The organism is Paenibacillus chibensis, assembly GCF_004001045.1.
In the GTDB taxonomy this organism is placed as follows: Bacteria; Bacillota; Bacilli; order Paenibacillales; family Paenibacillaceae; genus Paenibacillus_AQ; species Paenibacillus_AQ chibensis.
The window spans coordinates 57,672-113,109 of the sequence record NZ_BIMK01000028.1; the positions used below are offsets into that span (position 1 = coordinate 57,672).

General features: G+C 52.0%; 56 protein-coding genes and 1 riboswitch (1 of these 57 running past the window's edge). Of the genes, 43 read left to right on the plus strand and 13 right to left on the minus strand.

Translation table 11 applies throughout. From position 1 onward, the window contains the following. On the plus strand, positions 1-328 hold the 3' end of the coding sequence (locus tag PCH05_RS19630) for an SDR family NAD(P)-dependent oxidoreductase (protein ID WP_127604996.1). The gene continues 413 nt to the left of window position 1, outside the view; 328 of the gene's 741 nt are visible here — the last part of the coding sequence; its start codon lies off the left edge, out of view; the stop codon is at positions 326-328. A gap of 107 nt (positions 329-435) precedes the next feature. Here PCH05_RS19630 and PCH05_RS19635 read toward each other — a convergent pair whose 3' ends face one another. After that, a complete protein-coding gene (locus PCH05_RS19635; protein ID WP_127604998.1) occupies positions 436-1,491 on the minus strand; it encodes a class I SAM-dependent methyltransferase in 1,056 nt (351 codons plus the stop codon). A gap of 185 nt (positions 1,492-1,676) precedes the next feature. On the opposite strand from PCH05_RS19635, the gene PCH05_RS19640 reads away from it, so the two are divergent. Further along, on the plus strand, positions 1,677-1,841 hold the full coding sequence (locus PCH05_RS19640; protein ID WP_127605000.1) for a DUF1328 domain-containing protein: 165 nt from the start codon (positions 1,677-1,679) through the stop codon (positions 1,839-1,841). Between the two features lie 154 nt (positions 1,842-1,995). After that, a complete protein-coding gene (locus PCH05_RS19645; RefSeq protein WP_127605002.1) occupies positions 1,996-2,211 on the plus strand; it encodes a hypothetical protein in 216 nt (71 codons plus the stop codon). 45 nt (positions 2,212-2,256) lie between these two features. On the opposite strand, the gene PCH05_RS19650 is transcribed toward PCH05_RS19645, so the two are convergent. Then, positions 2,257-3,792, minus strand: a complete 1,536-nt coding sequence (locus tag PCH05_RS19650) for a sulfatase family protein (RefSeq protein WP_127605004.1) — start codon at positions 3,790-3,792, stop codon at positions 2,257-2,259. A 226-nt stretch (positions 3,793-4,018) separates the two neighbouring features. On the opposite strand from PCH05_RS19650, the gene PCH05_RS27760 reads away from it, so the two are divergent. The 9 genes from PCH05_RS27760 (at position 4,019) to rocF (ending at position 13,384) form a co-directional block, all read left to right on the plus strand. Next, on the plus strand, positions 4,019-4,354 hold the full coding sequence (locus PCH05_RS27760) for a hypothetical protein (protein ID WP_246049775.1): 336 nt from the start codon (positions 4,019-4,021) through the stop codon (positions 4,352-4,354). Positions 4,355-4,390: 36 nt separating this feature from the next. Next, a complete protein-coding gene (locus tag PCH05_RS19655; RefSeq protein ID WP_246049783.1) occupies positions 4,391-7,093 on the plus strand; it encodes a hybrid sensor histidine kinase/response regulator in 2,703 nt (900 codons plus the stop codon). Positions 7,094-7,111: 18 nt separating this feature from the next. After that, a complete protein-coding gene (locus PCH05_RS19660; RefSeq protein ID WP_127605006.1) occupies positions 7,112-8,233 on the plus strand; it encodes a response regulator in 1,122 nt (373 codons plus the stop codon). Positions 8,234-8,344: 111 nt separating this feature from the next. After that, positions 8,345-8,914, plus strand: a complete 570-nt coding sequence (locus PCH05_RS19665; protein WP_127605008.1) for a class I SAM-dependent methyltransferase — start codon at positions 8,345-8,347, stop codon at positions 8,912-8,914. A 190-nt stretch (positions 8,915-9,104) separates the two neighbouring features. Continuing rightward, positions 9,105-9,695 (plus strand): YdeI/OmpD-associated family protein, encoded by a 591-nt coding sequence (locus PCH05_RS19670; RefSeq protein WP_127605010.1) that lies wholly within the window; start codon positions 9,105-9,107, stop codon positions 9,693-9,695. A 185-nt stretch (positions 9,696-9,880) separates the two neighbouring features. After that, positions 9,881-10,549 carry a hypothetical protein gene (locus tag PCH05_RS19675; RefSeq protein ID WP_164766726.1) on the plus strand — a complete coding sequence of 223 codons (669 nt, stop codon included), beginning with the start codon at positions 9,881-9,883 and terminating at the stop codon, positions 10,547-10,549. 130 nt (positions 10,550-10,679) lie between these two features. Next, positions 10,680-11,006, plus strand: coding sequence for a thioredoxin family protein (locus PCH05_RS19680; RefSeq protein WP_127605014.1), 327 nt, complete (start codon positions 10,680-10,682; stop codon positions 11,004-11,006). Positions 11,007-11,272: 266 nt separating this feature from the next. Next, the gene (locus tag PCH05_RS19685) at positions 11,273-12,478 is read left to right on the plus strand and encodes an ornithine--oxo-acid transaminase (protein WP_127605016.1); all 1,206 of its coding nucleotides are present in this window, start codon (positions 11,273-11,275) and stop codon (positions 12,476-12,478) included. A gap of 6 nt (positions 12,479-12,484) precedes the next feature. Beyond that, on the plus strand, positions 12,485-13,384 hold the full coding sequence (gene rocF / locus PCH05_RS19690) for an arginase (RefSeq protein ID WP_127605018.1): 900 nt from the start codon (positions 12,485-12,487) through the stop codon (positions 13,382-13,384). 152 nt (positions 13,385-13,536) lie between these two features. Here rocF and PCH05_RS19695 read toward each other — a convergent pair whose 3' ends face one another. Next, positions 13,537-13,986: a MarR family winged helix-turn-helix transcriptional regulator gene (locus PCH05_RS19695; protein WP_164766727.1), complete on the minus strand. Its 450-nt coding sequence runs from the start codon at positions 13,984-13,986 to the stop codon at positions 13,537-13,539. Between the two features lie 545 nt (positions 13,987-14,531). Here PCH05_RS19695 and PCH05_RS19700 point away from each other — a divergent pair. From PCH05_RS19700 to PCH05_RS19720, 5 genes are all read left to right on the plus strand, one after another. Continuing rightward, on the plus strand, positions 14,532-15,824 hold the full coding sequence (locus PCH05_RS19700; protein ID WP_127605022.1) for a homocysteine synthase: 1,293 nt from the start codon (positions 14,532-14,534) through the stop codon (positions 15,822-15,824). A gap of 220 nt (positions 15,825-16,044) precedes the next feature. Then, positions 16,045-17,199, plus strand: coding sequence for a hypothetical protein (locus PCH05_RS19705; RefSeq protein ID WP_127605024.1), 1,155 nt, complete (start codon positions 16,045-16,047; stop codon positions 17,197-17,199). 311 nt (positions 17,200-17,510) lie between these two features. Further along, on the plus strand, positions 17,511-19,475 hold the full coding sequence (locus PCH05_RS19710; RefSeq protein ID WP_127605026.1) for a heavy metal translocating P-type ATPase: 1,965 nt from the start codon (positions 17,511-17,513) through the stop codon (positions 19,473-19,475). A gap of 300 nt (positions 19,476-19,775) precedes the next feature. Then, positions 19,776-20,717: a thioredoxin-disulfide reductase gene (gene trxB / locus PCH05_RS19715; RefSeq protein WP_127605028.1), complete on the plus strand. Its 942-nt coding sequence runs from the start codon at positions 19,776-19,778 to the stop codon at positions 20,715-20,717. A 43-nt stretch (positions 20,718-20,760) separates the two neighbouring features. Next, positions 20,761-20,997 (plus strand): glutaredoxin family protein, encoded by a 237-nt coding sequence (locus PCH05_RS19720; RefSeq protein WP_127605030.1) that lies wholly within the window; start codon positions 20,761-20,763, stop codon positions 20,995-20,997. A gap of 137 nt (positions 20,998-21,134) precedes the next feature. On the opposite strand, the gene PCH05_RS19725 is transcribed toward PCH05_RS19720, so the two are convergent. Beyond that, positions 21,135-21,326, minus strand: coding sequence for a hypothetical protein (locus tag PCH05_RS19725; RefSeq protein WP_371860564.1), 192 nt, complete (start codon positions 21,324-21,326; stop codon positions 21,135-21,137). Between the two features lie 220 nt (positions 21,327-21,546). Between PCH05_RS19725 and PCH05_RS19730 the strand changes: the two genes are divergently transcribed. Together PCH05_RS19730 and PCH05_RS19735 are read left to right on the plus strand one after the other, a co-directional pair. Beyond that, complete coding sequence (locus PCH05_RS19730; protein ID WP_127605034.1) at positions 21,547-22,188, plus strand: bifunctional 4-hydroxy-2-oxoglutarate aldolase/2-dehydro-3-deoxy-phosphogluconate aldolase; 642 nt, start codon at positions 21,547-21,549, stop codon at positions 22,186-22,188. 122 nt (positions 22,189-22,310) lie between these two features. Continuing rightward, the gene (locus tag PCH05_RS19735) at positions 22,311-23,453 is read left to right on the plus strand and encodes a transglutaminase domain-containing protein (RefSeq protein ID WP_127605036.1); all 1,143 of its coding nucleotides are present in this window, start codon (positions 22,311-22,313) and stop codon (positions 23,451-23,453) included. A 122-nt stretch (positions 23,454-23,575) separates the two neighbouring features. Here the strand turns inward: PCH05_RS19735 and PCH05_RS19740 are convergent, their stop codons facing one another. Together PCH05_RS19740 and PCH05_RS19745 are read right to left on the minus strand one after the other, a co-directional pair. Continuing rightward, on the minus strand, positions 23,576-25,039 hold the full coding sequence (locus tag PCH05_RS19740; RefSeq protein WP_127605038.1) for an amino acid permease: 1,464 nt from the start codon (positions 25,037-25,039) through the stop codon (positions 23,576-23,578). Positions 25,040-25,173: 134 nt separating this feature from the next. Then, positions 25,174-25,373, minus strand: a riboswitch (Lysine riboswitch). A 99-nt stretch (positions 25,374-25,472) separates the two neighbouring features. Continuing rightward, on the minus strand, positions 25,473-26,609 hold the full coding sequence (locus PCH05_RS19745) for a virulence factor (protein WP_127605040.1): 1,137 nt from the start codon (positions 26,607-26,609) through the stop codon (positions 25,473-25,475). A 346-nt stretch (positions 26,610-26,955) separates the two neighbouring features. On the opposite strand from PCH05_RS19745, the gene PCH05_RS19750 reads away from it, so the two are divergent. From PCH05_RS19750 to PCH05_RS19765, 5 genes are all read left to right on the plus strand, one after another. After that, the gene (locus PCH05_RS19750) at positions 26,956-28,302 is read left to right on the plus strand and encodes a cytochrome ubiquinol oxidase subunit I (RefSeq protein WP_127605043.1); all 1,347 of its coding nucleotides are present in this window, start codon (positions 26,956-26,958) and stop codon (positions 28,300-28,302) included. Then, positions 28,299-29,333, plus strand: a complete 1,035-nt coding sequence (locus PCH05_RS19755) for a cytochrome d ubiquinol oxidase subunit II (RefSeq protein WP_127605045.1) — start codon at positions 28,299-28,301, stop codon at positions 29,331-29,333. The genes PCH05_RS19750 and PCH05_RS19755 overlap by 4 nt, the downstream gene beginning before the upstream one ends. Positions 29,334-29,336: 3 nt before the next feature. Beyond that, on the plus strand, positions 29,337-29,441 hold the full coding sequence (locus PCH05_RS28195) for a cytochrome bd oxidase small subunit CydS (RefSeq protein WP_411830538.1): 105 nt from the start codon (positions 29,337-29,339) through the stop codon (positions 29,439-29,441). Positions 29,442-29,548: 107 nt separating this feature from the next. Continuing rightward, positions 29,549-30,538, plus strand: a complete 990-nt coding sequence (locus PCH05_RS19760) for an MBL fold metallo-hydrolase (RefSeq protein ID WP_127605047.1) — start codon at positions 29,549-29,551, stop codon at positions 30,536-30,538. A 166-nt stretch (positions 30,539-30,704) separates the two neighbouring features. Beyond that, positions 30,705-32,330: an ABC-F family ATP-binding cassette domain-containing protein gene (locus PCH05_RS19765; protein WP_127605049.1), complete on the plus strand. Its 1,626-nt coding sequence runs from the start codon at positions 30,705-30,707 to the stop codon at positions 32,328-32,330. Between the two features lie 84 nt (positions 32,331-32,414). On the opposite strand, the gene PCH05_RS19770 is transcribed toward PCH05_RS19765, so the two are convergent. Continuing rightward, entirely contained in the window at positions 32,415-32,600 is a 186-nt protein-coding gene (locus PCH05_RS19770; RefSeq protein ID WP_127605051.1) for a hypothetical protein, read from the minus strand. 178 nt (positions 32,601-32,778) lie between these two features. Here PCH05_RS19770 and PCH05_RS19775 point away from each other — a divergent pair, with 178 nt between their 5' ends. Further along, entirely contained in the window at positions 32,779-33,693 is a 915-nt protein-coding gene (locus PCH05_RS19775) for a cation diffusion facilitator family transporter (RefSeq protein ID WP_127605105.1), read from the plus strand. Between the two features lie 205 nt (positions 33,694-33,898). Further along, positions 33,899-34,795 carry a C40 family peptidase gene (locus PCH05_RS19780; protein WP_164766728.1) on the plus strand — a complete coding sequence of 299 codons (897 nt, stop codon included), beginning with the start codon at positions 33,899-33,901 and terminating at the stop codon, positions 34,793-34,795. A 210-nt stretch (positions 34,796-35,005) separates the two neighbouring features. Here the strand turns inward: PCH05_RS19780 and PCH05_RS19785 are convergent, their stop codons facing one another. Next, positions 35,006-35,389 carry a hypothetical protein gene (locus tag PCH05_RS19785; RefSeq protein ID WP_127605053.1) on the minus strand — a complete coding sequence of 128 codons (384 nt, stop codon included), beginning with the start codon at positions 35,387-35,389 and terminating at the stop codon, positions 35,006-35,008. Positions 35,390-35,611: 222 nt separating this feature from the next. Between PCH05_RS19785 and PCH05_RS19790 the strand changes: the two genes are divergently transcribed. After that, a complete protein-coding gene (locus PCH05_RS19790; protein ID WP_371860565.1) occupies positions 35,612-36,265 on the plus strand; it encodes an SGNH/GDSL hydrolase family protein in 654 nt (217 codons plus the stop codon). Positions 36,266-36,397: 132 nt separating this feature from the next. Further along, entirely contained in the window at positions 36,398-36,970 is a 573-nt protein-coding gene (locus PCH05_RS19795; protein WP_127605057.1) for a hypothetical protein, read from the plus strand. 104 nt (positions 36,971-37,074) lie between these two features. Here the strand turns inward: PCH05_RS19795 and PCH05_RS19800 are convergent, their stop codons facing one another. Beyond that, on the minus strand, positions 37,075-37,239 hold the full coding sequence (locus tag PCH05_RS19800; protein ID WP_127605059.1) for a DUF1328 domain-containing protein: 165 nt from the start codon (positions 37,237-37,239) through the stop codon (positions 37,075-37,077). A gap of 312 nt (positions 37,240-37,551) precedes the next feature. On the opposite strand from PCH05_RS19800, the gene PCH05_RS19805 reads away from it, so the two are divergent. The 11 genes from PCH05_RS19805 (at position 37,552) to PCH05_RS19855 (ending at position 49,715) form a co-directional block, all read left to right on the plus strand. Next, positions 37,552-38,055 (plus strand): DUF948 domain-containing protein, encoded by a 504-nt coding sequence (locus PCH05_RS19805; protein WP_127605061.1) that lies wholly within the window; start codon positions 37,552-37,554, stop codon positions 38,053-38,055. A gap of 51 nt (positions 38,056-38,106) precedes the next feature. Further along, positions 38,107-38,646: a hypothetical protein gene (locus tag PCH05_RS19810; protein ID WP_127605063.1), complete on the plus strand. Its 540-nt coding sequence runs from the start codon at positions 38,107-38,109 to the stop codon at positions 38,644-38,646. A 98-nt stretch (positions 38,647-38,744) separates the two neighbouring features. Then, on the plus strand, positions 38,745-39,089 hold the full coding sequence (locus PCH05_RS19815) for a YflT domain-containing protein (protein WP_127605065.1): 345 nt from the start codon (positions 38,745-38,747) through the stop codon (positions 39,087-39,089). 225 nt (positions 39,090-39,314) lie between these two features. Beyond that, positions 39,315-40,487 (plus strand): PP2C family protein-serine/threonine phosphatase, encoded by a 1,173-nt coding sequence (locus PCH05_RS19820; RefSeq protein ID WP_127605067.1) that lies wholly within the window; start codon positions 39,315-39,317, stop codon positions 40,485-40,487. Continuing rightward, positions 40,484-44,149, plus strand: coding sequence for a response regulator (locus tag PCH05_RS19825; protein WP_127605069.1), 3,666 nt, complete (start codon positions 40,484-40,486; stop codon positions 44,147-44,149). Before PCH05_RS19820 ends, PCH05_RS19825 begins: the two co-directional genes overlap by 4 nt. A 106-nt stretch (positions 44,150-44,255) precedes the next feature. Beyond that, positions 44,256-45,125 (plus strand): CheR family methyltransferase, encoded by an 870-nt coding sequence (locus tag PCH05_RS19830; RefSeq protein ID WP_127605071.1) that lies wholly within the window; start codon positions 44,256-44,258, stop codon positions 45,123-45,125. 16 nt (positions 45,126-45,141) lie between these two features. Further along, complete coding sequence (locus PCH05_RS19835; RefSeq protein ID WP_127605073.1) at positions 45,142-46,839, plus strand: hybrid sensor histidine kinase/response regulator; 1,698 nt, start codon at positions 45,142-45,144, stop codon at positions 46,837-46,839. A 157-nt stretch (positions 46,840-46,996) separates the two neighbouring features. Then, positions 46,997-47,335, plus strand: coding sequence for an STAS domain-containing protein (locus tag PCH05_RS19840; protein WP_127605075.1), 339 nt, complete (start codon positions 46,997-46,999; stop codon positions 47,333-47,335). Positions 47,336-47,353: 18 nt separating this feature from the next. Beyond that, positions 47,354-47,806: an anti-sigma B factor RsbW gene (gene rsbW, locus PCH05_RS19845; RefSeq protein ID WP_127605077.1), complete on the plus strand. Its 453-nt coding sequence runs from the start codon at positions 47,354-47,356 to the stop codon at positions 47,804-47,806. Then, a complete protein-coding gene (locus tag PCH05_RS19850) occupies positions 47,803-48,573 on the plus strand; it encodes a sigma-70 family RNA polymerase sigma factor (RefSeq protein ID WP_127605079.1) in 771 nt (256 codons plus the stop codon). Before rsbW ends, PCH05_RS19850 begins: the two co-directional genes overlap by 4 nt. Before the next feature lie 158 nt (positions 48,574-48,731). After that, positions 48,732-49,715, plus strand: a complete 984-nt coding sequence (locus PCH05_RS19855) for a magnesium transporter CorA family protein (protein ID WP_127605081.1) — start codon at positions 48,732-48,734, stop codon at positions 49,713-49,715. Between the two features lie 109 nt (positions 49,716-49,824). Here the strand turns inward: PCH05_RS19855 and PCH05_RS19860 are convergent, their stop codons facing one another. The 3 genes from PCH05_RS19860 to PCH05_RS19870 all read right to left on the minus strand — a co-directional run bounded on the left by PCH05_RS19860 (position 49,825) and on the right by PCH05_RS19870 (position 50,994). Continuing rightward, positions 49,825-50,148 carry a DUF5665 domain-containing protein gene (locus PCH05_RS19860; protein WP_127605083.1) on the minus strand — a complete coding sequence of 108 codons (324 nt, stop codon included), beginning with the start codon at positions 50,146-50,148 and terminating at the stop codon, positions 49,825-49,827. 144 nt (positions 50,149-50,292) lie between these two features. Continuing rightward, the gene (locus PCH05_RS19865; RefSeq protein WP_127605085.1) at positions 50,293-50,700 is read right to left on the minus strand and encodes a YtxH domain-containing protein; all 408 of its coding nucleotides are present in this window, start codon (positions 50,698-50,700) and stop codon (positions 50,293-50,295) included. A gap of 36 nt (positions 50,701-50,736) precedes the next feature. Next, the gene (locus PCH05_RS19870; RefSeq protein WP_127605087.1) at positions 50,737-50,994 is read right to left on the minus strand and encodes a GlsB/YeaQ/YmgE family stress response membrane protein; all 258 of its coding nucleotides are present in this window, start codon (positions 50,992-50,994) and stop codon (positions 50,737-50,739) included. Positions 50,995-51,302: 308 nt separating this feature from the next. Here PCH05_RS19870 and PCH05_RS19875 point away from each other — a divergent pair, with 308 nt between their 5' ends. Further along, entirely contained in the window at positions 51,303-52,316 is a 1,014-nt protein-coding gene (locus PCH05_RS19875) for an asparaginase (RefSeq protein ID WP_127605089.1), read from the plus strand. A gap of 220 nt (positions 52,317-52,536) precedes the next feature. Beyond that, the gene (locus PCH05_RS19880) at positions 52,537-53,271 is read left to right on the plus strand and encodes a pirin family protein (RefSeq protein ID WP_127605091.1); all 735 of its coding nucleotides are present in this window, start codon (positions 52,537-52,539) and stop codon (positions 53,269-53,271) included. A gap of 110 nt (positions 53,272-53,381) precedes the next feature. Here PCH05_RS19880 and PCH05_RS19885 read toward each other — a convergent pair whose 3' ends face one another. Next, on the minus strand, positions 53,382-53,606 hold the full coding sequence (locus PCH05_RS19885) for a DUF1128 family protein (protein WP_127605093.1): 225 nt from the start codon (positions 53,604-53,606) through the stop codon (positions 53,382-53,384). A gap of 161 nt (positions 53,607-53,767) precedes the next feature. Here PCH05_RS19885 and yyaC point away from each other — a divergent pair, with 161 nt between their 5' ends. Next, positions 53,768-54,349 carry a spore protease YyaC gene (gene yyaC, locus PCH05_RS19890; protein WP_127605095.1) on the plus strand — a complete coding sequence of 194 codons (582 nt, stop codon included), beginning with the start codon at positions 53,768-53,770 and terminating at the stop codon, positions 54,347-54,349. 88 nt (positions 54,350-54,437) lie between these two features. Then, a complete protein-coding gene (locus PCH05_RS19895) occupies positions 54,438-55,244 on the plus strand; it encodes an alpha/beta fold hydrolase (protein ID WP_127605097.1) in 807 nt (268 codons plus the stop codon). Positions 55,245-55,438 lie beyond the last annotated feature (194 nt).

Sequence of the window (55,438 nt, forward strand, 5' to 3'; positions counted from 1 at the left end):
AGCGATCGTCAATGTCGGCAGCATCGCTGGCATTACCGGCAAGGGCTCCTCGCTGCCCTATGCGGTCTCCAAAGCAGCCGTTCACGGGCTGACCCGCTCGCTGGCGCAATCCCTTGCGCCGTATATCCGCGTGAACTGCGTGGCTCCCGGAGCCGTCCTGACCCGGTGGTGGGACGGGCGGGAGCAGCAGATGGAGCAGCTGGCCGGCACGCTGTTGCTTGGCGAAGCGGCTGAGCCTGCGGATATCGCCCATATGATCTGTGCTGTGCTCGAACAGGAGGCTCTGACGGGGCAGATCATCACGGTGGATGCCGGACAGTCCATGTAAGATAGGATTTCTTGAAGCTTGCTCCGTAACGACAAACAGGTCCATCTTGGCATACAACGGCCAGGCTGGACCTTTTTCCCCTATATCATCTCCACTAAATGACAAGCTCACCGCATCCTTGCCACAACGCCGTTATGCACCTTGATGTACCCATGCCTGCAAATATCCATGCCGTTCTCGTAAACGTACAGCCCCATCTGCTGTACCGTCATCAATTCGCGGTACGTATGGTTCATGACGTCAGCCATGATTTGATAGAACAGGCGGGATCTCAGCTGATTTCTTGGCGTCGTCATAATGGCGTAGCCCCCGGGCTTCAGGAAGCGCCGGTGCCAATCCACCACCTCGGGCTTGATCTCGTCCGGAAAATGCTCCAGCAGCCCGACGGAGAGAACGATATCGAACTCCCGGCCAAAGGGGAGCCTCCGAATGTCATCGACCACATATTCAATATTGAAATTATGTTTGTAGTATACCTGCGGGCTGCCGGTGCAGGGATTCGCCCCAAGAAAAGGGTAGGCATCCGGGAATTCCGCAAACCGGGTGGTGCGGCAGTATTCATCATAGTCAACCATAACGACCTCGGCCCCGGGATACATGGCTGCCAGCTGCATCGCCTCGTAGCCTTCGGCAGCGCCAAGAAAAAGGATTCGCGGTTTCTGGACATCCAGCCCTTCGAACAAGGCCCGTTTGCCCCTAGGATCCCATACGCCGTCCTGAATCCGGTGCACATAATTCCACAGGTGGATACGGACGACGTCCCCGATCCCTTCACGAATCTGATGGAAGTTAAACGCTTTCAAGCTTTTGAAGAACTCGGCTTTTTCCTTAGCGATCTCGGCGGGGACGTCTTTAATGAACCACTGATGGAAAGACTGGTTGAAGTGGGTCCAAGCGGTATGGGCATCCATGGAGGTGCCGTGCTCCCGCTCCCAAGCCTTGCGGTCCTGGGCAACGCTTTTGACCTCATAGGGCTTGCCGACATCCTTCCAGGATAGAAGAGACCAGTCATGGACGGGATTGAGACTTATGAACTTCTGGTACTCGGGCGAGGCATGGGATCTCAGATCCACGCGGTAATTCGGCATCAGTTCCGTATGTTCCATTTCTGCGGCAGTGAAAGGGGAATCCGTCGCGGTGGCAGGGCCGGCATTTACATTCATTTATCATCCCTCCTTACGTTCACAATAAGGCGTATTGGAAAAATTTACAACATAAAACGCCATGCTTGCTGTCATGAATTTTTTGGATCAGCGGGCTTACAATTTTTACAACCCAGGTTCAAGCGGCAGCAGATCGGTTACAAGTAAGTATCAAACAATACGACGTTATGAAAAGGGTGATTATTATGTTAGGTTGGGCTATATTATTTTTGATTATCGCTGTTGTGGCGGGGATTTTCGGATTCTTCGGAATCGTCTCGGCCGCCGTCGGCATCGCGAAGGTGCTGTTCTTCATCTTCCTGATTCTGTTCGTGGTATCGCTGATCTTCGGACGCGTAAGAAGACGATAACGGATCAGTGCATTGCTGAATATGGAATAGCAGAAAAGGGGTGGTTTCCCGCTTGGGGAGACCGCCTTTTTTTTGTTTGCGTGTCGGTAACGACATGATAGGATAAAGAATATGGTTTACCTTTATTTGTAAAACCGAACGGGAGGTATGAGCCATGCAGGAGTGGATCGGCAGCTGCCGGAGCTGCGGCAAAACCATTTATTGCGAGAACGGATTTTTGAACGGAACGGTACAGGAGGATCAGACGCTGGAATGCTTTGAATGCCAGGAGCCGGCTGACGAGGAGGGGGGGCGTAATTACAAGCTCTTCAATAGAAGCATGTTCAATGCGTACCATCATGATGTCGAGATTATGCTAAATACGAACTGAAGCAAAAGGCAGCCCTGAGGGCTGCCTTTTTTAGCGACGGTATGTCTACGCGCCCGAAACCCGCGGCATTGGCATCGATTCCTTGCCGAGTTCGGCCCAGATATACTTCAGCATCAGCTCGGATTTCAAGGATGCATAAGCCGGGTCGTCCCACAAATTATGAAACTCCTGGGGGTCCTCCTGCAAATCGAAGATTTCCCCGTAGGTTTGGTTGTAATAGACTGTGATTTTATACCGTTCATCCACATACGTTTTCTGATGAATCGTCGTCGGTTCATGATGAAATTCACAGATGGCATGATCCCGGGCCTGCTGCGCTTCTCCAAGCCATACCTTGCTCTGGTCCACGCCTGTCATGGCATGCGGAATGGGGATATCGCAGAGGGATAGGAATGTGGGAGCCAGATCCACCAAAGATTGAATCGCTCCGGAGACTTTGCCTGCAGGCACGCGGCCCGGATAGCGCACGAGAAACGGCAGCTTGATCAGGTCCTCGTAATGGAAGCCGCCCTTGGCCTGCAGCCCGTGCTGACCGAAGAAATGGCCATGATCGGTCGTGAAAACGACGATGGTATTGTCCGCGATGCCCAACGCATCCAGCTTATCGAGGATTGTGCCGATATAGTGGTCCATCATGCTGATCATGCCGTAATAGGTCGCCATTTGCTTTCTTTTATGCTCATCGGTGAGTCGATGGTTATTTCCGTATCCGTAAAATTGATGCGAATTGTAGCCGTGGATTCCGAAACCGCTCTCCATCCACGGGGAGAAATCCGGATGGTCCTCCTGGGTCATGCCGAAATGGGGAGGGTTATTGTCATGCTCGCCCGCCATGCCTGTCGGAAGCGTTAAGGCGTCCGGATCGTACATCGTATCCCAAGGCTCGGGAACGAGGTATTCCGGGTGCGGATCGAAGAAACTGGACCACAGGAAGAAGCTGTCTCCGCCCGCTTGATATTGTTCCAGCATGGCATTGGTGCGCTCCGCAATCCATGTATTGTAATGATACTCCTCAGGAATCGGCCATCGATAGGTAATGCTCGGGTCCATATTCCCTGTCGGCGCCAGGAAATAATCCCTCCAGTTGGTGCAGCCCTTCTCCTCCAGCCACTGCGTATAATGCTGTCCGACATGGGCTTCGTTCGTATGGTTGCGGGCTAGCTCCACGTGATCGAATCCGTAGAAAGGCCCATGGAACTGCTTCCAGTATTCCTCATCCTGCAGGATAGGGTAGGATTCAAGGGACGGGTATTGCTCCGTAGACCGCAGCTGTTGAAAGTGCGCCTTGCCGATGAGCGCCGTTCGGTATCCCGCCGCGTCGAAATCTTCTCCCACGGTATGCCGGTCTTCAAGGAGCTTGGTTCCAAGCGTCCAAGCCCCGTGCTGACTCGGATATAACCCCGTTATGATTGAAGCACGGCTCGGGGTGCAGGTCGGATTCGGACAGTAGGCCCGGGTAAAGGTGGTTCCCTCCCCCACCAGACGGTCCAGATTCGGGGTTTGGATCTCGCTGTTGAATGCGCCGAGCGTATCCCAGTGCTGCTGATCGCTGGTAATCAATAAAATATTCGGTTTCTTCATGCGGACAATCGCCTCCTGTGTACCATTGTACGGATTTCCGTCTGGAAGGAGAATGGCATGAAGTCGGCTACATTTAACATTTTGTCAGGTAAGCCAAACTTCTTGTTGACAAGCATAGGGTTCCATTATATAACAGCTATTGCTTACCATTTCATGCCACGAATCATTTATGCGATAAAAAGCTTCATTAAAGGGGTTAACCTATGAAAAACAAAGCCTGATCATCTTGGCGGGAATTGTCCTGATCGTGATTCTGCCGGTCTGTCTGATCGTCCAATTGATTATCTCATCAGGCGAAGGTCCAAACGCCAGCCAAGGCAGGCTGAATTTGAGCAGCTGGGACTTTGCCCGGGACGGATCCGTTCAACTGACGGGGGAGTGGGAGTTTTACCGCTCACAGCTTTTGACACCGGAGGATTTTCATGAAAAAGGTGGAGGAGCAGCCCAGCCGCCGAAGCTGACGGGAATGGTCGATCTGCCTGGCAGATGGAATGATTACATTGGGGAGCATGATCGTTCAACCGCCGAAGGATATGCCACGTTTCGTTTGCGGATTCATTAAAAAAATGCCGACGAAGCGATATATGGAATCCGTACCGTGAATATCCGGACAGCAAACCGGATTTTTATTAATGGCCATGAGGTGGGCGCAAGCGGGAAGCCGGGGATCGACGCCACGAATGAGCGCCCGGATAACATCCCTTACGTCGGATTTTCCAGCATAACGGGGGACGAGGCGGAAATCATCGTTCAGGTATCGAATCATGCCTACGCTTCGGGCGGCATATTCGCCCCCCTTGTATTTGGCGACAAAGCGTCGGTCATGCGGAGCAGGGAGCTGGATCTGCTGATCGACCTCATGTCGGCAGCGGGCTTCCTGATTCCCGCGCTGTACATTCTCGTGCTGTACCAGCTGCATAAAAAGGAGCCTTCGCTGCTGTATCTCGGCCTGTTTTGCCTATTCGCTTTAATGTATGTTTTGATGCATGGCGAGAAGCTGCTGGGTAACTTATGGCCGGGCTTGGATTACGATTGGTTCATGAAAATCCAGCTGTTTTCATCGGCATTAATTTATTTTTTCCTGCTGCGGTATGTCGCCGTGGCGGTAAAAGGGTCGATCCCGCGAACGGTATTAAGGATATGCGATGCGGCGACAGCGGCAGTAGCAGCAATGGCTCTGGCGCTTCCACCGCTTGTGTTCTCTAAAATGGAGCCGCTTTTGCTTACATATTCGCTGACGGCCGTCAGCTACATTGCCTTTGCGATGGTTCGCGGAATACGCAGGCAATCCGAGGATGCGGGCTTGATGCTGATCGGGATGCTGAGCATTCTGATTATTATTGTGGCAAACGTGCTGACCTTAATGGGATTATCCAACAGTTTAAAGCTCGTTCCTTATGAAATGCTCTTGTTCGTCATCACGCAGGCCCTGCTGCTATCCCAGCGATTCTCCAGGGCTTTCGACGAGGTGGAGGAGCTCTCGCATAAGCTGCTCACACTGGACGGCTTGAAGGACGAATTCTTGGCCAATACTTCGCATGAGCTGCGGACGCCGCTGCACGGCATGGTTAACATTGCCCAATCCATGGTGGAAGGGGCTTCCGGCCAACTGAACCGGAAGCAGGCCAAGGATCTGGGGATGATCGTGACGACGGGGAAAAGACTCTCCGTGCTTATCAATGATATTTTGGATTTCGGAAAGCTGAAAAACGGAGAGATTTTGCTAAACCGGCAGCCGGTGGACCTCAAAGCCGTGACCCGTTCCGTCATGGAACTCACGCTGCATCTTGCCGGCAGCAAGCCGATTCGTTTCGAGGAGCTGTGGCCGGAGCATCTGCCTTTATTGGATATGGACGAGGAGCGCCTCCGGCAAATTCTGTACAATCTGCTCGGGAATGCCGTGAAGTTTACCTCCGCAGGCATCGTACGCATTGAGGCCAAGACACTGGACGGCGGAGGTCTGGTTCAAATCACGGTAACGGACACCGGAATCGGAATTGCTGATGACCGCCTGCAGGACATATTCAAGTCCTATGAACAGATCGGCGCCGCAGCGGAAAGGGAATACAGCGGTACCGGACTTGGACTTAACATTACCAAGAAGCTCGTCGAGCTTGGGGGCGGGAACATATGGGCGGAGTCCGAGCCGGGAAGAGGGTCCTCCTTTCATTTTACCCTTCCTGTATCGAAGAAGCCGGGAACTGCGGACCAAGATAAAGGGACAAGCTTCGGGTCCGGAGCTTTCGAGGCCGGACGGGAAGAGGAAAGCCTGGCGGTTTCCGGCTTAGCGGAACCCAGCTCAACCCTACTGTTGGTCGATGACGATCCGGTCAATTTGCAGGCGCTTCGGGGACTGTTATCCGCCGAAAGCTGCAGGCTCATTTCCGTGAACAATGGCGCCGATGCCCTGAAGCAAATTCATTCGGGGCAGTCCATTGATCTGGTGATAACCGACTGGATGATGCCCGGCATGTCGGGTATCGAGCTCTGCCGCGCGGTGAGGCAGCAGTATTCCCCGTTTGAGATGCCTGTACTGATCCTGACGGCCCGCGGCCTGCCGGAGGACGTGAAGATCGGCCTTCAGGCGGGAGCCAATGATTTTCTGCGCAAGCCTGTCGATGCTGATGAACTGCGGGCCCGGGTACGGAATCTGATTGAGCTGCGCAAATCGGTGCGCAGCTCGATCTCGGCGGAGATGGCATTTTTGCAAGCCCAGATCAAGCCGCATTTTTTATTCAACGCACTCAATACGATTATTTCGCTGCTTCCTGTCGATCCGGAAAAAACGACAGGATTGCTGCTGGAGCTTAGCCATTATTTGCGAAGCAGCTTTGATTTTCAAAACCGGGAACAGCTGACGACGCTTCATCAGGAGATGTCGCTTGTCCACTCCTATCTGGCCTTGGAAAAGGCGCGATTCGAAGAACGTTTGGAGGTCGTATACGAGGTGGAAGCGGAGTTCGGTGGACTCATCCCGCCGCTCAGCATACAGCCTATCGTCGAGAATGCCGTACGGCACGGCATTATGCAGAAGGAAGCAGGAGGAACCATCACGATCCGAATCCGGGAAGATGATGACAAAATATGCGTTTCTGTGATGGATAACGGGGTCGGCATGGATTCGGAGCTTGCCGGGCGGATATTGTCGGCGAGAACGCCGGAAAGCGGCGTGGGGCTCAGAAATATCCACACCAGGCTGCTGACGCTTTACGGGAAAGGCTTGACGATTGAAAGCGGGCGTGAATGGGGAACGTCGATTTCGTTTGATGTACCCAAAGGAAACATGGCGGCACGGCTATGAGGAAGGGGGCAAAAAAAGTTGAAGGCTATTCTGATTGACGATGAAAATCCGGCGCTGCTTCAGCTTGAACGATTGATTCAAGCCGATGGGAGGATGGACGTTCTGGGGAAATTCACCCGGGTCAGCAGCGGCTTGGAATATTTGGAGGACAACCCTGCCGACGTTGTGTTCCTGGATATTGAAATGCCAGGCATCAACGGACTTGAAGCCGGGGAAAGGCTATCGGCGACGCATCCGGATCTGCACATTGTTTTCGTCACAGCGTATAACCATTACGCCATCGAAGCGTTCGAACTGAATGCCCTGGATTACGTGCTTAAGCCCGTCGATCCCGCGAGATTTTCCAAGACGATCAGCCGGATCGAATCCCGGATGTCAACGACAAGGAGCATGCCTGCCCCACAAGACTCGGTGGTCATCTGCTTCAAACGGTTAACGCTTGAGTCCAGCGCCGAATCCGGCGGACTGCTGCGTTGGAGAACGCAAAAGGCGCAGGAGTTGTTTGCTTTTTTGCTCCATCAGAATGGGCAGTGGGTGACAAAAGATCATATTCTGGAAACGCTCTGGCCGCAGCTGGTACTGGATAAAGCGACAACACAGCTTCATACCTCCGTATACCAGGTTCGCAAAGTGCTGAAGCATTGGGGTGTCGAGGCCACGATTGAATATGCCCATGACAGCTACCGCCTGACGCGGAGCGGATTTACGACCGACGCAGATCTGTTTATCCGGGGAATCCATATCCCCGGGGTTGAAACGGAGAAGGAATTCCAGCAGCTGGAACGGGTGCTCCATCTGTATCAGGGAGATTATCTGGAGGAGCATGATTACTTCTGGGCCAAGCCCGTTCGTGAAGAGCTTCGTCGCCAATATATCCATGGATCTCTGGTCGCTGCGGCTTATGAACGGGACAAGGGAAGGGAACGGCAGGCGCTGAAGCGTCTGCTGGCATTACAGCAAAAAGAGCCTTATTCGGATGAGATTTGCCGGAGCGTGATACAGGCGTATCATGATCAGGGAAACGAGGCGGCGCTCGTCAGCCACTACCGAAATTTTACCAGCCTGATCAGGAATGAACTGGACGCTGCGCCGGAAGCGGAAACGGTGCAGCTTTATCTCAAGCTGACGGACCAAGAATAGACAAGACGGAGCAGCAGATATGTGCGGCTGCCGCTGGTTTGCGGCCCTTTTAGCGGGAATGCTAAAATGAAATGAGTTTGTACCGCATCTACCGATAAGGAGGACATTTCGATGAACGATAAACGTTTTGACCCGGCCCGGATCGCCAAGTTGGACAACCCTGAGCGCAGAAAAAACCTTCCGCCGGAGCAGCTTCTGGATTTGCTTGGTTTGACCGGCAGCGAGGACATCCTGGACGTCGGGGCAGGCGGGGGATACTTTACATTCCCGGCTGCGGCAAGAACGAGCGGTACCGTGTACGCGCTGGATGCCCAGTCGCAAATGCTGGAATACCTCAAAAGCCGCATGGAGGAGCAGAAATCCGGTCATATCGAGATGATTCAGGGCGAGGCGGAGCAGATTCCGATGGAGGATGCGAAAGTGGATGCTGTCATCTGTTCCATGGTGCTTCATGAAGTCGATCCGCCGGAGCAGGGGCTGCGGGAAATCCAGCGTGTGCTGAAAAAGGGCGGACGGGCGCTGTGTATCGAATGGGAGCGCCTCGAAACCGAGAGCGGACCGCCGCAAAATCACCGGATCTCCTCTGCAGAGATGGTGGAGACGCTCGAGAATATGGGCTTTAGGGTGCTGAGCCGGCAGGCGTGGACGGAAGCGTTCTACAGTGTCGTTTTTGAAAAATAGATCGAAGGAATTGCATTCGTGAGCAAAGATAGGGAGAGTCCCGCGATTCGTAAGGGTGGCGGCGGCTCTCCTTTTGTTTTTTTTAGGCTGCCGAAGAGAAAATTCTATTTTACAGGAAGGAAAACCGTGGAAAATGGCAAAAAAGAGGAATAGGTAAAATATCGTGTTGATATCAAAGGAGGCAGACTGGATGGTAGCAGCGAAGGGAAGGGCGGAGTGGCCGCTGTTATTGTGCGAAAACCAGCAGGAATGGGAAGCATGGCTTGAGCAGAACCATGATCAGTCGAAAGGCGTCCGGCTGCAAATCGCCAAGAAGCAAGCGGATTTTGCGTCTGTCAGTTATGCGGAAGCGCTGGACAGCGCGCTCTGTTACGGCTGGATCGACAGCCAGAAGGAAGCTCTTGATGAGCACAGCTGGGTGCAGCGTTTTGGTCCGCGAGGAAAAAACAGCATTTGGTCGGAAGTGAACCGGGAGAAGGTACAGCAGCTGCAGGAGCAGGGACGCATGAAGCCCGCGGGACTCGCGGCGGTGGAAGCCGCCAAGGAGAACGGCCGCTGGGACAAGGCTTACGAGTCGCAAAGCCGGGCGGGTGTGCCGGAAGAGCTGGCGGCTGCTTTTGAAGAGCATCCCCAGGCGAAAGCATTCTATGAGACGCTAAATAAACAGAACCGGTTTGCGATCGCATTCCGCATTCAAAACGCGAAAAAACCCGAGACCCGCGAGCGAAAGGTCAAGGAATTTATTCGCATGCTGGAGAACGGCGAGAAAATATATCCGTAATTTACGACATTTGCGTGTCGTGACAGAGCTTCGGCGAGCCGGAGATTTTTTTGCGCGTGATGATGGGGGCTTATCCGGTTTTTCCTTTTTCGCTTTTATGAGTTATCAGCATAAAGATGTTACGGGCTGAATAAGCTTCATAGAGCGGAAGGAAAGGCCGTGACTTCAGCGGCCGGTTACCGTCAGTGCGGTCTTCAGCGGGCTGCACCGCCGCATTTCTGCCGGAAGGAGCTTTCCAGATGCTGTTGAACATGAGCATACTGATTGTCATTATTTATACGGTGTTATGCATGATGTACGTTCAGCTGAATCACCATGTTTTGGCGAATATGACAGGCACGGTGGTAGCAATGACGACGGGACTGATGTCCAATCTGACGATCGGCGTCATTCTTGGCATGCTGTTTGCTCAGAATCTGGTCGTATCGACCGGTATTTCGATTCTTTTTTGCTTTCTGATCGGTTACCTGATTGGCAGGCCGCTTGGACTGCTGGCCGTTGTCGAAGGAATAGGCGGCGGCATTATGGGCGGCGTGCATGGAGCGATGCTGGGCGAGATGATCCCGAAGCGGCAGTGGGATGTGATGCTGTTTATCATGGACGCGATGTTCATTGCGGTGACCGCGCTCGTCATTTACTTGATCCAAGACCGCAAACACCGGGAAGAAGGGCAGGTCGCAGCAGTCAGCGCGTTGAAAATAGCCAAAAGCCCGGCGGCGGCACCGGTCCAAACCTCCTTCTGGATGATCTATATCGTGCTTCCGGTGGTCGTATTATGCGTTGCCGCCTGGCTGGGACACAATCCCGCCGCAGGGGAGCCCCCGTCTTCCGGGCATGAAATGCATTCCATGTAGCCCTTTTGCAAACCATGTCATTAACGGCTAAAATAAGATAACGGTTCGGCTGTGACGAAGGTCATTGCGCGAAACCGGGCTTTTCATCTGAGGAAAGCCGCCAAAGACACGGGTAAAGGGGATAAGAGAGATGGAACGCATTCAAACGGAAAAGCAATACGAAGATTTGATCAATCGCGACGGACTGACCGTCATTAAATATGACGCTACCTGGTGTCCGGACTGCAAGACGCTTGATAAATTCCTGCCTGACATTATGGCGAAGCATCCGGATAAAGAGTTCTATGCCATGGATGTAGAGCAGTTCGAGGACATCACGAGCAAAAACGACGTGCGCGGCATTCCAAGCCTGCTCGTATACAAAAACGGCGAGAAGCTGGCTCATCTGCACAGCAAATACGCCAAAACGCCAACGGAAATTTCCGAGTACCTCGAAACGTTAGAATCGAAAAAGTAAGCATCAGGCAAGGCGAAGCCTGATTTCTCCATAAAAGGCCTCGAAAAGCACCGGTCTTCCTTCTGCACAATGTGCAGAGAAGGCGGTGCTTTTTATTTCGTTTCATGTGCTGTAATTCACAAATCATGAAATCGGGATCTCGCCAATAAGATAGGAACGTAGCGATATCGATTGAAATATGTTTACTACAAGATGAGGCTTTTTTCTTTATTCCAATGTATGTAGGCTGATGCAGGCGAACAGATCACATGATGGGATGTGCAGCTATGGCTACGACGGAACAGGTACTGCAAATGATGGAAAGATACAGCGCGAGCAATTATCTTCCGCTGCCGATTGTCATCGAACGGGCGGAAGGCGTCTGGGTGGAGGACGCGAGCGGGCGCCGGTATCTGGATATGCTCAGCGCATATTCGGCGTTGAATCACGGTCACCGCCACCCGAAGATCATTCAGGCGCTGAAGGAGCAGGCGGATAAAGTGACGATCGTCTCCAGGGCTTTTCACAGCGAGGCGCTGGGGCGGTTCGTGCAGAAACTGGCGAAATTCACCGGAAAAGACCGGATTCTCACGATGAACACCGGCGCGGAAGCGGTGGAAACGGCATTGAAAATGGCCAGACGCTGGGCCTACCGGGTTAAGGGCGTGGAGGAAGACAAGGCTGAAATCATCGTTTGCGACGGCAACTTTCATGGCAGGACACTGACCATGACGTCGCTTTCCGGGGAGACGGCATATAAACAGGATTTTGGCCCGTTTACGCCGGGATTCAAAAGAATTCCTTATGGCGACCTGGAGGCGCTGCGGGCCGCGATTACACCGGATACTGCGGCCTTTCTGGTGGAGCCGCTGCAAGGGGAAGCGGGTATCATTATACCGCCTGAGGGGTATTTATCCGGTGCTTCCGAGCTTTGCAGAGAGCAGGGCGTACTGTTTATGGCCGATGAGATTCAGACGGGCTTTGGACGCACGGGCCAAACCTTCGCCTGCGATTGGGAGAAGGTCGTGCCTGATGTGTACATTCTGGGGAAGGCGCTGGGGGGCGGGGTCCTTCCGATCTCGGCGGTCGCGGCGAATGAGGAGCTCATGAATGTGTTCGAACCGGGATCGCATGGGTCGACTTTCGGGGGCAATCCGCTCGCCTGCGCCGTGGCGCTGGCAGCGCTGGAAGTGCTGGAGGAAGAAAGGCTGGCAGAGAAATCCCTTACGCTCGGCCGTTATTTTATGAAAAAGCTTACATCCATTACACATCCGGATATTGCCTCCGTACGCGGGAGGGGGCTGCTGATCGGAATTCAGTTGACCGTGCCTGCCAGACCGTACTGCGAGGCGCTCGCCCGAATCGGGCTGCTGTGCAAGGAAACGCATGAGACGACGATTCGGCTCGCTCCGCCGCTTGTCATTACCGAAGCGGAGCTGGATTTTGCAATCAGCCGGATCGAAGAAGTATTTGCAGGCCAAGGGAGGACTTGATCAAGGATGGTTCAACAATCGGTATCGATCATCCGGGTGCCGTTCGGACTGGGGGCCGGTCGGCCCGGAAGCGAAAACGGTCCGGACAGCATCATGAAATTCGGACTTGTGAAAAAGCTGCAGGGACTCGGATACGACGTTCAGGCGGATCAAACGATCCGCCTTCCCGAAGGCGTTCAATCGCCACCGGGTTCGAAGATGAAGCATGTCGAGGAGGTGCTCGCCGTCGCCGGATTGCTTGGGGAGGCCGTCTACAAGGAGGTATCCGGCGGTCATATCCCGCTCGTTCTGGGCGGGGATCACAGCATCGCGATGGGCTCCCTGGCCGGACTTACGCGGCATTATCACCATTTGGGCGTCATCTGGGTCGATGCCCATTCAGATTTGAATACGGAAACGACGAGTCCTTCAGGAAATATGCATGGCATTTCTCTGGCGGTCGGTTTAGGGCTCTCTCACATCAAGCTGAAGCAGATCGTTGAAGGCGCAGTTCCGCTGAAGCCGGAAAACTGCGTCATTATCGGTGCCCGTGATCTGGACCGGGATGAGAAGGCGCTGATCCGTTCCACCGGATTGACCTGCTATACCATGCACGAAATCGACCGCCTTGGTATCGAGAAGGTCGTGCAGGAGGCGCTGCAGATCGCCGGTAATGGTACGGACGGAGTCCACCTCAGCTTTGACATCGACAGCGTCGACCCGATTGAAGCACCGGGCACAGGTACGCCCGTTCGCGGCGGCCTTAGCTATCGCGAAGCGCATCTCTCGCTGGAGCTGATGAGCGAATCGGGACGGATTACCTCTGCGGATTTTGTGGAGGTGAATCCGCTGTTGGACCGCAACAATCAGACATCGAAGCTGGCTGTAGAACTGATCGGATCCTTGTTCGGCAGCCGGATTCTGTAAAGGAATGGTTCATAAGAAGCATTCCGCATAAAAAAGCACCGATGAACGCCAGCCCGCAAGGGCGGCTTCAAAGGTGCTTTTAACTTTTACGATTTGCCATCATAGACTGGCTTGCCAACGATTTGCAGCAATGCCAATGGAGGCAAATAACGTCAGTCATGGTGCTTGCGCTGGAATTCGATCAGCTCGCCTAACTGGCGGATAATATCGAGCAGCTCATCCGTCTCTTCAGCGGTGAAGTTCTCCACGGTTTCGACGATTCGCTCCGAGCTCAGGTCGGACAGCTGCTTGAGCACATGAGTGCCCTTGGCCGTAATGGTAATATTCACGTACCGCCGGTCCGTTTCGGAGCGGTTGCGCTCGATGAGCTCTTCCTGAACCAGCTTGTCGCAAATTTGCGTAATGGCGCTTGTCGTAAGACCGGTCACTTTCACGATATCCGTGCCGCGCTGGCTGCCGTTATTTTGTAAATACTGCAGAATAAATGCTTCGGTGGTGCTTAGCTTCATCTGTCGTACAATACCTGTATAGTCAATAAGACGCGGCAGTCTGTCCATAAGTTCACAGTACCGGTTGGCCAATTCTTTAGATGATGAACGCAAGCAATCACCCTCCTGCATATATCGGAATAATGGTTTCAAGTATTTGGTCAAGTCAATGCATCTTTTCAGCCCTGTATAGTGTCATCGTAGTTGGTTAACTACCTGACGTCAATAATAAGTATACGAGAAAAGACGGGATTCGTTGCGAAAGGCGCGAAAATTACCTGCTAGCTGTCTTGAGCGGGGGAGCGCTTGAAAGGGCTGGATGAAAGCGCTATGCTGTTCAATGCACTAATGAAAGGTAAGCTTATATCAAATAAGCCATTACTAATCAAACGATAGAATTATGCAAATGATTGCGTAATTCGACTCGGCAACTCTCTCAATACTCTCAGGATTCTTTTTTATGTCAGCCGCGATCAGCGGCTGTTTTTTTTGCGTGATTTTTTGAAATTAGGCCATCCAATATCACTTGCGCACATTTATTCATACTAACTTAATGGGAATTCTCATTTTTTACCTTTTCAAACGCTGGGAAGTGTGAGAAAATATGAAAAAAATCGCGGTAGAGTACTATTCTATGCGAGAAAAGGGAGGATTTACCCATGTCCAACGAACGCCCATTATCTTTTGAAACCTTAGCCGTGCATGCAGGCCAGGAGATTGACCCTACGACACTTTCCCGTGCAGTGCCGCTGTACCAAACGACTTCCTACGGCTTCAAAGACAGTGATCATGCAGCCAATTTGTTTGCTCTGAAAGAATTCGGCAATATTTACACGCGCCTCATGAATCCGACAACCGATGTGTTCGAGAACCGCGTGGCTGCGCTCGAAGGCGGAGTTGGAGCATTGGCAACCTCCTCCGGGCAGGCAGCAATTACGTTTTCCGTATTAAATATCGCCGGGGCGGGCGACGAGATCGTCTCGTCCTCCACACTGTACGGCGGCACCTATAATCTGTTCTCAACAACGCTGGCAAAGCTCGGCATCAAGGTGCATTTTGTAGACGCTAGCGATCCCGAAAACTTCCGCGCGGCCATTAACGATAAGACCAAGGCACTCTACGCGGAAACGATCGGCAATCCGAAAGGCGATGTGCTGGACATCGAGGCCGTGGCGAACATTGCCCATGAGAACGGCATCCCTCTCATTCTGGACAATACGTTCCCAAGCCCATATCTGCTGCGTCCGATTGAGCATGGCGCGGACATCGTTGTCCATTCGGCTACCAAATTCATTGGCGGGCACGGTACGTCCATCGGCGGCATCATCGTAGACGGCGGCAAATTCGACTGGACGGCAAACGATAAATTCCCGGGCCTGACTCAGCCGGATCCAAGCTATCATGGCGTAGTTTATACGGAAGCGGTCGGACCGCTTGCGTATATCATCAAAGCGCGCGTGCAGCTCCTGCGCGACTTGGGCGCGACCATTTCGCCGTTCAACTCCTGGACGCTGCTGCAGGGTCTTGAGACGCTGCACTTGCGGATGGAGCGTCACAGCCAAAACGCCCTCAAAGTGGCGCAGTTCCTGGAGAATCATGATGGAGTGGAATGGGTCAGCTACTCCGGACTTCCAAGCCATCCTTCCTATGAGCTGGCACAGAAATATTTGCCGAAGGGGCAGGGGGCTATCATGACATTCGGCATTAAGGGCGGCAAAGAAGCGGGACGCAAGGTGATCGAGAATGTGAAGCTGTTCTCCCACCTCGCCAACGTGGGCGACTCCAAGTCGCTGATCATTCATCCGGCGAGCACGACGCATCAGCAGCTGTCCGAAGAAGAACAAATCGCGGCAGGCGTCAATCCGGAAATGCTGCGCTTGTCCATCGGCACCGAATCCATCGATGATATTTTGTACGACCTGGAGCAGGCGATCGCAGCCAGCCAGCAATAATTTGAATTTATGCCGCAAACGGGGCGTTCCTTCAGCCATTATGGCTCAGGGAACGCCTTTTTTTGACGCTGAAAAGCTGTATATTTCTGGCCTTGGGCTAATATTCTGTAGGGTAGGGTCCGCTGCGACGGGGCTCATTTTTACGGGAAAAGAGGGTGTGCAGCCAAAAATGAAGAGTGATCGCTGTCAGAAAAACTGCTGCCAAAGCGGTTCCTGTTCGATGTCATCTTTTATGGAAGCGGTTAACGCGGACAAACGGCAGGAGTGCAACACGTCACTGAAGGATGAAGGGCAGGCACGGGCTGGTTCCTTGCCGGAAATCGCTTCGCTCGTCGAATTGACCTTGATCGGATCGATGACAAGAGAACAGGCGATACTGGCAGCCGATCCGTATTCGATCGGAAATATTTTACGGGATTCCGAAACCTTTTTCGGCGAGTCTCACGACCTTGGGGCTCCGGAGCGGCTGCTGGCATGGAGCGACGAGGTACGCAGGCTGAAGGTGGTGGCCGAGAACGTATCTTATCCGCTTGAACAACCGGACCGTTTGAACGGGACGTCAGGCCTGATGCTGCTGCGGGAAGACAGCTGGCTGGAAAGCGGTCATTTGAAGGAGCTTTATGAAGAATGGGCGTTGCAGTATACATCGGGTCGCTATCACACCCTGGTTCATCCGAGTATTGCGCTCAGAGAGCGGCTGATGTACCGGTGGAAGGGGCACATGGAGACGATGCTGCACCATCTGGATGAGGGCATGCTGAGCATCGCGCTGGTCTCAGGCAGAGAGATGCCGGATGCAGACTCGCTGGAAGCGATTCAACTTACCGATTTGCGGGATATTCAGCTGGAAGCCTTGTTGCGCGCGTCGCTTACCTGTTATCGCCAAGGAATGGATCATCGGCTGGAAATTCTTATTCCGTATCCTGCGGATCTGGAAGAATGGTCTCATATGCATGATTGGATTGAGAAGGTCGCCGAAGAAACCTTATGCCATCAGCGGCGTGCGGTGACGTACAGCATCGGTGCGTTGTTACGTGCCGATGCGAGCACGCACCTGGCTGCTGATTTGGCCCGCTGCGCAGATCTGTTAGTACTGGATTGCAAGGGGAAGGTAGAAGCGGAAGAACGGCCCGAAGAAATATATGAACGTCTGCAAACATTGGCAGGCTGCATCCGGAAAGCAAAACCGAACGTGCTCTTGCGAGTTTCCGGCCTGACGCTCCCGTCTGATCTGCCGGTATTGTATCGCATGAACGCCGATGAAGCTGGCTTGGAGCACGAGTCCATGCCCGCATTTCGTCTGGCAGCGGCGCAATGGGAGCTGCGGGAGGAGGGACGGAGCCCGAAAGCTTCAAAGGTATTGCCCCTAAAATAAGCTGTACATGTAAAATAAGGCGCGACATAAGCCTGAACATGAGCCGTGGTAAGAACACGCTGCTCCTGCTCAGGCTTTTTTTGCTTTTCACAAGAAAAGCGGTTTACTTTTTCAACATGCGGGCATATAATGAAAGTGTAAATGTTGCACAAAGGAAAAACAATTGCATTAATACAAAAATGATTATCATTCTCAATTGGACGTCCATCGTCCTTCATTGAAACATGCTGCTCCGGCTAGTCTGGAGCAGCATGTGCTGTTTTAAGGGCAGTAATAATGCTTTTCATTCTCAATTGGGGAAGGTGAACAAGATGGAAAATGTACAAAAAATCACGGCTAAAATGAAGGGGATTGCGGCAGCCGGCAGCATCAAGACGCCGAATCCTCACCGGAAGAGACGGATCGATTTCCGCGGCATGCTGCGAAATCAGGAGATGCAGGCTGCCGCTCTCAGCGGGGTGCTCATGCTTGGCGGCTGGGCTGCAAGCTATGCTTCAATCACGGTTTCGGTCATATTATATATTCTCTCTTATGCGGCAGGTGGCTGGCTTAAGGCCAAGGAAGGCATGGAAACCCTGATCAAGGAGCGCGAGCTGGATGTCAATCTGCTGATGATCGCAGCAGCGCTGGGGGCTGCCAGCATTGGCTACTGGAATGAAGGAGCTATGCTGATCTTTATCTTCGCCCTGAGCGGTGCGCTTGAAAGCTACACGATGGAACGGAGTAAAAAGGATATCTCCGCGCTCATGGCGCTGAAGCCCGAGCTCGCGCTTCGGATCGAGGATGGCCAGATGTCGCTGGTATCCATTGACGAGTTGAAGGTACGTGACCTGATTCTGGTTAAACCCGGAGAGCTTATTCCGTCTGACGGGATCATTCAAAAAGGATATTCGGCCGTAAACCAGTCGTCCATTACCGGCGAGTCGGTGCCCGTGGATAAGTCGCAGGGCGATGAGGTTTTTGCCGGTACGCTAAACGGCGAAGGCGTGCTGTATATCGAAGTGACGCAAACATCGGATGAAACGGTATTTGCTAAAATCATTCGTTTGGTGGAAGAGGCGGAATCAGAAGTTCCGCAGTCGGAGCGGTTTATGAAGCGGTTTGAGGCGATTTATGCCCGGATCGTGGTTGCCGTGACCCTGGTCATCATCTTTGCGGTTCCGTTTATCCTGGGCTGGACCTTTGGGGCTTCTTTCTATAAAGCGATGGTCTTCCTGGTCGTGGCCTCGCCGTGCGCGCTCGTTGCCTCCATTATGCCTGCGCTGCTGTCGGCGATCTCGAACCGGGCCCGCCGCGGTATCCTGTTTAAAGGCGGAGCCCATATGGAAAATATGGCGCTGACCTCGGTTGTAGCCTTCGACAAAACCGGTACCCTTACTGCAGGCGAGCCGCAGGTGACGGATCTCATCGCTGCGGATGGTTACGACCGTTACGATCTGCTTGCGATCATCGCCTCCGTCGAGCACCTGTCGGAGCATCCGCTGGCCAAGGCAATCGTCCGAAAAGCGTTGGATGAGGGGCTGCAGCTGCTGCCTGCAGAAGACGTGACCTCCGTGACCGGTTGGGGAATGGAAGGGGTTGTCCAGGCGAAGCGCTGGCGCATCGGCAAGACCGATATGCTGGACCGGATGGAAGACTTGGAGACGTCCGCTTATTGGAAACAGCAGCGCAGCCTCCTGGGAGCAGAAGGGAAAACCGTGTCCGTGATTTTAGAAGGGGAGCGGGTAGCCGGGCTCGTGGCTTTGCAGGATGTCGTCCGTCCCCAAGCTGCGGCAGCTGTGCGGAAGCTGCAATCGATCGGGGTGAAGGTCGCGATGCTGACCGGTGACCGCAGCGAAACGGCGCAGGTTATCGGTAAACAGATCGGCGTCGATCTGATCTATTCCGATCTGCTTCCCGAAGAAAAAGTGCTGTACGTGAAAAAACTGCGCGAGGAGCATGGTCATGTGGTTATGGTAGGCGATGGCGTGAACGACGCGCCTGCGCTTGCCACAGCGACCGTCGGCATGGGAATGGGCATGAGCGGCAGCGGTACGGCGCTGGAAGTGGCCGATGTCGTTCTGATGAACGATAATATCGAGGAAATTGCCGGTACGATCCAGCTTGCCCGCCGTGCCCGCCGCATCGTCAAGCAGAACATGGTGTTTGCCATCACCGTAATCGTATTGCTGATGACCAGCAACTTCCTGACGGGGATCGCCCTGCCGTTTGGGGTCGTAGGCCATGAAGGAAGCACCATCCTGGTTATTCTGAACGCGCTGCGTTTATTAAGATAAGCTTACACGGACTTGGCGAACTGAAATTGAGGAGCTTGCGGGTACACCCCGTAGGCTCCTTTTTCTTATGCATCGGGCGGCTGGGGAAGTGGCTTCAAGCAGCTGCCTAGGATACCCCTATCTGTATAAATTTAATTGTTAACAATCGACTTGATCCCATGTATACTTGTTCTATTGACATAAGCGTCTGTTTATATGATAATAATTATCAGATAATAATAATTTCAATATAGTGAACCTGGTTATGTCCGGCTTTATGCGGGCTACTTTCTGGGCACTGGGAGCTTGGAGGGAAATCTTATGTATAAATCCGTAATCATCGGTACAGGACCTGCGGGCTTGACGGCTGCCATCTATTTGGCGCGCGCCAACCTGAACCCGCTTATTATTGAAGGACCCCAGCCTGGGGGACAGCTGACCACCACGACAGAGGTGGAGAACTTCCCGGGATTCCCTGAAGGCATTATGGGACCCGAACTGATGGACAACATGCGCAAGCAGGCAGAACGCTTCGGCGCCGAATTCCGTACGGGTTGGGTAAACCAAGTGGAACTGAACGGCCGTCCTTTCAAGCTTGATGTGGAGGGCATGGGTCAGATTGAAACGGAAACCCTGATCATTTCGACGGGAGCCACAGCCAAATACCTTGGTATTCCGGGCGAGCAGGATAACGTCGGACGCGGCGTCAGCACCTGCGCAACCTGCGACGGCTTCTTCTTCCGCGGCAAAGAGATCATTGTGATCGGCGGCGGAGATTCGGCTCTGGAGGAAGCAAGCTTCCTGACCCGTTTCGCATCGAAAGTGACATTGGTTCACCGCCGTACCGAGCTGCGCGGCTCGAAAATCATGCAGGATCGCGTTCGCAGCAATGATAAAGTCGAATGGGCGCTGAACCGCACACCGGTTGAGGTTGTCGCTGACGACCGTGGCGTGAAAGGCTTGAAAGTGCTGAATAATGAGACGGGCGAAGAAGAATTGATTGAAGCGAGCGGCGTATTCGTAGCTATCGGTCATCATCCGAACACAGGCTTCCTGGGCGGACAGATTACAACCGATGCGAATGGTTATATCGTCGTGCAGCCGGGAACTTCCGAAACGAATATTCCGGGCGTCTTCGCTTGCGGTGACGTGCAGGATACCCGCTACAGACAGGCCATTACAGCGGCTGGCAGCGGATGTATGGCGGCGATGGACTGCGAGAAGTACATCGAAAGCCTGGAGCATCACGCAGCTGTTCTTTAATCATATAAATGATTCACATATTTAACAATGAGGTGAACCACACATGGAAAAAGTGATCGTATATACAAGCACCAATTGTCCGCACTGCCGTCAGGTGAAAGGTTACCTGGCCGACAAGGGCGTCGAATACGAAGAGCGCAACATCGAGCAAAGCGATGAGTTCGCGCAGCAGGTATGGGATATGGGGATGCGCGCGGTACCGGTTACCGTGATCGGCGAGCACCGTATTCTGGGCATGAACAAACTGCAGTTCGAGAAATATTTGGGCGAACAGGCATAAGCCTTCATTTCATGAAGGCTAACATAGATCGTTAACAAGCCGGGTACTCAGGGACCGGAGGAACAAGAAAAGGCAGCGTCCGGCGGACACTGCCTTTTCTTGTTCGATGATTATAAGGAAGTCGCTCGGACGGCGCACTAATCAAAAAAGAATTTCATAATGACCTGGAATACCAGGTAAACCGCTACGCCGGCGACGATCAGCAGCAGCCCTGCCTTTTTCTTGCCCTGAAAAAAACGCAGGATCGCCAGGCTGACGAGCGGGGCGATGACAATCAAAAATAACAGCACGGTAATGAACATTTCTGCCGATATATTACTTGTATCCACGTAAGTCACGGACATTCGCTCCAATTCATAGGTATGGAAATGACTAAAATCATATGCAACATACCTATTATACCGAAATCGGATCGGAATTTCCGTAAAAATGATGAAAAAATGTTTCGATTTTACGTCCAAGTAAACGATGATTTTTCGAGAATCCGGGAAGGGAAACCGAAGCAGACTTGCGAATTAATCTAGTAGACAGATAGGGGGGCCTGCAATCATGAAACTGACAAACGAGCTGATGGATTCAAGGCTGGTTGCCATCGTAAGAGGGATTACGCGGAGCGAGGCCAAGGCCGCAGGGGCTGGTCTTGCAGCCGGCGGCGTCAGGCTGATGGAAGTGACGATGAATACAGCGGGTGCGCTGGATATCATCCAGGATTGGCGCTCGGCCTATGATGGACAGGCCTACGTGGGCGCGGGGACGGTGTTGAACGTCAAGATGGCCAGAGAGGCCGCCGCAGCCGGTGCCCAGTTTATTATTTCTCCGAACGTCGATGTAAACGTGATTGCTTTTGCATTGGAGCAAGGCATTGATATATGGCCTGGAGCGATGACGCCCACCGAAATCGTGTCGGCTTTTTATGCCGGGGCGGAGGTCGTCAAGCTGTTTCCGATGGCAAGCCTCGGGCTGGGATATTTGCGGGAAATCAGGGGGCCGCTGAATCATATTCCGCTGATCGCCACGGGCGGCGTTACCCTTGGGAATATTGCCGATTATTTTGAAGCCGGGGCCAGTGCGGTCGGCATTGGCAGCTCGCTGCTGCCGAAGGAAGATCTGGCCATTGGAAATATCGAAGGCATTGCCGAATGTGCGGCCCGGTTCGTGCAGGCGGCCGCAAGACCGCATCTTTTGGGCTGAATTTACGTATAAAGTCATATATGTCCTCGCGCAGGAATAGAGTCATTTGGAAGGGCTAAAAAAGCGGCTGAGTGATTTTGCGAACAGACATTGCCTTAAATGTAGAGAAGGGAGGGGCCTGTATGAGGTGGAAGCGCAAATCGGTAGCCAAGCTCTTATTAACCGGTACGCTCATCGCAGCGGTGTTGCCCCCTGGCATTGATTGGGAAATGGTGTATGCTTCCGCGACGTCCAGCGCCAACGTGGTCCGGTCCGACCAAGAGCTTCAGAAAACGCTGCTGAATGCCATGAATCAGCGTTTGAGCCAGGTTCAGTTTGTGTATCAGGGTAAGACCAATCAGCTGAAGGGACAGTTGAAAAACGCTTTGGAGCAGGCGCTGGAAAGCGACCCCTACATGAACTACACCATAGAGAGCTATGGATATTCCTACAGCGGCAGCTCAAAATCCGCAAACGTGAGCGTCCAGCTGAGCTACCGGGAAACGGCGGAGCAGACGGCTTACGTTGCAAAGCGCGTGCAGGGCATTCTTGGCAGCATTATCAAGCCGGGAATGAATGATCATGAGAAAATCAAGGCCATTCACGACTGGATCGTTCTCCATTTGAGATATGACGAAACGCTACGGAAATACACGGCATATGACGGTCTGAGCTCAGGCAGTACGGTATGCCAGGGATATTCCCTTTTAACGTATAAGATGCTGAAGGAAGCCGGGATTACGAACCGGATTGTGGAAGGGACGGCTGCCCCGCGCGACACGGGCGTCAGCCAGCTCCACGCATGGAATTTGGTGCTGCTGGACGGCAAGTGGTACCATCTCGACACCACCTGGGACGACCCTGCCCCGGATAAACCGGGAGAGATCGGGATCGGTTACTATCTTCGCACGGACGCGCAGATGCGGAAGGATCATAGCTGGACGAAAAGCTATCCCGCAGCCAACACCCCTTACAGGGAGACGCTGTCTCAATTAATCAGCCGGAACGACAGCCACAAGGCATACTATCAGAAACTGGAACGGGAACTCGAATACCAGCTGTATGATCCTGCCGAAATCGTGAGCACAAGCTCCGCGCTGCGCACGAAAGTGCGAGCGGTCATTAAGCAGGGAGGGAATTCCTTGCTGCTGCGCTATCACGGCAGCCATGAAGACTTGATGGATGACCTGCAGGATTTGTACCGGCTTGGTGTCCGCTCCGTTTCTTATGTGGAAAGCGATTTGGACGAGACGAATGATCTCAGGGTGTATGTGACCTGGAAATAAACAAAAAGAGAGGTACCCTTCCGGCTGCGAAAGCAGGGGAGGGTACCTCTTTTTTAGATATCGGAATGAATAATGAAGAAGCGGGGCCAGCCTGATATCGTAACAAAAACAACATCATATCATTACCGGTTGTGCCGTTCATGCGTAGATAAGTCGCATTGCTGAAGCGGAATCAGCTTGCTGCCCTTGATCCATTTATATCCGATCCAAATGAAGAGGAACAGCGGAACGCTCACATAAGATACGAGAATGCCGTACCAGTCGATGCTGGAGCCGGTGAAGGCTCCGGTATTTTGTCCCGCGATGGCGACGATACACAAAATAAAAGCAAAGATCGGTCCAACCGGGAACCATTTCGCCCGGTACGGGAGCTCGTCAAGCGAATGTCCTTGGGCGACAAAGGCGCGGCGGAACCGGTAATGGCAAACCGCGATGCCCAGCCAGTTGATGAATCCGCACATGCCCGAGGCATTCAGCAGCCAGTTGTACACGACGCCGTCTCCGAAGAGGGAGGCAAGGAAAGCCAGCATGCCGACCAGCGTCGTGATGATCAAAGCGTTCACCGGCACGCCGCGGCTGTTCAGCTTGCCGAGCATCCTCGGCGCGAGCCCGTCCTTGGCCATCGCGTACAGCACGCGGGTCGAGGAATACATGCCGGAGTTGCCGGCCGACAGCACGGAGCTTAGAATGACCGCATTCATGACGGAAGCGGCGAAAGCAAGGCCCGCCTTTTCGAACACGAGCGTAAACGGGCTGACGCCAATGTTATTTAAATCCGTTTTCAACAGATTCGGATTGGTATAAGGAATCAGAAAGCCGATGACCACGATCGCAAAAATGTAAAAGATCAGAATCCGCCAAAACACCTGCCGGATGGCACGAGGCACGTTCTGCCGAGGATTCTCGCTTTCGCCTGCGGCCACGCCGATCAGCTCGGTTCCCTGGAATGAGAAGCCGGCTGCCATAAATACGCCGATGAAGGCGAAGAAACCGCCATGGAAGGAGCTGCCTCCCAGGTTAAAGTTGCTGAACCCGACGGGCTTGCCGCCCAAAATGCCAAAGATCATCAGGACGCCGAGCACGAGGAAGACAATAACCGTTACGATTTTGATGATGGCAAACCAGTATTCCGATTCCCCGTATCCTTTGGCGGAGAGAATGTTCAGCGCGAACATCAGGGCCAGGAACAGGAAGCTCCATAGCAGCGATGGCGAATCCGGCAGCCAGTATTTTATAATGACGGTAGCGGCGGACAGCTCGGCCGCGATCGTCACCGCCCAGTTGTACCAGAAGTTCCAGCCGACGGCAAAACCGAAGGCCGGGCTTACGAATCGGCTGCCATAAGTGCTGAAGGAGCCCGAGTCCGGCATGTAGGTTGCCATCTCACCAAGGCTTGTCATCAAGAAATATACCATCAGCCCGATAGCGGCATAGGCCAAAATGGCTCCGCCGGGACCTGATGAAGATATCGCGCTCCCGCTGGCGAGGAAAAGCCCGGTTCCGATGGAGCCCCCGAGGGCGATCATCGTCATATGACGGGCTTTCAGGCTCTGCCGCAGCGAGTTCGCGGGTGTTTTGTTGCTCATTACATTAAACTTCCCTTCTGAATGATTTCAAATGATCGCATATCATGGAAGGGGATTACCAGCTAGAAGGCCCGCAGGTATGGAGTTACCTGCGGGCCTTCTTATAAACCTCCGGTTTCCGCATCCGTGCATCCATGAAAGATAGCTCAACACGGCAGGGAAGCATGATGCTCCCCTGACCGCGACAGTTCTGTCCCTTTCGGGTACAGCCCCAGCAGGCGCATCTTAAGGGCTGATGCACCCACTTCGGCGAAAACGCCCTTCCCTGCAAGTCATCGGCGGCTCTTACGCCTCTTTGCAGCTACTCATCGCTTTCGCAACCTCTACCTCACCTTTGCAGGATGAGGTTATCTTAGGTATTCAATTCGTTTCTATATCGTAAAGCAATGTCTCACGCCTGACAATAGATAAATATGGAAGCGGCGAGCGGCCTTTAGGAACGCTCGCGCTTCGCCATTTGCTGCCAAACGGTACCCGCAGCCTGTTCGCCGGATTCGATCCGCTCCAGCGCCATCCGGGCCTGCAGGCTGACTTCGAATTCCGGATCGTTAACGGATTCCTCAAGCGCCTCTTTGGCGTCCTCGGTTCCGACCTCGTACAGGAACCGCGCCGCGCGCCAGCGGACGATTTTGCTGCTGTCCTTCAGCAGCGCCTGCATCGCCGGCGTTGCGGCAGGGTCGCCGATATCGGACAGGGTATCTCCCGCCGTACGGCGCACCGTTGGCGAGCTGTCTTTCAGCGCCTCGTACAACAGCTCCATCGCTTCCGGCGTCCGCAGATCGCCCAGATAGACCACGGCCAGGCGCCGGGTTTGCATCTTCTCATCATGAAGAGCCTTGCGAAGCAGTGGCAGATGCTCTTCCGCTGGCGTCATGCCGTCAAGCGCAGCATAACGGACGCGCCAGTCCGCGCTGTTCATCGCTTCCTGCAGCTCCTCGTTGCTGAGCTCGCGGCGCTGCTCCTCGAATTCCTCGCTGCTCGCGCCGTGGGCAATCGCTTGGGAGATGACCTGCTTCAGGCGATCCTCGGGGAATGCCGCCTCCAGCTCCTGCTCAACCTCTTTGGCGATGGCCTCCAGTTCGCCATAACGTACGCCGTAGTCCTTCAGCTTGCGCTCCTTGATCATCGTAGCGGCCGCAACCTCCATGACCGCTTTCGTGAAACGGTCCGACAGCGCCATACGCTCCTCCTGCGCACCGGATTTCACGCGGATCTGCATCGGAATGCCGCGGAAGAACTGCACGAGCACTTCAGCCTCGCCGAAGTGCTCGCCGGCGCCGGCTTCCTCCTCCAGCAGGGTATTCTGCATGCCCTCCTGGCCAAAACGCGCCTGCACTTCACCCAGGATTACCGACCAGTCGGCGTTGCCTTTACGCTCCAGGGCGACGAAATCCAGCGTATGGAATACGCTTTTTACGCCCTCGATATGAAGCATTTCCCGGATCCACGAAGGGGCGGACCGCTCGTTGTCCAGAGTATATGTTTTGCGGATTCCCGCTTCCAGGCTTTCATCCAGATGAAGCTTCATGGAATTGGGACTCGGTGTCGGCTCGATGAATTTGATTTTCATGAAAAGATCCCTCCTTATCATTACGGTTCCACAAGAAGAACGAAATTACGTCGATCGACGTTTTTATATCTCATTATAGTGTACCTTACTTTGCCGACAAACAAAAAAACTCTTTGGATATGAAAGGATTTTTTTAGCCAAACTGTGTGATGTGCAGAGCCGCTACATGTAAATTGCCGAAATCCGGGGGTTTCACGATGTTTAAAAAGCAGGAAAGAGTTCTGATCGTAATTTGCGTAGTTGTTGCCGCGATTTGCCTATATGGCGCTATCAAGGGCTTTTTGAGATATATGGACTATTTTGGGTAAGCGGAAACCGCCAAATGCTGAAGGAGCTGATGATTCGCATGTCTTCGCTAGATCCTGTTCTGCTGAGCCGGATTCTGACCGGTCTCACGCTGTTCGTACATATCATTTTCGCATCGCTGGGAGTCGGTATTCCCGTCATGATCGCCCTCGCGGAATGGCGCGGCATTCGTACCCGGGATCCGCATTATACGCTGATGGCCCGCCGGTGGGCCCGGGGCTTTGTCATTACGGTGGCGGTAGGCGTTGTGACGGGCACCTCGATCGGGCTGCAGCTCAGCCTGCTGTGGCCGACCTTTATGCGCGTAGCCGGTCAGGCGATCGCGCTGCCGCTGTTCATGGAGACTTTTGCCTTTTTCGTGGAAGCGATCTTTCTGGGCATTTATCTGTACACCTGGGACCGGTTCACCAATAAGCTGACGCATCTGCTGCTCCTGATTCCGGTGGCCCTCGGCTCATCGGCCTCGGCCATGTTCATTACAACCGTCAATTCCTTTATGAATGCCCCGCAGGGCTTTACGCTGTCGGACGGCGTCCTGACCGACATCAATCCGCTTCAAGCGATGCTGAACACCGCCGCGCCGACCAAGGTGTCGCATGTGTTGGTGTCGTCGTACACGCTGTGCGCCGGCGTGCTGGGAGGCATTGCGGCCTTCAGCATTTTGCGGGGACAGAAGCATGTGTATTTCAAAAAGGCACTGAAGTTAACGGTCGTCTCTACCTTCGTGTTTGCCGTGGCCACGGCCATCATCGGCGACTTTTCAGGCAAATACCTGGCGAAATACCAGCCGGAGAAACTGGCTGCGGGCGAGTGGCATTTTGAAACCCAGCCGTATGCAACTCTGGTGTATGGAGGCGTGCTGGACGATAACAACGAGGTTCGTTACGGCTTGAAGATTCCATATGCGCTCAGTATTTTGGCCGGGAACGCGCCGAACACGGAGGTCATCGGGCTGAATGAATTCCCGGAGGACGAGCGGCCGCCGCTGTCCATTCATTATTATTTTGACACGATGGTCACGCTGGGCGGACTGCTGGTCGTGATCCCGCTGCTCTATATGCTCCGCAAAAGGCTGCCGGGGAAACGAATCTATCCGAAATGGCTGCTGATCGGGATCATGGCGCTTGGACCGCTGTCTTTTACGGCGATTGAAGTGGGCTGGATGTATGCGGAGGTGGGACGACAGCCGTGGATCATGCGCGGATACATGAAGGTCGCGGAAGCCGCGACGACGGCTGGCTACGTGGGCTGGATGCTGGTGCTGTTCATCCTGTTGTATTTCGTTCTTTGCTTTTCCTGCGTCAAAGTGCTGAGCAAGCTGTTCCGCAATAAAGACGCGGTCGAAGAGATGCGGGCGCTCGGAATCGAAGGAGGAGACCGGACATGAGCTATGAAGTCGTGGGAATCACCGTGCTGTGGATTTTTTTGTTTGGCTATATTATCGTCGCTTCGATCGATTTCGGCGCAGGCTTCTTCAGCTTCTACAGCGTCGTCCTCGGCCATGAGAACAAGGTGCATACCATCATTCAGCGTTACCTGTCCCCGGTGTGGGAGGTCACGAACGTCTTCCTGGTGTTCTTTTACATCGGATTGATCGGATTTTTTCCGGATGCCGCTTATTACTATGGGACGGCTCTGCTTGTACCCGGCAGCATCGTTATCGTTCTGCTGGCGGTGCGCGGCGTCTATTACGCATTCAATACGTACGGCAGCAGCAAAGAGAACAACAAGATGTACATGGCGTTGTACGGAGCGACGGGCATTCTGATTCCGGCGGCGCTGTCGACCGTTCTGGCGATATCGGAAGGGGGCATTATCTCGGTGCGTGCCGGAAAGGTCGAGATCGGATGGATGGAGTTTTTTACGAATCCGTATACCTGGTCCGTCATATTGCTTGCCCTGGTCAGCGTATTATACATTTCGGCGATGTTTTTGAGCTATTATGCGAAAAGAAGCAGGGACGAGGGAGCGTTCGAAATTTTACGCAGATACGCCCTTGCCTGGAGCGGACCGACGATTGGAGCCTCGCTGCTTGCTTTTGTGGAGATCGACCGTCAAAATACCGAGCATTTCCAGCGCATGCTGGACCATGCGTGGATGTTCGTGGCTTCGTTCATCTGCTTTCTGATCGCCGTGTATTTCGTATGGAGCAAAAAGCATCTGGGCTGGTCCTTTATCCTCGTCATGCTGCAGTTCGCGTTCGCCTGGTTCGGCTATGGCCGCTCCCACCTGCCTTACGTGCTGTACAAGCAGATCAACATTTACGAGAATTTCACGAATGACACGATGGCGATCGCGCTGATCACGGCCTTCGTTCTCGGGCTCATCGTGCTTGTCCCGTCGCTGATTCTGATCATGCGCCTCTTCCTGTTCGACGCCAAATACGTCCGCGGGGGCTCCGCCAAGAAAGGGGGATAAAGCATGGAGGATTTCTCGATTTTTGTGGCGCCCATGGGGATCGTCGTCGTGTCCATTCTGTTTCTGGCCGTTTATATCGTTAAATACAAGGACCCGAAAGACGAGTGAAAAAAGTTCTGCTGTATGTGGATGTCGGCGTCATTCTCCTGCTGGTACACAGGGTTTCTTTCAGGGTAAAATGGAACTAACGGCTTGTATGAGAAGGAGGGGAAATGGTGCCCAAAATTCGCTACGACAATATGGACAATGTCAGCACGGATCATACCCTGAAGCAGTTCAATCAATGGCGCCAGGAGCGCAAGCATAAGAAAAAGGATTATTCCTTCCAGATACCCAACGTGCCTCCTGAGCTCGATTATCTGCATGCGAACCGGCTGGATACATCGATCACCTGGATCGGCCACTCCACGTTTTTCATTCAATATGAAGGACTTAACATCTTGACTGGCCCGGTCTGGGCCAAACGGATGGGATTCGAGCGCAGGATGGGCGAGCCCGGCATCGAGATCGGGCAAGTGCCGCAAGTTGACGTCATCCTGATTTCGCATTCCCATTACGATCATCTGCACATGTCTTCGATCCGCAGGCTGTACCGGAAGGGAACGCTGCTGGTGGTGCCGGTAGGGCTTCGGAAAAAGATGGTTCGCAAAGGGTTCGATAACTGCATCGAGCTGAAATGGTGGGAACATACGGTGGTCCACCATGTGAAAATATCCTTCGTGCCGACGCAGCACTGGACGCGGCGCACGCCTTTCGATACGAACTCTTCGCATTGGGGCGGGTACGTGCTTGAACCGGCAAACGCTCTGCCGCCAAGCGGCAATGAACAGGAAGAGGCACTGCTGCCGCCAAACCTTTATTTTGCGGGCGACAGCGGGTATTTCCCCGGCTTTAAAGATATCGGCAATCGCTATAAAATCCATGTCGCGCTGATGCCGATCGGAGCTTACGAGCCGGAGTGGTTCATGACCTCGCAGCACGTCAACCCGGAGGAAGCGTTGCGTGCTTTTCTCGATGTGAAGGCGGAAACGATGATTCCGATGCATTACGGCACGTTCCGGCTGGCGGATGACACGGCGCGCGAAGCGCTGGACCGGATGGAGGCGGAGCGGAAGCGGCTCGGCATTGCGGAAGACCGGTTGAAGGTGCTGAAGTACGGGGAGACGCTCAGAATTCATCCCGAGCATCGCGGAGCGGGTTCTTGAAAATACACGGAGGGATATCCGCGCTGCAGCTTGAAACTGCATGGGTCACCTTTTGAGGCGCGTTAAGGTTTTAAAGGATATCTATCAGCTTGCAAACCGTCGATAAGACGGTTTTTTTATGCTATAATGTGCTGAAGCCAATATGCGAAAGGGATGGTAATGCTTAATGATCAGTACAAGCGGCGTGACGCTCCGTTATGGAAAGCGCGCACTCTTTGAAGATGTAAATATAAAATTCACACCGGGCAACTGCTACGGCCTGATCGGTGCCAACGGCGCCGGTAAATCGACCTTCCTCAAAATTCTTTCCGGTGAAATTGAAGCCAACATGGGCGAAGTTCATATGACACCGGGCGAACGGATGGCCGTCCTGAAGCAGAACCATTTTGAATATGACGAATATCCGGTTCTCGAAACCGTTATTATGGGACACAGCCGTCTGTATGACATTATGAAAGAGAAGGACGCTTTGTATGCGAAGTCTGATTTCTCTGAAGAAGACGGCCTGCGGGCAGGCGAGCTGGAAGGCGAATTCGCCGAGCTGAACGGCTGGGACGCCGAGCCGGATGCGGCTGCGCTCCTGATCGGTCTCGGCATTCCGCGCGAGCTGCATGATAAGAAGATGGAAGAGCTGAGCGGCAACGAGAAGGTCCGCGTGCTCCTGGCCCAGGCCTTGTTCGGCCGTCCGAACAACCTGCTGCTTGACGAGCCTACCAACCACTTGGACCTCGAATCGATTCAGTGGCTCGAGAACTTCCTGATGGATTATGAAGGCACCGTTATCGTCGTATCCCATGACCGTCACTTCCTGAACAAGGTATGTACGCATATCGCGGATATCGACTTTGGCAAAATCCAGCTCTATGTCGGCAACTATGACTTCTGGTACGAGTCCAGTAAGCTGGCGCTGGAATTGCAGCGCGAATCCAACAAGAAAAAAGAAGAGAAGATCAAGGAGCTGCAGGCGTTTATTCAGCGCTTCTCCGCGAATGCTTCCAAGTCCAAGCAGGCGACTTCCCGTAAGAAGCAGCTGGACAAAATCACGCTGGACGACATCCGTCCATCCAATCGTAAATATCCGTTCCTGCACTTCAAACCGGAGCGTGAAGCCGGCAAGCAGCTGCTGACGGTGGACCGTCTCACCAAATCGGTTGAAGGCGAGAAGGTGCTGGACGAACTGAGCTTTGTCGTGAACAAAGGCGACAAGATCGCATTTGTCGGACCGAACGGACTGCCGAAGTCGATGCTGTTCGAAGTGTTGATGGGACGCACGGAAGTTGAAAGCGGCGAATTCTCTTGGGGGGTTACGACCACTCAAGCTTACTTCCCGAAAGACAACTCCGAGTATTTTGACGGGGTCGATCTGAATCTGGTTGAGTGGCTGCGCCAGTATTCCAAGGATCAGGACGAAACCTTCCTGCGCGGATTCCTGGGCCGGATGCTCTTCTCCGGCGAAGAAGCCCTGAAGAAAGCGAGCGTTCTCTCCGGGGGAGAGAAAGTACGCTGCATGCTGGCCAAGATGATGCTGAACGGTGCAAACGTGCTGCTGCTCGACGAGCCTACCAACCACTTGGACCTCGAATCGATTACGGCGCTGAACAATGGACTCATCGATTTCGATGGAACGATCCTGTTCACATCGCATGACCATCAGTTCATCCAAACGATTGCCAACCGCATTATCGAGATTACGCCGACAGGAATCATCGATAAGTCGATGACTTATGACGAGTACCTTGAGAGCGATGAGGTTAAAGCCCTGCGCGAAAAAATGTACCCGAATGGCCTGTAAGCGGAGCTATCCGGGACGATTGAAAAAAGCTGTTTCCCTTTATAGGGAAGCAGCTTTTTTGGCGTGCATACACGGATTGCGATCCTAGGATCCTCCGGTACGTCGGCGCTGATTATTCGGCTTTTTATTGTTTTGGCTTTTCATCGCATGAGGAGAATTTCCCTGAAACCCGCCGGGCTTAAACGCATTGTTTTGCTGTTTCTTTTGCTCCAGCTTCGCCTTGATGGCGTCAGCGAGATTGACCTTTTTTACATCATTATTTTCGGACATGGGCGGCCCTCCCTTAAGGTTGTGTACTTATTTTATCTGTTTTTGCGGTTCCCCACAAGAGATGGGAGGGACAAAACCTCTTTGCCTGCGGCAACTATGTTTCTCTAGACCCACACGGGCCGCATTTGCTAGGATAGGAAAGTGCTTTTGAGAACCTGGGGAAAAGGTGGATAAGACGATTGTGGATATTTATGACGATATACGAAAAGGGGAGCGCGGAGCCTGGGTCAGCATTGCCGCTTACCTGATTCTTTCAGCTTTCAAGCTGGTCAGCGGTTATGTGTTTGCTTCGAGCGCGCTGCTTGCGGACGGCTTTAACAACGTGACGGATATAGTGGCATCGCTGGCGGTGCTGATCGGGCTGCGGATATCCCAGAAGCCGCCGGATTCCGATCATGCCTACGGCCATTTCCGGGCGGAGACGGTTGCCGCTCTCATCGCATCATTCATTATGGCCATGGTCGGCATTCAGGTATTGGTCGAAGCGGTACGTTCCTTATTTGCCGGACGGGAGGTCCAGCCCAATTTATGGGCAGCCGGAGTAGCCGTGATATGCTCAATCTGCATGTATGCCGTATATCAATACAATAAAAGACTGGCCAAACAGATCAACAACCAAGCGCTTATGGCTGCGGCCAAAGATAATTTTTCGGATGCCCTGGTCAGCATCGGCGCGGCGGTCGGCATCGTCGGAGCTCAGTTCGGTCTGCCATGGCTGGATGTGGTTGCGGCCATTGCCGTTGGCCTTCTGATATGCAAAACGGCCTGGGACATTTTCCGCGACTCGACTTACCGGCTGACGGACGGATTCGATCAGGACGAACTTAAGGATCTCCGCAGCGCCATCGGCCGCACGCCGGGCGTGGAAGGGATTAAGGACGTCAAAGCACGGGTTCACGGCAACCATGTCCTGGTGGATGTCGTGATAGAGGTCGATCCGCATCTTAGCATCATTGAGGGTCATCAGATCAGCGATGAAATCGAGGACCGGCTGACGGATATGCATAACATTATGAATGTTCATGTCCATGTGGAACCGAAGGATCTCGACATCTTAGAGCCGGGACGACATCGGAATGCATCAAAAAAATAAATAAAACGCCGCTTTTACGTCGTCAAAGGGATGGAAACAAGGGCCTTATGGCAGGGTCTAAGGGGTGAGCGAGACTTTAGACCTGCCTGGTTCTGTAATTTGACATGATTTTTGTGAGAAAAGGAGCATATGTCGTATCCTGCCTTCTGACTATAATGGGGACAGTAACATTTATTATCAGTCAGCATAAGGAGGAATTGCATAAATGAACATCAAGAAAAGCCTGCTCGCATGCCTGCTCGTTTCTGCCGCGGTTTCCGCCGCGTTGATCCTTCCCGAAGGCAATAAGGCCGCCGCTGCTTCTGCGGCAACACAGAAAAGTGTCGTTTCTCAAACCGGTATCATTCAAGCAAGCGTCAAACTAAGGGACAAGCCTTCCATGTCGAGTGAGGTTGTCGCTTATTTGAAAAGCGGGGACCAGGTTGCCATTCTCGAGAAAAGCAACGCATATTTTTATAAAGTAAAAACTTCTTCCGGCATCATTGGGTATACCAGCAGCGCAGATCAATACATAACGGTGAAATCGGGAGCGGCAGCCGCAGCGACGGCATCCAAGCCAGACACGAACGCTGCCGCTTCCAAGACAGTAACGAGCCCCAGCCTTGGCGCAGGTCCGAGCAATCCGGCACCAACGCCCGTCCTGCCGCCTGTAAGCGCCAAACCGAGCGCTTTGATCGAACAAGTGATTCAGACCGGCATGAAATACTTGGGCACGCCTTATCAATACGGCTCGGATCGGAATCAGACGAATTCGTTCGACTGTTCGGCGTTCACCCGCCAGATTTTCAAGGAGGGGGCCAGCGTGACTTTGCCGATGGATTCCCGCCAGCAGGGTGCCTGGATCAAGGAGAACAGCAGCGCAGTCTATGCGATTGATGATCTGAAACGCGGAGATCTCGTGTTTTTTCAGGATTCACCGGGAACGGGCACCTTGAACACAGGCGTGAACCCTGATCAGGAACGGATTTCGCATGTGGCCTTATATCTCGGTGACGGGAAGCTGCTGCATACTTACTCCGAGAAAGCGGGCGGGGTGGTCGTTACCGATTTCAGCAATTCCTGGAAGCTTCGCTTTCTGTATGGGGGAAGCGTAATCCGTTAATAGAAGCCCAGCATCACATGGGAAAGGGACCGGAGGCAAGCTCCGATCCCTTTTTTTGCTTTGAAACTCGTATATCCCGAAAATGAGAGTTCCATGCCGCTTGTTTGTGCTTTGGTGTTCATCCTGCTGTTATGTAATAGAAAGAACTAAAGTCATCCGCTTGAAGGACCGGGGGCTTTAGCCCATTCTATTTCGCAAGCCGATAAGTCTCTACATTGCGGTATTTACATGTACCCAGGCTTTGCCGAGCCATGTGTAAATCTCAATCCATTCTCCGTTGCCGATGATGTCGCTTACGCGATTGCCGGTACCGAATACCGTTTGAGGTGCAAGCATGCTGGCGATTTTTGCGCCGGGTTCGAAGTAGATCGGTGTGACCTCAGTGAGAACCAGCGGCAAATTGTTCATCGGGTTCTGGTCGGCTGGCTTAAGGATCGGCTCATCCACGAGTCTGACTGGATTAACAACCGTCACCGAAGATCCGGAAACGGGAGTTACCGTTGTGTCCGTCGTCGTGACTGCATCGGCAAAGACTGCGGTTCCCATGGAAGCCATAATTCCGAAAGCTGCTGCAAAAGTAACTATTTTTTTCATTTGCGTGTTCCTCCTTGGTTTATGGGCTGTTGTTTCTACACTAGAAATAACCCCGGCGTGGTAAATTGAACCAATTTATTTGGCGAAATATAGGAGGATGCTCCCGGATGCAGATTGATACAGAGCGGAAACTTTTTTTGAACTATCAAAAACGGTGGGAATATCAGGTATAATGTGAGATAAAAATTGTTCCTAATCCAACATGAAAGTCGAGTGATGCAGATGATGGCCAAAGATAACATGGTTTTTCTGTTCCAGGGGGATTCGATCACGGATGCGAACCGGGACAGAGGCGTGAACCAGCAGCATTTTATCGGGCAAAGCTATGTTTATCTCATTTCTTCCAAGTTGTCGAACGAACAGGCGGAGAAACAACCGACGTTTATCAACCGCGGCATTAGCGGAAACCGGGTTTCCGATTTGTATGCCCGCTGGAACGAGGATGCGTTCAGCTTGAAACCGGATGTGCTCAGTATTCTGATCGGCGTCAACGATGCTTGGAGAACGGTATCGCGGGAGCCGAGCGGCGTGACGGACCGTTTTGAAAAAGCCTACAGGCATTTGCTCGAAGAGACGAGAGAGGTTATGCCGGATACGCGTCTCATTCTGTGCGAACCGTTTATCCTTAAGGCGTCTGCGACCGAGGAGAAGTGGGATGAATGGAAGGTGCTGGTCGGAAGATACCAGAATATCGTCCGCCGGCTGGCAGAGGAATTTCGCACGGTTTTCGTGCCGCTGCAGGATGCTTTTGATGAAGCTGCGAAAAGAGCCGAGCCGAGCTATTGGCTTCACGATGGCGTGCATCCCACGGGCGCCGGTCATGATGTGATTGCCAGACGCTGGCTTGAAGCCGTCTCGCAAAACGGAATTATTTAATCCATTGAACTAAATTATGAACGGCTGTATATATTCCGCATATTTCGGGGAATTCGTTATTCTCCTCCGGTTTCAGTATAATAAGAGAATATGAGGTGAACGTATCACCCGAAAATGGAAAGGAGGCGGGATATGAAAGCACTGCTTCGAATCGTCATCATATTGGTGCTGCTCGTTGTGATTGCATGCGGGGCTGCCATCTGGTATATTTCACCGGATCAGAAGCTGGATTTAAGCTATCAGGATATTGATGTCAAAGCGAAAGCCGTACAGATGCTGAAGACCCGCAAGCCGGAAATCACGCTGAACGGAAGTGAACTGAACGAGCTTGCGAAGAAAGAACTGGTGAAGCATCTCGGGGATATTCCGCAGCAAATAACCGTTACCGGCGCTCAGTTCCATTTTAACGGGCAAGAGGTCACAGCCGACATTAACGGGAAATGGGCCGGACTGATTCCGTTTGGGGCAGAGCTGACCTTCCATATGGAGGCGAACGGCAGCGTACTCGAGCTGAATCATGAATCGACGCGTGTGAAATCCCTGAACATTCCGGCGGATAAGCTGAATCTGGGTACGATTCAGGTGCAGCTGAAGGATCATCTGCCTGACATGCTGACCGTAGACCATATCGAATTTTTGCAGGACGGCGTCAAGCTGACCTTCAGCCTGGACTGGCTGTCGCTGCCATCCATTTTGCTTAAATAAAAGCACAAGCGGCATACAAAAAGCCAAGCGCGGAATCGCGCCTGGCTTTTTTTCATTCTAACCTTTTGAATATCTCTTTTTAGGGAACTGCATCTCAAGCATCGTTAAAGCGTTCGGCTGCGGCCGGTAAACAGGGAAATAATAAAGAGCACGAGGAAGATGAAGAACAGCACTTTGGCGATGGTTGCTGCTGCCGCCACGATATTAAAGAAGCCGAAGATACCCGCGACGATCGCAACGATCAAAAAGATAATGGACCATTTTAACATCTTGAATCACCTAGCTTTCTTATGATTTGGATGTTAGCGCGGAGCCTTGTTTTCTTTGATGAAAGATCAGGGCCGGCTAACGGCGGCACTCATGTCCGCCCCATCCTGTATGTTTCTTTAACCTTGCGAAAATGAAATGAAACAACTCCTGCAAGCGGTAAAATCCGGCTTGTTTCGGGGGTTGGAGGATAGGGTAACTATGGCATATCAGGACATAAAACGAAGACATATGGACTGGAGCGGGCGGTTATTTCATAAGAAACAACAGAAACAGTCAGCCGCTTCAATCTATATAGAAGGAGAGGTTTTGCAATGCTCGTAGGAATTAGTGTTGCCATCATTGCTGTTGCTTTTGCCGTACTGGTCGTTTATTTGATCAAGACCCTTCTGGCTGCAAAAGATTCTCTGGAGAAAACGACGCAAACGCTTCAGGAAGTCCAGCAGACCATTGACGAGCTTGGCTACGAGGTCAAGCAAATCGTAAGGCATGCCAGCGATATTACCGTGGATGTTCAGCATAAGATGAAACAAATCGATCCGGTGATGAACTCGGTTAAAAACCTGGGAGAGGTGCTCAGCGAAGTAACGCTTGCCGCCAAGCAGGCGTCCAGCACCATGATTCAAAAGTTCAAGCAGACAAGTCACCGCGTAGGCGTCAATCAGCATGATGCGCTGCCGTCCCATTCGACCGCAGAAGAGCGCACGCTTCAATCCTATGCTGCCACTTACGGTACGGCAGGCAAAGGAAAGGCCGGTGCGGGCTGGATGAAATACGCGGATGTTGCGGCCGTGATCTGGCAGAAGTTCCGTCATTAGGATGACGCGGGCAGCAGGCTGATGGAGACACAACAGAAAGGGTGAGAAGCGATGTTGAAAATGGTTGCGTTATTGTTAGGTTTGATTGCTCCCTTATCCCCCATGTCGGCCGCTCAGCCTGCTGCTGCCCAGATTCCCGCAGCGGAGCCTGCGGTCCAGCAGGCAGTCGTTCATTTTGCACAGGAAAAAGCTTCACGGCCTCAGGCTTCATGGAAGCAATTTGATACAATGAACGGCATTTCCCTGAATGATACGAAGAAGGATCTGCTTGCCAAGAAGGGGAAGCCGCTTCGCGTCACGCAGGATCGCTTGAGCGGCTGCACCGAATATCACTATCAAGATGTCAGCACAGGACTATGCGGCGGGATTGTCGATTACGTTCATGTGGATGCCTCTTCCGGGAAGATGCAGGTCAACGGTACCTGGGTTCCGTTAAGCAAGGCAGAGATTGAGCGAGCATTCGGCAAGCCTCAGTTCGTGGCGGAGGACGGTAACGTCTATATCCGGGGATACCATGCAATTAAGGTATATCAGCATCCGGATAGCGGAGCCCTTCAAGGCGTGGATTTTTTCGACAGCACCACGGAATAAGGAAATCATGGAAGTTTCCCGATCCGTGTTTCAAAGCTGGCTCCCTGGGTTAAAGATTAATGGAGCGAGATTACAAATTTTTGAGGAGAGTGAAAACCATGAATTCATCAACCAATGCAAAAGCGTATGCGAAAGTCGTGGAGAACGGCGTTCAAGCCGTCAAGGAAGTGAACCAGCTCCGCAGCAGCGGATATGTTTATGATGATATATTTGTCCTGGCGCATGACGGTGACCGTTCGGAACGGATTGCCGAGACGGCGAACGCAGATGAAATCGGCATTAAAGAAGAAGGCATGTTTGACGCTCTGGCGAATTTGTTCCGTTCACGGGGTGATGAGCTCCGCGCGAAGATCACTTCCCTCGGGTTTACCGAAGCGGAAGCGCAGTTCTACGAGAAAGAGCTCGACCTCGGCAAGGTGCTTGTCATTGCGAAAAAAGCATAAGCTGGGCTTGCGTTTTACAAGCTCGATATGATGCAAAAATATAGATAAGGAATGGGAACGCGTTGTCCCATTCCTTATCTATGTTTTTGGAACAGGTGGAATTTCATGTACCCCATTCCAATGACTAATTGGAGTTTGAGGCTGAAATCGCTCTGCTATCTGTTATATAGTATAAAGAGAGAGATTTCATAAAACTCAAATTCATAGAATCGTAAGGAGAGTGTTATGAGAATATTAATCGTAGACGATAACCCGACAAACGTTATTATTATTCGGGAAATTTTGAAAAAAGAAAACTATCGCGATATCGATACGGCCTCGTCTGCCAGAGGCATGTTTGAAGTTCTTGGTGTCGAAGGCTATGCGAGTGAACCCAAGCAAGCCAGACACGTGAATATAGATTTGATTTTGCTGGACATGATGATGCCGGAAATGGACGGGATCGAGGCATGCCGTTTGATTCAGCACTATGAGCATCTGAAGGATATTCCTATCATTATGGTAACGGCGGTAGGAGACTCCAAAAAATTGGCTGAGGCGCTGGATGCCGGCGCGGTCGACTATGTCACGAAACCGATTAATAAAGTGGAACTCATGGCCAGAATCCGCCTGGCGCTGCGGCTTAAAAAGGAAAATGATTGGCATAAGGAGCGGGACCAGCGCATCCAGGAGGAGCTGAAGCTGGCCGCGCTCGTTCAGAATGCCGTGCTCAGTCCGGCGATTGAGGATGAGTCATTCGAGGTTCACGCCATTTATCAGCCTTCCGCGGAGCTCGCCGGTGACTTGTACGCCTGGTATCCGCTCGGGGGCGGAAGATACGGCGTAATTTTGCTCGATATGATGGGACACGGTATTTCCTCATCGCTGTTTACGATGTTCATTGCATCGGTGCTGAAGGATACCGTGACGACCTATGTGGAGCCGGAGAAAGTCATTCAGGAGCTGAACCGCAGGTTTAATCAGCTCTACATTGACAGTCAGCTCGTCCAGTATTATTTTACGGCGATTTATTTGGTCGTGGATACCGTCGTGAAGCGAATCGACTATGTGAACGCGGGACATCCGCCGGCGCTTTTTTTTCAGAACAACGATGAAGTCTTCATGTTGGACAAGGCCTGCTGTCCGGTAGGGCTTTTTGACAAGATGGAGATCGAGCCCCAAACACTCTATTACGAAGGTGAGGGCCATATTGCGCTTTACACGGACGGGCTGCTGGAACTGGTTCAGGGAGAGCATGAGGATCAGGTGAATTTTTTGGTCAGCCATTTGAAAGATTCCCATCAATGGGATGAAGAGAAGATGTTCAAGGCTTTTTTTGAGGATAACGGCAACCAGGAACGCGAAGACGACAAATGCCTGGTATGGATCTCGTTAAAAGAGGGGGAAGCTTCTGAATGAAACTGAAATCCAAGCTGGTCATCGGCTTCGGAGCGCTGATGATTATTTTGATCGCGCTGACGATGGTCGGATATGACCGGTTGAATTATATGAACAAGCAGCTGGACCAGATTTATCAGGAACGCTACTTGAAGGTTAGATATTCAAGCGGCGTGCGCGGAGAGGTGAACAACATCTCCCGGGTCCTGGTGAATATTATGCTCAATCAAGAGCAATCGTTGAATGATTCGAAGGAACAGCTCAAGGACATGATCGCGAATGGGGAGCAGAATTTAAACAAGCTGATTGCCAGCACCGATTCGCCGGAAGAGCAGCATATGCTGACCCAGGTTCAAAGCGCATGGGAGGGCTACAAGAAATACGAGGAAAAGCAATTGGCTTTTGCCTCGCAAGGGTTGTGGACGGAGGCTAACGCCTACCGGAATACGAGCGGCTTGTCCCTGCAAATGGATGCGCTGAACAGCATGAACGAGCTGGCCACATTCCAGGATCTGCAGATCGACAAGGAAATCAAGGACGTCAAAGCCAACTATAACCGCTCCATCCAAATCACCACGGCGATCATGATCGTCGGGCTGCTGCTGGGCCTTGCGGTCATTATGTGGGTCATTCCAAGCATCACCAAGGGCCTCAATGTGGTGTCGATGATGATCAGCAGCTTTGGTAAAGGGAGAATCAAGACGATCCGCCGGATCAAGGTGACGTCCAAGGACGAAATCGGGCAAATCGCAAATGTATTTAAGGATATGGCCGAAGATCTGGAAGAGAGGCAGCAGCTGGAGCTCAGCTACTTGCAGGCACAGAAGGACCAGAACTGGCTGAACACCAATGTAAGCCGGATTACCGAGCTGCTGCGCGGATTGAATTCGAGACAACAGGTTTCCCAAGCCTTTATCAGCGAATTTACACCTGTATTGGGAGCTTCGTATGGGGCAATCTATATTCATGACGAGGATAAGGATCCGAATAAGCTGATCCTGAACGGCACCTATGCCGGTGAAGGAGAACGGACGACTAGGGAGAAAATGGAGGTCGGCGAAGGCTTGATCGGACAAAGCGCGATGGACCGCAAGCCTATTATCACGGAGGTGCCGGACGATTACTTGTCCGTGTCTTCCGCTTTCGGTCAGTCCAAGCCGGCTCATCTGATCATTCATCCCGTTTTGTTCGAGGATGAACTGCTGGGCGTGATCGAAATGGCCGCATTTGAGCCGTTTACCGAGCTGCAGCAGCAGTTGTTTGCCCAGCTGGCGGCTAATCTCGGGATTGTCATCAATAACATTAACCGCAGATTAAGGGTTGAAGAGCTTCTGCGCGAATCTCAGGCGCTCACCGAGGAGCTGCAATGCCAGTCGGAAGAGCTGCAGACGCAGCAGGAGGAACTGAGACGCTCGAACGAAAATCTGGAAGAGCAGACGGAAGCGCTGAAAAATTCCGAGGATCTGCTGCAGCGCCAGCAGGAGGAATTGGAGCATTTTAATACCGAACTGATTGCCAAGACGCGTGCGCTCGAAGAGCAAATGCAGCAGCTTGAAGAAAAGAACATCGAGGTGGAAGACGCCAAGGCCAAGCTGGAACAGCAGGCGATGCAGCTTGCGGTGACCAGCAAATACAAATCGGAATTTCTGGCCAATATGTCTCATGAACTCCGTACACCGCTTAACAGCCTTCTGATTCTGTCGCAGCTGCTTGCGGAGAATAAGGATGGCAATCTGAATGACAAGCAGACCGAATATGCCCATACGATTTATATGTCGGGTGCGGATTTGCTGAAAATGATCGATGAAATTCTGGATCTTTCCAAGGTAGACGCAGGGAAAATGGAAATCAACCGTGAAGAGGTTCCGATCCGGGATTGGAAGAGCTTCGTTCATCAGAACTTTATGCCGCTTGCAAACAAGAAGCAGCTTACTTTGAAGGTCAACTATGACGAGGATTTACCGAAATCCATCGTGACTGACGGTCACCGGGTGAAGCAGATTATCCGCAACCTGTTGTCCAACGCCTTTAAATTTACGACGAAGGGCTCCATTACATTTAATGTCAAACGGGCTGATGCCAGCAAATTGCCTTCCTACCTGGATGATTCGATGTCCTATCTTGCTGTGGCGGTCAAGGACACCGGCATAGGCATCCCGAAGGACAAGACCGATCTTATTTTCGAAGCGTTCCAGCAGGTCGACGGCACAACAAGCCGGAAATACGGGGGCACCGGACTGGGACTTTCCATCAGCCGCGAGCTATCCAGACTGCTGGGCGGCGGCATCGGGGTGCAATCGGTGGAGGGAGAAGGCAGCTGCTTTACGCTGTATCTGCCTGAAATCCTGGCGGAAAGCTCCGGCACGGCGAGAGCCGAGGCGGCAGCATCTTCAGAAATGCTGGTAAGCAAACCTAAGGGCGGCAATTCGGCTCAAGCCGCCGCAGATGCCGAGAACGAAACGGCGCTTGCGCTGCCGCCCGAAGATGACCGGAACCACATTGGTGAAAAGGATAAGGTGCTGCTCATTATTGAGGATGACGTGAACTTCGCCAACATATTGCTCGATATGGCCAGAAGCCGGGGGTTCAAAGGGCTGGTTGCCATGCAGGGGGATGTCGGCCTGAAGATGGCCCAATCCTACCTGCCGGATGCCATTATTCTGGACATACAGCTGCCGGTTATGGACGGCTGGTCCATTTTGGGCGAACTGAAGAGCGAATCGGCCACACGTCACATCCCGGTTCATATCGTTTCGGTCGTTGATGAGGTGAAGCAAGGCTTGAAGATGGGCGCAATCGCATATCTGAAGAAGCCTTCATCCAAGACGTCACTCGAAAAAGCGTTCTCGCATATCGAGGCGTACACGGATAATTCCGTGAAGCATCTTCTGATCGTGGAGGACGATGAAATCCAGCGCCGGTCCATCATTGAACTGATTGATCATGACGACGTGGCGATCACCGCCGTTTCCACCGGAACCGAGGCGCTGAATGAGCTGCGTAATCAGCGGTATGACAGCATGGTGCTGGATTTGATGCTGAGCGACATGACCGGCTTCGAGCTGCTGGATCAGATCCAGCATGACGAGGAGCTGGAGGATCTGCCGATTATCATCTATACAGGCAAGGATCTGGACAGCAAAGAAGAGATGAGGCTGCGCAAGTATGCGGAGTCCATCATTATCAAAGACGTCAAGTCGCCTGAGCGCCTGCTGGATGAGACGACATTGTTCCTGCATCGGGTTGTGGCCAACCTGCCGGAAGACAAGCGTAAAATCCTGCAGAAGCTGCACAACAAGGAAGTTTTGTTCGAAGGCAAAAAAATTCTGCTTGTGGATGACGATATCCGCAATGTCTTCGCGCTTTCGAGCGTGCTGGAAGGCTACGACATGGACGTGACCTTTGCGGAAAACGGCCGCGAGGCGATTGAAATATTGAACAGCGGCAAACATTTCGATCTGGTGCTGATGGATATGATGATGCCGGAAATGGACGGCTATGAGGCGATGCGGCTGATACGCCAGCAGCCGGAGTTCCATAAGCTGCCGATCATTGCCTTGACGGCCAAAGCCATGAAAGAAGACCGGTCGAAGTGCATCGAAGCCGGAGCGTCGGACTATGTGAAAAAACCGATCCAAACCGAGCAGCTTTTGTCGCTTATGCGCGTTTGGCTGTATTCGTAGACTTGTTTGTTGGGTAATAGATTATAATAACAACATCGTCTCAAGAAGAAGTCATGAATGATATTGAATGCTGTATTCCGTAAGAAAGAACTCAGGAGGAAAATGAATGGATTTTTGCATATCTGACGACTATGATGACAGCTTGCCGGAAAACGGGGATCGCGAGCGCGAGGATATCGAACTTGAGCTGCTGCTGGAAGGTGTACATCGGCTTTACGGCTATGATTTTCGAAACTATGCGCTACCTTCGCTGCGGCGGCGAATATGGCATTTTATCCATTCCGAAAATTTGAAAAATATTTCTGCGCTTCAGGAAAAGGTGCTTCACCAGAGACCGGTGTTTGAACGCATGGTTCATAATCTATCGATTCCTGTGACGGAAATGTTTAGGGATCCCGGATTGTTTCTTACCTTCCGCAAGAAGATCGTACCCCTGCTCCGCACCTATCCGTATATCCGGATCTGGCATGCGGGGTGCTCGACGGGCGAAGAAGTATATTCCATGGCGATTCTTCTGCATGAGGAAGGGCTCTATGAAAAGTCCAGGATCTATGCGACAGACATGAATGACCGTTCGCTCGACATTGCCAAGCAAGGCATATTCGGCATCGAGAAAATGAAGCTTTACACGAAAAATTATATTGAAGCGGGCGGAACCCGCTCCTTTTCGGAATATTATACGGCGAAGTACAATTCAGTGATCTTCAAGCCGTTTCTACAGAAAAACATGATCTTTGCCGAGCATAACTTGGCAACAGATCGTTCATTTAATGAATTTAACGTCATTTTTTGCCGAAACGTAATGATATATTTTAACGATACGCTTCGAGATCAGGTTCATGGCCTGTTTCATGAAAGTTTAAGCCGTTTCGGTATTCTGGTTCTCGGATCGAAAGAGTCCATTCAATTTACGGAGTACAGTGATTGCTATGAACCGCTGGACCGGGTAGAGAAGATATACCGGAAGATTAAATAGGTAATGGGAGGATTCCATGGGGGTTCAAGAACCGATTCATATATTGTTGGTAGATGACCGTCCGGAGAATTTACTTGCCCTGGAAGCCGTGCTGGAGAGTGAGCAGTACAATCTTGTGAAGGCGACGTCAGGCGAAGAAGCGCTGCGCTGCCTTTTGAAAGACGAGTTTGCCGTAATCGTTCTGGATGTCCAAATGCCGGGAATGGACGGGATCGAAACGGCAAAGCTTATTAAGGCGAGGGACAAGACGAAGGACATTCCGATTATTTTTATTTCGGCAAACAGCAAGGAAGCGGAGCATCTGTTCGCAGGCTATTCCGCGGGCGCGATCGATTATATGGTCAAGCCCTTTATTCCGCAAATTCTGAAATCGAAAATCGAAGGCTTCGTTGAAATGTACCTGACGAATAAAAAGCATAAAACCCAGTCCATGCTGCTGCAGCAAAAAACGCAGGAGCTGGAGAAGATCAATCATGAACTGGTCAAAGCCAAGGAAGCAGCGGAGATCGCGGCCAAAGCGAAAACCGAGTTTCTGGCGATGATGAGCCATGAAATCCGCACGCCCATGAACGGCGTCATCGGTATGGTGGATCTGCTGATGGAGACCGATTTGAAGGAAGAGCAGAAGGAATACTCAGAGATTATCCGCCGAAGCGCCGATGCGCTCGTCACGGTCATCAATGATATTTTGGACTTCACGAAAATGGAATCCGGAAAAATGGAGCTCGAAGAGCATCCTTTCGATCTTCAAAACTGTATCCAGGAAGTCTTCAGCCTATTCTCTGTGGAAGCCGGCAAAAAGAACCTGGAGCTGGTGTACTTCATTGACGAGCATATTCCTCATGTGGTCTTCGGTGATATGGCGAGACTGCGCCAGGTCCTGATCAATCTGATCGCCAATGCGGTGAAGTTTACCCAACAGGGCGGTGTATACTTGATGGTTTCCCCGAAAGAGCAGTCCGCAGATGCCATCGATATCGAGTTTACCGTCAAGGATACCGGCATCGGCATTTCCGCGGATAAAATCGATCGTCTCTTCAAACCTTTCTCCCAGCTGGATTCCTCGATGACACGAAAATATGGCGGTACCGGGCTCGGGCTCGCTATCTGCAAATCGCTTGTTGAAATGATGGGCGGGGACATCCACGTGGAATCCTCGGCCGAGAACGGCGCGGTCTTTATCTTCAACATCGTCGTCAAGGAGCCGGAACCGGACGAAGCCTTGAGCAGGCGCTGCGAAGAGCTGAGTCTTCAAGTGGATCGGGACAAGGATGCGTCCCCCAGCATTCTGGTCGTGGATGATCATCCGGTCAACCAGAAGCTGATGGTCAGCATGCTTGGCAAGCTGGGACTGAAAGCCGATATTGCAGAAGACGGTAAGCAGGCTGTGGAAAAGGCACAGACGGGACCGGGCTACCATTTTATATTCATGGATCTGCAGATGCCGGTGATGGACGGGCTCAAGGCAACGGAACAGATTCGCCAAAATGAGAAGCCCGAAAGCCGCAAGCCGGTGATCATCGCTATGACGGCGAACGTGATGGAAGGGATACAGACCCGCTGCAGGGAAGCGGGCATGGATGAATACATCAGCAAGCCCGTCAAGATGAGCTGCGTCAAACAGCTGCTGAGCCGCTACCCCATTCCGTTATCGCGTGAATCTTATACATCGGATAATCGAATCCATCAGGAGCAGGAAAACATTACCTCGTGAATATTGTGCTTATTGTGATTCAACATTACGTATTCAGGGTTATTTGATAAAGAATACAATTATATGAAATGAACTGAAGCCGGGCTCCTGAGCTCCATATGGCGACAGCAGGAGACCAACATCTTTAGTTCAATTTATTTATCGGGAGAGAATGTCTATGAATACAAATAAAAACGAAAAGTTCAATGCAACGACGCAGAGAAATGAAGGATCTTGCACCGTGTACCTCAGTGGAGAACTCGATCTATCGGTTGCTCCCGATTTCAGACTTGTCATGGAGCCGCTTGTAGGGGATTCGGATCTTGATTTGATCATTAACATGAGGGATTTGAAATATATCGATAGCACCGGTATCGGTATCCTGCTATCCATTCTAAAAGCGAGACACGGCATGAATGCGCGCTTTGTTGTGGATGAGGTTCCTTCTCAAATCCAGAAGCTGTTCGACATGACGGGTATCGCGAAGTTTTTCAGCCCTAATGAGAATTCCCAATAGGAAAGGATCGAAGAAAGTATGAATGCTGAAGTTCAAAGAGTCATCATCACACTACCAGCCCAAGCTGATTATGTAGATATTGTCAGATTAAATTTATACGGAATTGCTTCTAAGATGGGCTTTTCCTACGAGGATATTGAAGATATGAAAGTCGCGGTATCGGAGGCATGCAATAACTCGGTACTGTACGCGTACAACCAACAAGACGGCATGGTTGAGGTCGCTTTTGAAGTAAACCGTGATGTATTGTCCATCACCGTACGGGATGAAGGGGAAAGCTTTGAGCGCATGACTCCGGGACGCAACAGCGTGACGCTGCATGATAAAGAGCTTCATGATGTGGAAATTGGGGGACTTGGTTTCTATTTGATGGAAGCGCTGATGGATGATGTGAGCATCGAAAATGAAACCGGGCGCGGAACGAAGGTCGTCATGACAAAACGCCTCATGAGAAGTGAGGAGAAAGTATGAACGATAACGTGACTCCCCCAGAGTCCATGAGCGAGGCTGTCGGCTTGATCTGGGAATACCAGCAAACCAAAGACAATGACATCGCTACCGTTCTAATCAAAGAATATGAGCCCATGGTGAAAATGGCTGCCGGCAAAATTGCCCGCAACCGGCCGGATTTATACGAGGACCTGTATCAGGTTGGCCAGATGGCGCTGATCCGTCTGCTTCAGCAGTACGATATCAGCCTGGGGATTCCTTTTGAGCCCTATGCCATGAAAAGCATGATCGGCCACATGAAAAACTTCCTTCGTGATAAATCCTGGTACATCCAGGTGCCGCGGCGGATTAAGGAAAAAGGAGCGCTTGTTCAGCATGCGATCGATGAGCTGACCGTCAAGCTTGAACGTTCTCCGAATGTGAATGAAATTGCCGAGTTCCTTGATCTGTCCGTGGAAGAAACGGTAGAAGTGCTCGCTGGACGCGAATGCTATCATTATGTTTCGTTGGATTCTCCGCTCTCGCAGGAAGAGACGGGAGCAACGCTTGGCGAACTGATCAGCTCGGATGTTAACGACTACGATTCCGTCGAAAAAAGAATGGATTTGCAGCAGGCTCTCAGCCAACTGAAGGAGCAAGAGCAAAAAGTGCTTCTGCTGGCTTTCCAGGATGGAGAGTCGCAGCGTTCCATCGCCCAAAAGCTGGGCGTTTCGCAGATGAGCGTGTCGAGGATCCAAAAGAGAGCAACCGAAAAACTAAAAGAAATCATGTCTAATTCATCGATATGAAGGACAAGCTTCCCGTTTATGATGCGCTTTGGACCGGAAGTTCGTAAGGACACGCCATGTTCTCTCCCGAGAATATGCTGCGTGTCCTTTTATGGTGGAGCCTAAATACGAATGGTAACAGAGCGGGTGCTTTGATTTGGGAAAGGAGCGAAAAACGGATGGTAAAGGACTCGTCGACTAAAGCGTACACGAATAATATTTTATCATTTGCCGGGCATTGGCAGTGGTACGATATCTGCGTGGAGGACTTCTCCTGTGAGATGCTGCAGAAGCTGCAGGAGCAATTTCCGATCATGGAAGAATGGATTAAAGTGATTCCGAACGTAGGCGAAAATTATATGTCGGTTCGCTTCCCGAACGGGGTGGATGCCGTCATTTTCGGAACGCTGCCGTATTCAATCAAGGACGAGGTGACCGATAGCGGCCATATCGACCGGTTTCATTTTTTCGTGCAGAACGACATCCTGGTCACGATCAATTTGGATCAGAATACGAGGGAAATCATGGCCACCAAAGAGCGGACGGCGATGCTTCATCAATGCCAGCATGCTGCGGAGGGCATGTTTGTGCTTGTCCGGACGCTGCTGCATTACTTTCATCTGGGCCTGGATCTCTTTGAAGCCAATCTGCGGGAAATCGAGCGTGCGATGGAAATGGACAACCAGCGCCATCTGATGGATAAAATCCTCAGCTCGCGCTTTGTACTTCTGTATTGGAGCAACCTGTTTACGCCGTTCGATGAATTTTTGGCTGCTGCCAAAGAAGGATATCTGGACAAGCTGGAGAAAAGCCGTCCATTCATGCAGCTGGTGCACCGGATGGAGCGGATGGAGCGTTTGTTCCGGCACTATAAAGATGAGATCGATACCCTTATCGCGATCGATGATGCGGTTTCTGCCTTCAGGGGCAATGAAATCATGAAGACGCTGACCATTTTGACGGCGATTTTCACGCCTGCAACCGTGGTGGGCGCGATCTGGGGCATGAACTTTGATAATCTGCCTGCGATCAAAACGCCATGGGGCTTTATCGGCGTGATGCTCGCGACGTTCCTGTTTACCGGGGGCATGTACTGGTGGATGCATCGCAAGGGCTGGACAGGGGATTTGCTTAAGGTAAAAGCCAAGGATTCTAAGATTTAACGTCCCTAGCGGACGGCATAAAGAAAGCCTGAAGACGCTGAATTTCAGAATCTTCAGGCTTTCTTTAGGACAGGCAGCCGGCTGTTTTGGAGGGAGGCGAACCGGCAGCCTATTGCTTGTATGCATCGATGTATTCCTGGAGCCTGGCTATGTAATCGCCAATGACCGGCATGCTGACGAACAGGCTTAGCACATAACCGAGGAGGCCCAGGACCACGAATGTCCCCAGAGACAAGCCAAGACCGCGCGCCAAGCCTGAAGTGAAGTTAGAAATGATTCTTTTTTTCGGGTTGGAATAATTCTCGATAATATCCTTGACCTGGGACTTTTCCAGGGAATCCGCAATCTGGTCCAAGCGTTTGTTTAATCGTTTGACTTCATGTCGTAATTCAAACGGATGTTCATCCACGTTATACGGGTTTGTTTTGCTCACGGTTCATCCCTGCTTTCTTCGGCATGCAAGGCAGCCGACGGTTGTAGTTTTGCGCAAAAACAGCCAGCTTGGTCAGCTGGCTGTTCTGATGAATAGTACATCTGTACAGACTTCTCTAAAGCTTGGCGCTTTAGCCGCTGCTCCTTAATACGATGTCTTATTCATTTCTTTGCGGACGTCGCGGGAAGCATCTTCCGAAGCATCTTTAATATCCTTGGATGCATCCTTCACATCATCCGACACGTCGGCGGAAGCCTGCTTGACGCTTTCCATAATGCTGTTTTTGCCTTCGCTTACCGACTTGGCCAGGTCTGTCGTTTTGGAGCTGACCGTTTTAGCCAGGTCCGTCGCTTTTTCACCGACAACGGAAGCAACTTCTTTGGATTTGTCCGTCATCGTACTGATTTTTTCGGACAAATCGCCGCGCAGCTCGCGTCCAGGCTTCGGAGCAAACAGCAATGCTGCCGCTGCGCCGATGAGGCCGCCGATGAGGGCACCTTTAAAGAATGTGCTGCCGCTTTGTACTGGGTATTCCGTTTCTGCTTTATTCATCTCAAATCACTCCTTATTCTTAGTTCATATTTATAGTTAGGTTGAACGGGTAAACAATTTGCTGATGAGACCGAGTAGAAATACGAATATCGCAGTCCCGAGAATCGCTGGGATGACAGCGAAGTTTCCAAGATGAGGGCCCCAGTCTCCGAACAGCCAAGCTCCTACCCAAGCGCCTACAAAACCAGCGACCATAGCGCCGAGAATCCCTCCTGGCATCTCATGTCCGACCAGTGCGTCACCGATAATCCCGATGATGATGGCCATCACGATGGTGATGATAATTGCCCACATGACGATCGCCTCCCTTTCTATTAGGATGAAGATGAAGTTGTTTTCTCGTCTTGCTTACTTCGTATTTAAACGGGAGAGGTAGACCTGAAACAAGGTAGGACATAATAGGAGTAAATGATTGTATGAGGAAGAATGATAGATATATCAGGCGATATTTAAGCTAAATTGAATAAATATCGGACTTTACAAAAGTGAATGGTTATACTTGCGTTTGATCGAGTTCACGGATTTTTCCAAAATGCTGCCTTTATACTCATTTGAATAAGTTGTATGATGGATAAGCGAATCACCTAAAGGAGAGATGGGCAATGGAATCGGTACTGGTCAAGGAATATCGGGCGGGCATTATGGAATGCGCGCATCATGGACATATATGCATCGTGAATGATCAAGGAAAGATCGGGGCATCGGCGGGAGAGCCGGATTTTGTGACGTTCACCCGTTCGGCAGCGAAGCCGCTGCAGGCGATTCCCGGTATTCGGGGCGGCATTATTTCTCACTATGGTTTCAGCGAGCAGGAGATCGCTATCATGACGGCTTCCCATCTGGCCCAGCCGGTGCATGTGGAAGTGCTGGAGAGCATTATGAGAAAGACAGGGCTAACGGAAAAGGAACTCGTATGCGCACCGAGCTATCCGCTGAGCGAAGACAGCAAAGAGGATGTGCTGCGGCATGACGGAAGCAAGCGCCGTTTGTTCCACAACTGCTCGGGTAAGCATCTGGGTGTACTGGCGTACTGCAAAATGAAGGGCTATCCACTTGAAGGTTATGCGGATCCGGGTCATCCGGTGCAGAAGGAAATCATTGAAACGGTGGCCATGATGTGCGGCATCGAGCCGAAGCAGATCAGCCTGGGTACCGACGGCTGCGGCTTTCCGGTATTTGCGCTCCCGCTTTCAGCCATGGCTTCGGCTTACCTCAAGCTGGCTTGTCCAGATCTGATTGAAGATGAAGCCACGAGAGAAGCGGTCACAACCATCGCGCAGGCCATGAACCGTTATCCGGAAATGGTCGGAGGCAGCGGCCGCGTCGATTCACTGATTTTGCGGGATGAGAACATTATCGCGAAGGGCGGCTTTAAGGGCGTCTACTGCTTTGGGCTGAAAAAGGAGCGCCTCGGCATTGCTTTTAAAGTGTTGGATGGTTCGGAAGAGGAATGGGGCTGGATCGTAGAGTCTATCCTGAGCCAGATCGACTACAGCAACAAAGGGCTGATCGAACAGATTAGGGAAGCCTTCACGCATGACATTTACAATGATGAAGGCAAGCATGTGGGATATGCCGAAGCGGTATTCCATTTGCAGGATGGGGCTGGCAGTTAACACGCTCTCAGCTTACATTCAGGCCAAAGGTAAAATTCACCTTCAGAAATTTCGCTTCCGCCCATATATGGTAGAAACACGATCTCCCCGAATCCGTCCGGGGAGATTTTTCTATCCTAAACGCCTCAACGCTCTGATTAATCCTTAAATGTTAGGGGTAAGAATTACATATTCAAGATCAAGCTTATCCAATAAAAGTTGTTCATGGAGGTGGATGTAAATGATTAAAGTAGTGACTTCAGCGGAACGTCATACCTCGGAGAAAGAGTGGATCCACAGTGAATTCAGCTTTTCTTTTGCCGACTACGATGATCCGAGCAATGCGCATTTTGGCTGTCTGCTCGCACATAACGATAACCAGTTAAGTCCCAAACAAGGCTTTAAGAAACATCCTCATCATGATTTGGAAATTATCAGTTATGTCTTATCCGGAACACTTGAGCATAATGATGACTTGGGCAACGTGACCAGGCTTCCGGCAGGCACCGTTCAGGTCATGAGCGCTGGTACGGGAATCAGCCATTCCGAGACCAACCCTTCCGAGGACGAGACGGTCCGGTTTATGCAGATGTGGTTTCTGCCGTCCAAGCCCGGCGTCCAGCCTTCCTGGACATCCCGCCAGCTTTCCAGAGAGGAGCGTTTGAACAAATTGGATCAGCCTGTGGTCAACGGCAGGGTGAGCGAACCCGGCGAGGGAGGCCAACTGCAGATCCAGGCGGACGTTTCGCTGTACATTCCAATTCTGGAAACAGGCAAGGCGATCATTTTTGATCAGAAAGAGGAAAGAAGAACGTATCTGTTCCTTATTTCCGGCAATATCGAAATTACTTGCAATGACGGCACCTTCCAACTCGAGCCGGGAGACGCCGCCCGTATTCGCAACAGCTGTGACCTGCAAATCAAGGGGACCAGCAGCGAAGGCGATGCGGAATTCGTGCTCGTGGATATTCCCTAGGATGGCTTCATGAACGAAAAGCCCCCTGATGATCCATCATTCGTACATGTGCGTACGGAAGGAACATCGGGGGGCTCTTTCGGTATAGAGACCGTGCCTGAGCGGCGGTTTTATTTGCTGCGCAGCTTGCCGAGCTCCGATACCAGGGCTTCGACTTCGGAAATGCTCAGATTGGATTTATTCATAACCAGCTCATACACGTCGCGGATGTCTTCGTATTGATCGACGGAGAATGCGGAGGCGCTCATCGCGGCACCGCTGGCCATTCTCAGCTTGGTTTTGATGCTCTCAATCATATATTCAATATTTTCGGCATTTTTTTGGGACAAGTCCATGGGGACGGTTCATCCTTTCCAGGTTCTATTCTTAAAACGAGCTGTAATCATTGTAGCACGACTTTTCCCATAATACAGGAAAATGATTTTTCTTGCCGGCCGTTTTGCAGTAAAATCAAAGGAAAAGCTGCGAAAAAGGCAGCATGGGAGGGCCGTTAGCCATGACTATCCAGGATCCCCATCTGATTCGGGGGAAAAGCGGAAGCTGCAAACGAATTGAGGCTGATGGACTCCGCGACTTTTTTGCGGATATCCGGAGTCGTTACAGTCTGGATCAAATCACGTTTCTATGTATCGGTACGGACCGATCCACAGGAGATGCGCTTGGACCGCTCACGGGCAGCGGGCTCCGCGCATACGGTTTTCCGAACGTCGTTGGCACGATGTCGGCGCCCTGCGATGCATCTTCGCTGGAAGCATGCTTGGCAGGCATACCGGAGGACCATATCGTTGTTGCCGTGGATGCCTGTTTAGGACAGCCGCAGTCCGTCGGAAGCTATCTGGTTTCCGATGAGCCGCTGTTCCCCGCACAATCGGTCGGGCATGCGCTGCCGGCTGTCGGGCATTACAGCGTTGCCGCCGTCGTGAACGTCAAAGGGCCTAAGCCGTATTCCACATTGCAGATGACGTCGCTCTATCATGTCATGGGCATGGCAGGGCAAATTGCCTTATCTGCCGCGGATGCGTTCGGACTTCATTCCCAGGTTCAGGATGCCCGTTTCAACGGCTGGCCTTTGGCTTAATAATATACATAACTTCAAGGTATGATAAAAATCATGATCAGAGAACAGTCTGTACCCACATTCGATATAAAGAAAGAAGGATATCATCATGGAAAAAGTACTTTGCGACGGATATACGCTATGCTACGCCGAACAGGGACAGGGAGAACCGATCGTACTTCTTCACGGCTTTTGCGGCAATTCCGAATACTGGGATAAAGTCGTACCGCTCTTGTCAGGAAGCTACCGCTGCATTGTGCCAGATCTGCGCGGACACGGACATTCCGACGCTCCCCTCGGAGCTTACTCCATCGAGCAGATGGCCGATGATGTCCTGAAGCTTCTGGACGAGCTGGATCTGCCGAAGGTGACGATGCTCGGTCACTCCATGGGCGGTTATGTTACGCTTTCCTTTACCCAGCGCTACGCTTCCCGCTTGAACGGATTCGGTCTTGTTCACTCCACGGGCTATCCGGATGACGAAGCCGGCAAAGAAAAGCGGCTGAAGGCGGTAAGCACCATCCAGTCGGAAGGTATAACGACTTTTATCGACGGCTTGGTGCCGGGGCTCTTCGCACCGGATGAATCCGAAACACGGGAGCAGCTGATTGCGAAGGCGAAGGAAATCGGTTATATGACACCGCCGCAAGGCGCTGCAGGCGTGGCCCTGGCGATGCGCGAGCGCCCGGACCGCCGGGATGTCATCTCTGCTTCCACACTCCCGGTGCTGCTGGTCGCGGGAGAGAAGGATCAGGTCATTCCTGCCGAGAAGGTCTTTACTGCCGATCATCCGAATATTACGCAGGCGACCATTCCGGGAGCCGGCCATATGAGCATGATGGAAGCTCCGGAAGAGTTGGCGAAAGTGATAAAGAGCTTCCTGAAACCATCCCAATCCAAAAGCGGACACCAGTAAGCTGATTGGATACTTCAACCGATGACAACTTCATGATATTCATCAGCAGCCGGAAGTCCCTTTACGGGATTTCCGGTTTTTTTGATTATATCAGCAAGTATAAACTACAGAGCCATGGCTTCATAATATTGCAAGAATAAACATCCGCTGATGGCGGTCTGTCTTCTGAGAAATTACGGCGAGTGACGTTTTTC

Coding starts and splice junctions, on each gene's coding strand:
- PCH05_RS19780 (WP_164766728.1), top strand. CDS start 33,899: ATGAACATCAAGAAAAGCCTGCTCGCATGCCTGCTCGTTTCTGCCGCG.
- PCH05_RS19835 (WP_127605073.1), top strand. CDS start 45,142: ATGGGGGTTCAAGAACCGATTCATATATTGTTGGTAGATGACCGTCCG.
- PCH05_RS19755 (WP_127605045.1), top strand. CDS start 28,299: ATGAGCTATGAAGTCGTGGGAATCACCGTGCTGTGGATTTTTTTGTTT.
- PCH05_RS19785 (WP_127605053.1), bottom strand. CDS start 35,389: ATGAAAAAAATAGTTACTTTTGCAGCAGCTTTCGGAATTATGGCTTCC.
- PCH05_RS19730 (WP_127605034.1), top strand. CDS start 21,547: ATGAAACTGACAAACGAGCTGATGGATTCAAGGCTGGTTGCCATCGTA.
- PCH05_RS19875 (WP_127605089.1), top strand. CDS start 51,303: ATGGAATCGGTACTGGTCAAGGAATATCGGGCGGGCATTATGGAATGC.
- PCH05_RS19650 (WP_127605004.1), bottom strand. CDS start 3,792: ATGAAGAAACCGAATATTTTATTGATTACCAGCGATCAGCAGCACTGG.
- PCH05_RS19740 (WP_127605038.1), bottom strand. CDS start 25,039: ATGAGCAACAAAACACCCGCGAACTCGCTGCGGCAGAGCCTGAAAGCC.
- rocF (WP_127605018.1), top strand. CDS start 12,485: ATGGTTCAACAATCGGTATCGATCATCCGGGTGCCGTTCGGACTGGGG.
- PCH05_RS19825 (WP_127605069.1), top strand. CDS start 40,484: ATGAAACTGAAATCCAAGCTGGTCATCGGCTTCGGAGCGCTGATGATT.
- PCH05_RS28195 (WP_411830538.1), top strand. CDS start 29,337: ATGGAGGATTTCTCGATTTTTGTGGCGCCCATGGGGATCGTCGTCGTG.
- PCH05_RS19685 (WP_127605016.1), top strand. CDS start 11,273: ATGGCTACGACGGAACAGGTACTGCAAATGATGGAAAGATACAGCGCG.
- PCH05_RS19645 (WP_127605002.1), top strand. CDS start 1,996: ATGCAGGAGTGGATCGGCAGCTGCCGGAGCTGCGGCAAAACCATTTAT.
- PCH05_RS19770 (WP_127605051.1), bottom strand. CDS start 32,600: ATGTCCGAAAATAATGATGTAAAAAAGGTCAATCTCGCTGACGCCATC.
- PCH05_RS19720 (WP_127605030.1), top strand. CDS start 20,761: ATGGAAAAAGTGATCGTATATACAAGCACCAATTGTCCGCACTGCCGT.
- PCH05_RS19705 (WP_127605024.1), top strand. CDS start 16,045: ATGTCATCTTTTATGGAAGCGGTTAACGCGGACAAACGGCAGGAGTGC.
- rsbW (WP_127605077.1), top strand. CDS start 47,354: ATGAATGCTGAAGTTCAAAGAGTCATCATCACACTACCAGCCCAAGCT.
- PCH05_RS19670 (WP_127605010.1), top strand. CDS start 9,105: ATGGTAGCAGCGAAGGGAAGGGCGGAGTGGCCGCTGTTATTGTGCGAA.
- PCH05_RS19885 (WP_127605093.1), bottom strand. CDS start 53,606: ATGGACTTGTCCCAAAAAAATGCCGAAAATATTGAATATATGATTGAG.
- PCH05_RS19840 (WP_127605075.1), top strand. CDS start 46,997: ATGAATACAAATAAAAACGAAAAGTTCAATGCAACGACGCAGAGAAAT.
- PCH05_RS19680 (WP_127605014.1), top strand. CDS start 10,680: ATGGAACGCATTCAAACGGAAAAGCAATACGAAGATTTGATCAATCGC.
- PCH05_RS19800 (WP_127605059.1), bottom strand. CDS start 37,239: ATGTTAAAATGGTCCATTATCTTTTTGATCGTTGCGATCGTCGCGGGT.
- PCH05_RS19865 (WP_127605085.1), bottom strand. CDS start 50,700: ATGAATAAAGCAGAAACGGAATACCCAGTACAAAGCGGCAGCACATTC.
- PCH05_RS19710 (WP_127605026.1), top strand. CDS start 17,511: ATGGAAAATGTACAAAAAATCACGGCTAAAATGAAGGGGATTGCGGCA.
- PCH05_RS19735 (WP_127605036.1), top strand. CDS start 22,311: ATGAGGTGGAAGCGCAAATCGGTAGCCAAGCTCTTATTAACCGGTACG.
- trxB (WP_127605028.1), top strand. CDS start 19,776: ATGTATAAATCCGTAATCATCGGTACAGGACCTGCGGGCTTGACGGCT.
- PCH05_RS19750 (WP_127605043.1), top strand. CDS start 26,956: ATGTCTTCGCTAGATCCTGTTCTGCTGAGCCGGATTCTGACCGGTCTC.
- PCH05_RS19810 (WP_127605063.1), top strand. CDS start 38,107: ATGTTGAAAATGGTTGCGTTATTGTTAGGTTTGATTGCTCCCTTATCC.
- PCH05_RS19795 (WP_127605057.1), top strand. CDS start 36,398: ATGAAAGCACTGCTTCGAATCGTCATCATATTGGTGCTGCTCGTTGTG.
- PCH05_RS19805 (WP_127605061.1), top strand. CDS start 37,552: ATGCTCGTAGGAATTAGTGTTGCCATCATTGCTGTTGCTTTTGCCGTA.
- yyaC (WP_127605095.1), top strand. CDS start 53,768: ATGACTATCCAGGATCCCCATCTGATTCGGGGGAAAAGCGGAAGCTGC.
- PCH05_RS19765 (WP_127605049.1), top strand. CDS start 30,705: ATGATCAGTACAAGCGGCGTGACGCTCCGTTATGGAAAGCGCGCACTC.
- PCH05_RS19665 (WP_127605008.1), top strand. CDS start 8,345: ATGAACGATAAACGTTTTGACCCGGCCCGGATCGCCAAGTTGGACAAC.
- PCH05_RS19635 (WP_127604998.1), bottom strand. CDS start 1,491: ATGAATGTAAATGCCGGCCCTGCCACCGCGACGGATTCCCCTTTCACT.
- PCH05_RS19815 (WP_127605065.1), top strand. CDS start 38,745: ATGAATTCATCAACCAATGCAAAAGCGTATGCGAAAGTCGTGGAGAAC.
- PCH05_RS19895 (WP_127605097.1), top strand. CDS start 54,438: ATGGAAAAAGTACTTTGCGACGGATATACGCTATGCTACGCCGAACAG.
- PCH05_RS19855 (WP_127605081.1), top strand. CDS start 48,732: ATGGTAAAGGACTCGTCGACTAAAGCGTACACGAATAATATTTTATCA.
- PCH05_RS19850 (WP_127605079.1), top strand. CDS start 47,803: ATGAACGATAACGTGACTCCCCCAGAGTCCATGAGCGAGGCTGTCGGC.
- PCH05_RS19880 (WP_127605091.1), top strand. CDS start 52,537: ATGATTAAAGTAGTGACTTCAGCGGAACGTCATACCTCGGAGAAAGAG.
- PCH05_RS19640 (WP_127605000.1), top strand. CDS start 1,677: ATGTTAGGTTGGGCTATATTATTTTTGATTATCGCTGTTGTGGCGGGG.
- PCH05_RS19790 (WP_371860565.1), top strand. CDS start 35,612: ATGATGGCCAAAGATAACATGGTTTTTCTGTTCCAGGGGGATTCGATC.
- PCH05_RS19820 (WP_127605067.1), top strand. CDS start 39,315: ATGAGAATATTAATCGTAGACGATAACCCGACAAACGTTATTATTATT.
- PCH05_RS19830 (WP_127605071.1), top strand. CDS start 44,256: ATGGATTTTTGCATATCTGACGACTATGATGACAGCTTGCCGGAAAAC.
- PCH05_RS19745 (WP_127605040.1), bottom strand. CDS start 26,609: ATGAAAATCAAATTCATCGAGCCGACACCGAGTCCCAATTCCATGAAG.
- PCH05_RS19870 (WP_127605087.1), bottom strand. CDS start 50,994: ATGTGGGCAATTATCATCACCATCGTGATGGCCATCATCATCGGGATT.
- PCH05_RS19700 (WP_127605022.1), top strand. CDS start 14,532: ATGTCCAACGAACGCCCATTATCTTTTGAAACCTTAGCCGTGCATGCA.